Genomic DNA, 56,835 nt, shown 5'->3' with positions numbered 1-56,835 from the left:
CAGGGCGGGCACCAGGAGCCCCAGACGTTCATCACGACGACCTTGCCCTTGAAGTCGGCGACGTCGAGCGGCTTGCCCTGGAGGGTCTCGCCGGAGAGCTTGTTGGGGGCCGTGCGCTTCCCCTTCGCGGCGGTGGAGATACCGCCGGTGTCGGTGACGAAGTTGGTGTCACCGCCACCGCCGGACTTCGCGCCGCCCCCGCCGCCGCAGGCCGACAGGGTGAGCGCGCCGACGGCGACCAGGCCGGTCAGCAGGGCAGCGCGGGGGGCACGGCTAAGGCTCATGTGAAAAGTTTCGCATGGCCGATACGGGGATCTTTCCGCGCCCCCCTGGGTGCCCGTAAGGCCCGATGTCAGGCCGCCTTGAGGAACCCGATGCAGGCGCCCTGAACCCGTTGTCAGGCCGCCTTGAGGAAAGTGTTCCAGCCGCCCGCCGGGGACTGGCCGACCTCGAGCGTACGGAGCTTGGCGAGCATCTGCGGATCCTGGACGTCGAGCCAGTCACAGAACTGCCGGAAGGAGACGAGCCGTACGTCCTTCTTGCCGGCCATGCCCATGAGGGCTTCCTCGACGGCGTCCATGTAGATGCCTCCGTTCCACCGCTCGAAGTGGTTGCCTATGTAGAAGGGCGCGCGATTGGACTCGTAGGCGCGATTGAATCCGGCGAGGTACGCCTCGGTGGCCTGCTTCTTCCACCTGGGATAACGCTCGGGCACGCCCTGGGTCGAATTCTGCGACTGATTGGCGAGCATGTTGTAGTCCATCGAGAGGACTTCGAAGGAGCGCCCGGGGAACGGCACCTGCTGCAGCGGCAGATCCCACAGGCCCTGGCGCTTCTCCGGCCACTTCTGGCGGCCACCGGGCGAGCTCGCGTCGTAGCGCCAGCCGAGCTTCTTGGCGGTGGGCAGCAGCTTGTCCTGGCCGAGCAGGCAGGGTGTGCGGCCGCCGACGAGTTCCTTGCGGTAGTCGAAGGGCAGCGGATCGATGTCCTGCCAACCGCTGTTCGTACGCCACTGCGTGACGAACGACACAGCCTGGTCTATCTCGTTCCGCCAGTCCGCGGGTGTCCAGTTGCCGACCGATCCGGATCCGGCGCAGAAATGTCCGTTGAAGTGCGTGCCTATCTCATGGCCGTCGAGCCATGCCTGGCGTACGTACTTCAGCGTCTCCTTGATGTGACCGTCCGTGAGATAACCGATGTCGGACGCGCCGATGCCATTGTTCGGCGGGCGGTAGAGCGTCTTCTTGGACTCGGGGAGCAGATAGATCCCGGAGAGAAAGAAGGTCATCGCCGCGTCGTGGTTCTTGGCGAGTTCGAGGAAGCGCGGGAAGAGACCATTGCCGACCTCGCCCGCGCCGTCCCAGGAAAAGATCACGAATTGCGGCGGCGTCTGACCCGGTTCCAGGGGCACGGGCCTGTCCGGTTGGTTGGGCTGCTTTCCGGTGTCGGACGTGGAGCCGTCGCCTATGAGCCGGCCCTCGCTCTTGGAGGGGGAGGGACTGCCGCCGCTACCCTCGCCGGCGCTCCCATCATGTCCGGTCTGTCCGGCTCTGCCCCGTTCGGCCAGGCCGCAGCCCGCGATTCCGATCGCGACTGCGGCCCCAAGTCCCGTCCCGAGCAAGCCCCTTCGACTGATGTCGCGCATATCGCCCCCATCCGCGCCCTCCCGGTCGGGAGAGCCGATCCAAACCGCTACCGGTTTAGATGCCGTACGGAAGACGGGGGTTCCGGGGACTAGCGCCTATTTTCGAAAGGATTCAGGAGGAACTGCCCAGCCAATTAACGCGGCCAACTACCCAGCCAACTACGCGCCGAATGCTTTGGCCTTGCCCTTCACGGGTTTTGCACCCGCGAGAAGATGCGCCGGAACAAGATCTCGCGCGGGCTCGGAGTAGCCGACGGAGACAATCCGGTCGCCCTGATACGTGAACGTGGTCAGCGACGCGAGCGTGCACTGCCGGCGGCGCGGGTCGTGCCACAGCCGGCGCCGCTCGACGAAACTCCGCACGATCCAGATCGGCAGCTGGTGGCTGACGCAGACCGCCTCGTGCCCGCGGGCGGCGTCCCGCGCGGCGCCCAGCGCGCCCATCATCCGTACGACCTGATCGACGTACGGCTCCCCCCAGGACGGGCGGAACGGATTGGTCAGATGCTTCCAGTTGGCCGGCTTGCGCAGCGCGCCGTCGCCCACCCCGAAGGTCTTGCCCTCGAAGACATTGGCCGCCTCGATCAGCCGCTCGTCGGTGTCGAGGGTGAGGCTGTGGCCCTTGGCGACGGGGGCCGCGGTCTCCTGGGCGCGCTCCAGCGGGGAGGCGACGACATGGGTGATGTCGCGGTCCGCGAGATACTCGGCGACCCGGTCGGCCATCTGGCGGCCGAGTTCGGAGAGGTGGTAGCCGGCCCGGCGGCCGTAGAGGACGCCGTCGGGGTTCTCGACCTCGCCGTGCCGCACCAGATGGACGACGGTGATCTCGCTGTCCGGGCTGCCCTCGCCGTTGGCGCCGCTCTCGCTGTGCAGGGTGTTCTCGCTCATGCCGATGCCTCCGTCGCCTCGGCGGCGGCCCGCGCGGCGGCCGGCAGCGCGGCGGCGATCCGCTCGATCGCCCGCTCGTCGTGGGCCGTGGAGACGAACCAGGACTCGAAGGCGGACGGCGGGAGATAGACGCCCCGGGAGAGCATCGCGTGGAAGAAGGCGGTGAAGCGGAAGGACTGCTGCCGCTTCGCGTCCTCGTAATTCCTGACGTCGGCGCCGGTGAAGAAGACGGAGAACATGTTGCTCGCCGTCTGCAGCCGGTGGGCCACGCCCTCCTTGCCGAGCGCGTCCGTCACCAGAGCCTGGATCTCGGCCGAGACCGCGTTGACCTTCTCGTACGCGGCGTCGTCGAGCAGCCGCAGCTGCGCGAGCCCGGCGGCGGTGGCGACCGGGTTACCGGACAGGGTGCCCGCCTGGTAGACGGGCCCGCTGGGTGCGAGGTGCGCCATGACGTCCGCGCGGCCGCCGAAGGCCGCGGCGGGGAAGCCGCCGCCCATCACCTTGCCGAAGGTCATCAGGTCGGGCGCGACGCCGTCGACGCCGTACCAGCCGGCCTTCGACGTACGGAAGCCGGTCATGACCTCGTCAGAGATGTACAGCGCGCCGTTCTTCTCGCAGGCCGACCTGAGCCCCTCATTGAAGCCCGGCCGCGGCGGCACGACGCCCATGTTGCCCGGCGACGCCTCGGTGATCACACAGGCGATCTCGCCCGGGTGCGCGTGGAAGGCCTCGTGCACCGCTTCCAGATCGTTGTACGGCAGGACGATCGTGTCCCCGGCCTGCGCGCCCGTGACCCCCGGGGTGTCCGGCAGCCCGAAAGTCGCCACTCCCGAACCGGCCGCGGCGAGCAGCGCGTCGACATGACCGTGGTAGCAGCCGGCGAACTTCACGACCTTGGCCCGGCCGGTGAAGCCGCGGGCGAGCCGGATCGCGGACATCGTCGCTTCCGTACCGCTGGAAACCAGCCGTACCTGCTCGACGGGCTCGATCCGGGCCACGATTTCCTCGGCGAGTGCGACCTCGCCCTCGCCGGGCGTGCCGAAGGACGTGCCGCGGGCGACCGCCGCCTGCACCGCCTCGATGACGGCCGGGTGCGAGTGGCCGAGGATCATCGGCCCCCACGAGCAGACGAGGTCGACATATTCGCGGCCGTCCGCGTCGGTGAGGTACGGGCCGGTACCGGACACCATGAACCGGGGCGTACCGCCCACGGCTCGGAAGGCACGGACGGGAGAGTTCACGCCGCCGGGCGTCACAAGGGACGCCCGGTCGAACAGCGTCTGCGAAACTGGGGCTTCGTATGAATACGCCACTTTGGTCCTGATCTGCGATTCGGATGTGCGGGGGGCCGGGACGGAGGATCTCGGCCACCGGTGAGCAGGGAGCGCGGTCTCCTCGTATTACGAAAGGGCGTCACCCCTCTCGCGTCTGCGAAACTGGGGCGACATAGGGAAAGCTCACGGAATCCATGGTGTCAGAGGCCCCGACGTTCTTGGCGAGTGGTGTTTCACAGCACGTTCGTGGGGGAGGTCACTGTCACGATGATCGGGTTGCGCGGCGGGGGCTGCGAGTGGTCGGGTGGAGATATGCATCGCGGTGGCGGACTGGGCGAAGGGACCGACGACCTGGGTCCTGAGCCTGCCCGGCGTGGAAAGCACCGGCGAGGCGACGCGGGCGCCGACGAGCCCATGGGAAGCAGGAGCGGCCGAGTGGGGGTGACCTACAAATATTTCGGCGCGCCTGACGGAGCCACGGCCGCACGGGTGCCGATCTCGATGCGCCCGGAGGAACTGGGCGGCGACGAGCTCGGCATGGGCGGGATGTTCGCCAAGATCAAACCGGAGACCATAGCCGCGATGGTGCTGACCGGCATCCAGGGCATGCCGCTGAACAAGGTGCCGCCGCTGGAGCTGGTGGTGCTCCACCCCGACTATGCGGTGGTCAAGCTTCCGATGACGGTGGTCGACCCGCTGCGCGGCATTGGCGAGGAGTCGGTGGGCGCGGCGGCATTCATCTGGTCGACGGTCCCGGACCGGGGCGGGCCGCGGGACGCGTTCAACGTCTACCAGCTGCTGCACGAGTGGCAGGACTTCTCGGTCCGGCTGCACGAGGCGGGGCACCAGCCGTACTGCTTGGTCTGGCCCTGAGCCTCAGCGGGGCGGCGTCCACGCGCTCGCCGCCCCGCTTGCTACGGGCGTGCTACGCGGGCGGCCGCCAATGCGGGTCCCGGCCGGTCAGGGCCAGCACCCGGTCGAAGTCCGAGACTCCCTCGTCGTCGGGCAGCGGGAACGGCTCACCGAACATGCCCCCCTTGCGGCCCATCGGCGCCATCTCCGCGAGCGCGGGCCCGATTTCACCGACCACGGCCGGGTCCGGCGTGAACTCCTGCCCGGTCGCGCGGGCCAGGTCCCAGGCGTGCACGGTCAGATCGCCCAGCACCATGTGGCCGACGGTCCTGGCCGGAAAACCCATGGTCCCCGAGGTGCCCTCCTCGGCGCCGGGGGCCGCCCACGCCGCGACGAGCCTGGCGGTCTCGTCGGCGAACCGGGCCCGCCAGTCGCCGGCGTCGTCGTCGATGTAATGCGGTACGGCGGCGAAGTCGGCGTTCTTCTTCGCCGCCAGCGCCTGGAAGTTGATCACCACCTGGATGAGGTGATCCGTCAGGGCGCGTACGTCGTACTCGCTGCACGGCGTGGGGTCGGCCAGCCGCTCGTCGGTGATGCCAAGCACCACCGGAACGGCACGCTGCGCCGCCGATTCGAGCAGGTCACTGATGGTATTCGTCATGGCTCGACGGTAGGGGCGGCCTGCGCCCTGCGGATTGAACAAACGCGACATAGGATCCCCCGCATGGCAAGTCCGCGACGCGACACCAGGGGCATCGTCGAAGCCCGCGAACTCTTCGCGCGGGTGCGATTCCGCCGCCGCGAGCCTGCCCCGGCGCTGCGTCCGTATCTCGAGCACTACTGGCTCATCGACTGGGACCTTTCGGAGCCGTACGCCTCCCATGTGGTGCCGCATCCGTCAGTGAACGTGGTCTTCCAGCGCTACGGCGACGAGGCGCCGTGGGGCGAGGTCGCGGGCATCGGCCTTGGCCTGTTCACTCAGAAGCTGGAGGGGCGGGGGCGGGTGTGCGGGGTGCAGTTCCGGCCCGGCGGCTTCCGGCCGTTCGCGCCCAAGCGGCCGGTGTCCGACTGGACGGGGCAGCGGGTGCCGGTCGCGGACGTCCTGGCGGGCGCGGACCCGGAGACTGTGCGCGGAATCCTCGGACCGGAGAGGGAGGACGCGCGGGTCGCCGCGCTGGACGCCTTTCTGCTGGGCCTCGAACCGGCAGCGGATCCGCAGGCTGTGCGCGCGATGGAGCTGGTCGACCTGGTGCGTAGGGACCGTACGATCCGGCGGGTCGCCGAGCTGGCGGCGGTGGAGGGGGTCTCGGCGCGTTCGCTGCAGCGGCTCTTCGCGGCGTACGTCGGAGTCGGTCCGAAGTGGGTCATCCTGCGCTACCGCATCCATGAGGCGCTGGAGCGCGCCGAGTCGGGTGAAGCCTCGCAGGACCCGGGCGCGGGGGTGCAGGCCGGGGCGGGGACGGGGGCGGGCGAGAGTGCGCTGGACTGGGCGGCGCTGGCCGCCGAGCTGGGGTACAGCGATCAGGCCCATCTCGTACGGGACTTCACGGCGACGGTGGGAGTGCCGCCGACCGCATACGCCCGCCCGGCGCCCATGTAGCTACTGCCAGAAGCGGTCAGTAGCTGTCCGTAGCAGTGGATGACTGTCGGTAGGAGCCGGTGACGCCGATCGCGCCCATGCCATTGGCGGCCGCGTACCGCAGCACCCGCAGCGGCCCGTCGAGCAGCGTGTGCGCGTCGAAGCCGGGGTGGTCGCTCATGGCCGACATCCAGGCGTCGATACGGGCCAGGATCTCGGTGCGGCGGGGCCCGGCGACGGCGAGGACGGACTCGGCGTGCGGGAGGACGGCCCGTACCTCGGCGGCGGTCAGCAGGAAGTCGCCGAACCAGCCGGGCAGCCGGGCCGCGGCCTCCGCCCCGAGGCCGTAACAGAGGGCGACGGCCGGATCTCCCTTGCGCGCGGCGGCGACAAAGGCGGCGCTGCCCTCCGTATCCCCGGCCCCTTCTGCGTCGCGGAGCAGATCCATTCCGGCCTCCTTCATGGCGGTGACGGCCGGTGCGCTGGGGCCGCCGCTGCGCGCGAAGGCGGCGAAACGGCGGGCAGCGGGCGTGGGTTCGGGTGTGAAGTACGGCTCGCGGTCGCCACCGCTGAGCCACCAAATCAGGTCCGCTGCGTAGTCGGGGGGCGTGGTCCACTCCCCCTCGAGGTGCGCGAACCGCCCCGGCAGGGCCGCGACTTCGGCATCGGGGACGGCGCCGACCGCCCATAAACCAATGAAGCTCATCGTCCGACCCCCGGTTGCCAGACCCTCGTCCTACAGTGCGTGACATGGAGATCAAAGCACCGGCGGTACGGATCGAGCCATGGTCCGAGGACGACTTCGACCTGCTCCGCGCTGCTAACGCGCCGGAGCTGATGGATCACCTGGGAGGCCCTGAGACGGAAGAACAGCTGATCAAGCGGCACCAGCGGTATGTCGATCTCAGCGCGGACCGGACGGGGAAAGGCCGGATGTACCGCATCGTCCTGCCGGCGGGCGGGGAGGCGGCGGGCACGATCGGCTTCTGGGAGCAGACGTGGGGCGGGCGGCAGGTGTACGAGACGGGCTGGAGCGTCCTGCCGGCCTTCCAGGGGCGGGGCATAGCGACGGCGGGCACGGTGGCGGTGGTCGAGGAGTCGAGGGCGGAGCACAAGCACCGATATCTGCACGCGTTCCCGTCCCTCGCCAACGGGCCGTCGAACGCGGTGTGCAGGAAGGCGGGCTTCTCGCTGGTGGGCGAGTGCGACTTCGAGTACCCCCCGGGGAACCTGCTGCGGTCGAACGACTGGCGGCTTGACCTGGAGGAGCGGTGGGACCAGGAGGAGGAGCCGACGCCGTAGCCCCCAGCCCTCTGCGCGTGACCGCGTCGTGGCGTAACCGCGCCAGGGTTGGACCCGCTTGACGAGCAAGCCCTTTTCGCGGATATTTATCTGCACGACGCAGCTTCTGCGTGCAATCAGCTATTTGGCTATTTCTTGTGTTGCGGCTGCCCCCAACTCCCTCAAGGAACCCCAGACATGACCATCCTGATCACCGGAAGCCGGGGCAAAGTCGGCTCCACCCTCCTCACGCTCCTCCACGAGGCGGGAGCCGCGGTCCGGGCGGCGTCCGGCAGCCCCGACAGGCTCAGCCTCCCCGCGCCCGTCGACGCCGTGAAGTGCGCGCTCGACGACCCCACGACCTTCCCGGCGGCCCTGGACTCCGTGACCTCCGTGTTCCTGTACGCAGAGGCGTCGCAGATCGACGCGTTCCTCGACGAGGCGGGAGCGGCGGGCGTCGAACACATCGTGCTGCTCTCCTCCAGCTCCGTTCTGGACCCCGACGCCGCCGGCAACCCGATCGCCGCGTCCCACCTCGCGGTCGAGCAGGCGCTGGCGGCCTCGCCGATCGAGACGACCGTGCTGCAACCGGGCGCGTTCGCGAGCAACTCGCTCCAGTGGCCGTGGGCGCTGAAGTCCACGGGCGCGATCGACCTTCCCTACCCGGGCAGTTACGGAGATCCCATCCACGAGCGGGACATCGCCGAAGCCGCGCTCGCCGTCCTCACCCGGCCGCCGCTGCGGGGCGCGACGTACCACCTGACCGGCCCCGAAACGCTCACCTTCGCCCAGCAGATCGCGATCATCGAACGCGCCTCAGGCCGACCCGTCCCCTTCAACACCGTGACCCGTGAGGCATGGAAAGAGTCCATGGCCAAGTACATGCCGAGCGCCTTCGCGGACGCGCTGCTCGACTACTGGGCCTCGACGGACGGCTCGCCCGCTCCCCTCACCCGCGGCGTCGAGGAACTGACCGGCCACCCCGCCCGCACCTTCGCCGCTTGGGCCAAGGAGAACGCGGACGCCTTCCGCGCCTGAGTCCCCCCGAAACACCCTGGCTGGCACACGCCGCCCGATGACATGCTGACAGCGTGAACGGACCGGAAATCCACCTCAGCGTCGCTCCTGAGCTGCGCCTCTTCGTCCCACCGGAGCGCCGCCAGGGGCGTACGACTCTGGTCACCGACGGATCGTCGACGCTCGGCCATGTCGTCGAGTCGGTCGGCGTCCCGCTCACCGAGGCGGGCCGACTGCTTGTCGACGGCATCCAGGTGGCCGCCTCGCACATCCCCCGCGCGGGCGAACACGTCGAGGTGTACGGCGTCGAACGGCCGCAGCAGGTCCCCGGCGCCCCGCTGCGGTTCCTGCTCGACGTCCACCTCGGCACGCTGGCGCGGCGGCTGCGGCTCCTCGGCGTCGATGCGGCGTACGAGAGCGAGGACATCGGCGACCCGGCGCTGGCCACCCTCTCGGCGCAGGAGCGCCGGGTGCTGCTCTCCCGGGACCGCGGGCTGCTTCGGCGCCGGGAGATCTGGGCGGGGGCGTACGTCTACAGCGACCGGCCCGAGGACCAACTGCGCGACGTACTGGAGCGGTTCACGCCCGCGCTTGCGCCCTGGACCCGCTGCACGGCCTGCAACGGCCGGCTGACGGACGCCGACAAGGACTCGGTCCAGGACCAGTTGGAGCAGGGCACGCAGCGCACGTACGACGTGTTCGCACAGTGCACGGCGTGCGAGCGCGTGTACTGGCGGGGCGCGCACCACGCCCGCCTGGAGGCCATCGTCGCGGAGGCGCTGCGGGAATTCGGCGGCGCAGCCGCGTAGTTCGCCCCGGCAGCCGGCCGGGACAGGGCGAGCAGGGCGTCCCAGCGGCGCGCAGCTGCGCGCCGCAGCCTCGCGTCCCATCTGCGCGTCCCATCTGCGCGTCGCATCTGCGCGACGCAGCCGGCTCCGCCTTACAGCTCACCTTCCCGCAGTCGCTCGACCTGCGCGGCGCTGAGCTCCACGGTCCGCCGCATATGTGCGGTGAGGAGGGCGATCTCCTCGTCGCTGTACGCGTCGAACATGGCGAACCAGGAGCCGTTCAGCTTCTGCCACACCGCACCGAACTCCGCCATCCGCGCGGGCACCAGTGTCACCAGCACCCGCCGCCGGTCCTCGGCGTCACGCTCGCGCGTGACATACCCCGCCCGCTCCAGCCGGTCGACGAGCCGCGTCGCGGACCCGGTGGTCAGCCCGGTCAGCTCGGCGACCCGGCCGGTGGTGACCGGACCGGGTTCGAGCCCCAGCAGGTTGAGGCACTGCAGATCCGTGGGGTGGAGCCGCAGATGGTCGGCGAGAGCCTGGTTGAACAGCGCGTACGAGGCCATGTAGCGGCGCGAGGCGGTGGACAGCTCGTCCATCAGCCTGCCGCGCCCGGCCGCATTCTTCTGCGTCATGCAGAGATTGTACGGAGCAGACGCATGCCGCGCCCGATACCCCGACGCAGACGTCAGAACACGTACCGGTCGCCAGTGGCCGGCACCAGCACCTCGTGCTCGTTGTTGTCCGGGTTCCGGTCGGTCGCGCCGCCGTTCCACTGCGTTCCGACCCGCACGATCACCTCGTCCGGCGTGCCCACCGTCCGCAGATCGAGCGTGACCCGGTGTCCTCTGCCGGCCGCCCGAAGCGGGCCCGTCGCACACAGCACCAGCTCGTCACCCGCCCACAGACACCCGGCGGGCAAAGCCTGAGCGGCGGGCAGCCGCACCGAGAAGGACAGCCGCACCGTCGCGTTCGCGAGACTCGACGGACCATGATTCTCGGTGACCAGCGAGACCCCGAGCCGCCCGCTCGCCAACGAGACATGGCCGTGGTGCGCCACGTCCGCCTCCGGCGCGATTGCCCGCTCACCGGCGCCCGCGCTCGTACCCAGACCAACCACCATCACCACTGCGGCGGAAACCGCCGGCAGCACCTTGCGCTTCAGGCACATAACCCGAAGATACCTGTTGGAGGCTATTGCCCTTGATTGTCCATCAGCTCCGGCGAGTCTTGGGTTCATTGCGTGGCACGCTGACGCCATGCTCGTCGTCCGTTCCGCCGCTCTCTTCCTCCTCGCCGGCCTCTTCGAGATCGGCGGCGCCTGGCTCGTCTGGCAGGGGTTCCGGGAACACCGGGGCTGGATCTGGATCGGCGCGGGCGTCATCGCTCTCGGTGCGTACGGCTTTGTGGCCACGCTCCAGCCGGAGGGCGAGTTCGGCCGCATCCTCGCCGCGTACGGCGGAGTCTTCGTCGCGGGCTCCATCGCCTGGGGCATGGTCGCGGACGGCTACCGCCCGGACCGGTGGGACGTGATCGGCGCGCTGGTCTGCCTCGCGGGCATGGCTTTGATCATGTACGCCCCGCGGAGCCGCTGACGCCACGACCGCCCCACCCGCCACGACCGCTCCGCCCGCCAGGACCGCCCCACCCGCCACGACCGCTCCGCCCGCCGGGTCGGCCGCCTATCCTGGGCGCCGTATCGATCACACGCACGAGGAGTAGGACATGACCGCCGCTGGGACCGCCGTCGCCGTCATCACCGGAGCCAGCAGCGGCATCGGCGCCGCCACCGCACGCCGGCTCGCGGCCGCCGACTACCACGTCGTCCTCACCGCTCGCCGCAAGGACCGCATCCAAGCGCTCGCCGACGAGCTCACCGGCGCGGGCCACCGGGCCACCGCATACGTCCTCGACGTCACCGACCGCCCGGCCGTCGACGACTTCGCCGCGTCCCTCGACCGCTGCGACGTCCTCGTCAACAACGCGGGCGGCGCACTCGGCGCGGACCCCGTCGCCACCGGCGACCCCGCCGACTGGCGCCAGATGTTCGAGGTCAACGTCATCGGCACCCTCAACACGACGCAGGCCCTCCTCCCGGCCCTCACCGCCGGCGGCGACGGCACCGTTGTGGTCATCTCCTCCACCGCGGGCCACTCCACCTACGAGGGTGGCGGAGGCTACGTCGCGGCCAAGCACGGCGCCCACGTCCTCGCCGAGACCCTCCGCCTGGAGATCGTCGGCACCCCGGTCCGCGTGATCGAGATCGCCCCCGGCATGGTGAAGACCGAGGAGTTCGCCACGACCCGCTTCCGCGGCGACGAGGAGAAGGCCGCGAAGGTCTACGCGGGCGTGGCCGAGCCCCTCACCGCCGACGACGTCGCCGACACCATCACCTGGGCGGTCACCCGCCCCTCCCACGTGAACATCGACCTACTGGTGGTCCGCCCCCGCGCCCAGGCCTCCAACTCCAAGGTCCACAGGGAGCTGTGACGGCAAACGGAGGGCCCCGGACCGTTGATGACGGTCCGGGGCCCTCCGTACCGGGCTGGACCTCAGCCCTTCACCCACACCACCTGGGCGTCAGAAGACGCGGACGTTGGGCGCGGAGTCCCAGAGCATGTCTGCGTTCGGGCCGCTGATCCCGCCGGCCCCGTTCCCGTGGTAGAGGAACAGCTGGTAGTCGATGGGCCGCATGATGTCGGACAGTCCGTCGCCGTTCACGTCGCCGGTGGCCATGACCGGCTGGTCGGCGGGCCAGGCGTACGGGAGCTTCTTGCGCGTGCCGAAGGCGCCCTGGCCGTTGCCGGGGTACAGCCACAGCGCCCGCGCTCCGTCGCGGGCGAGCAGGTCGGCCTTGCCGTCACCGGTCAGATCGCCGGGCGAGGTGAGCCGGTTCATGACGTTCCAGCCGCCGCCGACCTTCTTGCGGACGCCGAAGGCGCCCTTGCCGTTGCCCGGGTAGGTCCACAGCACACCGAGGGTGTCGCGGGCGAGCAGGTCCCGGCGCCCGTCGCCGGTCAGGTCTCCGGCCGCGCTGATCTCGCGCATGGTGTTCCAGCCCGCGCCGACCTTCACCCTCGTACCGAAGGTGCCGTCGCCCCTGCCGGGGTAGAACCACAGCACCCCCGACTTGTCGCGGGCGAAGAGGTCTTCCCTGCCGTTGGCGTTGTAGTCGCCGTGGCGGACCAGCTGGGTCATGGCGTTCCAGCCGCCGCCGACGAGCTTCCCCTGCGTGACCCCATTGGCGTCGCTGATGCCTGACAGGAACCAAAGCCGGCCGTCGTTCGCGCGCTCCAGGAGATCGGCGCGGCCGTCGTTGTTCAGGTCACCGAACTGGGCGACGGCGGGCAGCCCGGCGGGCCGCTTGGCCTCGGGAAAGGTGGACCAGGACATGTACGGGACGCCCTGGAATGCCTCGTACTCGGTCGTGGTGACCCGCATGGAGCTGATCTTGTTGTCGAATGCTCCGTCGAACGCGCCGTCTCCGAGGGAGATCGCGCCGTTGTGCGGCGAGACCACCAGGAAGTCGGGGTCGGTGCCGTAGTTGGGCTGCACGTACAGCGTCGCCCACAGGCCGCTGTTGTTGACGATCGACGAGATCTTGTCGTTCCACGTGCCGAGCGTGGCCTGGGAGGACGAGTAGATCTTCATCTCGCCCAGGTAGTCCTTGTACTGGAAGACACAGAACTTGCCGGCGGGGCAGCGGGCGGAGTTGTCCGCGGCCGATGCCGCCGGGGCAGTGGTGACGAGCGTGGCCAGCGACGCGGCGACGGCGACAGCCGTGCCGAGGGCGCGTCGGCCCAGGGTGGATCCGAGCATGAACCGAACTCCGTTCGATGCAGAAGACTGAGAAGACTTAAGAAGACTGAGATGCAGAAGACTGATCAGAAGACGAGGTGGGTCGCCTGGGCCGAGGCGAGCGTCTTCGGGGCCTTGAGGGTGCCGTCCGCCGCGCCCGTCCCCGGGTACACGCGGACGGAGCTCTCGCCCGGCGCGTGCGCGACCAGGTCCGGCCGCCCGTCCCCGGTGATGTCGCCCAGGCCGGCGAGCTCGGTGAGCCCGTTCCAGCCGCCGCTCCCGATGAGCTTGCGGGCGCCGAAGGTACCCTTGCCGTTGCCCGGGTAGAACCACAGCTTCCCGGCGGTGTCGCGGGCCACTAGGTCGGCCCGCTTGTCGGAGTTCATGTCGCCCGCACCGACGAGCTCGTTCATGACCTTCCAGCCGGTGCCGACCTTCTGCCGTGCCCCGAAGGAGCCCCTGCCGTTGCCCGGGTACGTCCACAGGGCGCCCGCGCTGTCGACGGCAAGCAGATCGGCCTTGCTGTCCCCGGTCAGGTCACCGGCGGCGACGAGGTCGCCCATGGTGTTCCAGCCGCTGCCGATCCTGGCCCTCGTACCGAAGGTGCCGGTGCCCGTGCCGGGGTAGAACCACAGCACCCCGGCGCTGTCCCGGGCGAACAGGTCCTCCTTGGCGTCTTGGTTGTAGTCGCCGTGCCGGGTGAGCTTGGTCATGGAGTTCCAGCCGGCCCCGACAAGCCGGGTCTGCCCCGTGCTCTCGTAGACGTGGGACGTCCACAGCTGCCCGAACTTGTTACGGGAGAACAGATCGGCGTACCCGTCGCCGTTGGCATCGCCGAAGGCGCCGTTGACCGGCAGCCCGGCGGGCCGGGGCTTGGGCTGGTTGTCCCACTGGTAGACCGCGAACCGGCTCTCGGACCCGCAGAAGTCGTCCGCCTCGGGACCCAGGTCGATGGAGCTGACGGCGTTGTCGAGGTCGGGCCTCGTACTCTCGTCGAAGGACACCTGAGACGAGTAGTAGTGCGTGGCACCCGACGGGTCGAGCCCCGGCTCGGGGTAGAAGCACACCGGCCAGTCGGTGGAGTTCACGAACGAGCTGATGCGGTTGTCCCACGCCCCGAGCTTGAGCGTGCCCCCGTTGACGACCAGCATCTCGCCCTGGCCCAGCGGCTCGCTGAAGACGCAGAGCTTGCCCCAGGCACAGCGGTCATACCCGCTCGAAGCCTGGGCCGGCGCGGTGGTGACGGTGGCGATCAGCCCCGCGGCGGCACCGGCCGTGAGCGCGCCGTGAACGACGCGCGAAGAGAAGAAACGCACCCAATCCCCCCAGGATGTGTGCAATTTTCGAGTACGTGCACTCGAAACGATCTAATGATGGGCGGATCATATAGACCCCTTCACCGCCCCTCGGCCAGACCCCCATGCCCCTCGGTTCACACAGTTACCGACGGCTCTGTGCAAACGCACCGCACACACTTGGCCAAGCTCGTCTGGGACACCGACTGGCCAGAGCCCCACCCGTCGGCCGCTTGGGAGCCGATGGACCAGATCCCTCCCGGATATCAGCAAGGCTGAGCCGAAGCAGCAGACGGCCCCGGACCGCTTTCGGTCCGGAGCCTGCCGTTCACGTGCACATACGCCTGCCTCAGTGGAGCGGCTGCTCCGTCCAGATGGTCTTGCCTCTCCCCGTGCGTCGGGTGCCCCAGTCCTGGGTGAACTGGGCGACCAGGTACAGGCCGCGGCCGCCTTCGTCGTCGTCCTCGGCGTGGCGCAGATGTGGAGAGGCGTTGCTGGAGTCCGCGACCTCACAGGTCAGAACAGCGTCGCGGATCAGGCGGAGCCCGATCGGCCCTTCGGAGTAGCGGACGGCATTGGTCACCAGTTCGCTGGCGATGAGCCCGGTGGTGAAGTCGAGGTCGGTGAGGTCCCATTCCGCGAGTCGGCCGCTGACCAGACGGCGGGCCTCGGCGGCGCTCTCCGGGGCGTTGGCCAGCGTCCAGGAAGCCAGCTTGTCCGGGCCGAGTGCGCGGGTGCGTGCCAGTAGCAGCAGGGCGTCGTCGTCGGGGGGCTCGGGGAGCAGTGCGGCAGCCAGTGCGTCGCACGTGTCCTGCAGGGTTCCCGTGGGTCTGCCGAGTGCTTCCCGGTAGTGGGGGAGCCGGCTTTCCGTGGTGCCCCCCTGGATGAGCCCGGTGTTGTGGAGGGCGAGGATGCTGCCCTCGGGCACGTCCACCCGCGTGGTCGTGTACGAGGAGGCTCCTCGTCCCAGGACGGGGCCGGTCGGGCTTTCAACGATCCGCACCGTGCCATCGGGTACGCCGAGGACGGGCGGAGGGTGGCCGGCGCGGGAGAGTACACAGCTGCCGTCGGAGGGGTCGTAGACGGTGTAGAGGCAGGTCGCCGTGAGCGGCGGCCGGTGGTCGTCCTGCGCAGGCGGGTAGCCGTGTGAGAGTTCCTCGGTCAGGCTGTGGAGGCGTTCGAGAAGCTCGTCGGGCGGCAGGTCCATGGCGGCGAAGGCCGTGACTGCCGTACGCAGTCGTCCCATGGTGGTCACGGTCCCCATGCCCCTCCCGGAGACATCGCCGGCCACGAGCGCGACCCGCGCGCCGGACAGCGGGATGACGTCGTACCAGGCGCCGCTGGAGGCCACCGGCAAATAGGTGTACGCGGTCTCCACGGCCGTGTGTGTGGGCAGCCGGGTGGGCACCAACGACCGTTGGGTGAGTCGGGCGAGGGTGTGCTCGCGCGTGTAGCGGCGGGCGTTGTCGATGCATACCGCGGCACGGGCCACCAGGTCAGCGGCGACGCTCAGGTCGGCTTCCTCGAAGGGCGATGAACCATTCGTGCGGAAGAAGGCCGCCATCCCGAGGACTACTCCACGCGCCGCCAGCGGCACCGCCATGAGCGAGTGCGCACCCGCGTCCCGCAGCATCTGGGCGGCAACCGGATCCCTGGTGGGCCACCTCTCGTCCGCACCGAGTCTGCGAATGAGACGGGGCCGCAGGTCCGTCAGGGACTGTGCGTACGGGCTGCCGTACCGCAACACCCTGACATCCCCAACCTCGTAAGAGGTCCGCACTGCCTCCGGGGCGGCCGCCTGGAAGCCCGCCCGCCGCAGGGTGACCGAGTTGAGCAAGGGCCCCGGAGCGGGGGCTTCGCCGTGCAGCACGGTATCGAGAACGTCGACCGCCACCACGTCGGCCAGGCCCGGCGCGGCGATATCAGCCAGCTCCTGCGCCGTACGGAACACGTCCAGGGTGGTCCCGATCTGTTCACCGGCGCGGTACAGCAGTTCCAGCCGTCGCTGGGCGCGGTGCTGCTCGGTGATGTCGACCACCGTGGCGGCGACCCCCAAGGTGCGGCCGTCGGCGCCCTGAAGGCGGAATGCCGAGACGGACAGCACCCGCACTCCACCGGGACCGCGGGGCAGACGGCCTTCGTACTGGAAGTTGCTGACCGGTTCCCCGGTGGCCAGCACCCCGCGGAGCATGCGCTCGATGTCGTCCACGACGAACCCGAGATCCCACCAGGTACGGCCCACGGCCTCACTCTCGCTGAAGCCCTGCGCGCCCGGCGCCGCGGCGTTGAACCGCACGATCCGTAGATCGGGGTCCAGTACGTGCAGGCCGACCGGGGGCTCGGTGAACAGCGCGTGGAGCAGTGCCTCGGCGTAGTCGGGGTGCATGCCGTAAGAACCTCCTTCGCCACCGAACCCAGCACGGCTGTCGGTGCAATCAGCATCTCGCAGCGGAGGCCGGCGTGTGACGACCGGGGTGCCGGGCCGCTCAACCTCCAGAACACCACGACTGGCCGGACAGGCGGCGCTGTGACACCAGGCTCCGACAATCACGATCACAGCGGCAGGCCCCGGACCGCTGCCGGTCCGGGGCCTGTCGATCAGGTCCGCGACGCGCCTTTTTCCGGCCTGCCCGGGGGTGCACCCGGGGCAGGCCACTGGCAAGGCGGAAGCAGCCTTCACCCGGCGTCCGTTCCCGGAGCGCCCCCTGTGGGTCAGTCTGTTACCGGTTCGACCACACGGGTCGCTGACTCCACGCAGGGGAGAGGCTTCCTACCCGTGAGCAGGTCTTCGCCCTCGAGGTTGTCGTTGAGGTGCTTCTCGAAAAAGGCCGTGGCGTATGCGGTGAAGGCATCCTGTTGGCTCTCGGGGCTCAGTTCGCGTGCGGGGCCGGTGCTGTCGTCCTCGCCGAGCGGGGCCGGGGGGGTCCACTGGGTGTTGAAGAAGTTGTGGTTCCCGTCGCGTAGCGAGACGGAGTACGCCGGTTTGGTGGAGTGTCCCTTGGCGTCGTCGAGATACTCCTGACCTTGTTCGCCCACCGCGCCGTCGCAGCCGCTGGTGACCACGGCCACGGGAGTGTCCGTGACCAGGGTGTCGCTGTTGTCCCCTTCCGGATCGTCGAACTTCACGGGCGCGAGGGCCAGGACCGCCCCGATGCGAACACCGTCGGGTACCTCGTCCCGGTACTTGTCGGAGGCCTGCCACATCACGCCCTTGCCTCCCCGGGAGTGCCCCACGGTTCCGACGCGCTGCATGTCCACGTGCATGCTCAGCGCGGGCAGACGCTCGGCCAGAACCCCCTTACCGTCGGACAGTTGCCGCCACAGGCGCAGGTGCTCGTTGATCAGTCGGGCGCGGTCCCCGTAGTCGAAGGACGTCATGTTGATGGCATCCGCGCTGAGCGAGACGACCACGAAGCCGCGTTGTACGAGTGCCTTCGCGAAGTAGTCGTAACCGCGGTAGCTGGGGTAGGGCGTGCCGTTCTCGCAGGGCCACTTCTGGGCCTCAGGATCGGTGCACCCGTACCACGACCCGTGGGAAACGATCACCACGGGGAGTCGTCCCCGCACGGTACTCGGGCGGTGCACCACCGCGCGTATCTCACTGACGGTGCCGCTGGTGGGGATGGTGAAGGCCTCGTCACCCAGGTCGTAGGTCTCGGTGACGACGCGAACCCGGTCGTTGTCGGTCGTGATGGAGCCGGGGGCGGCCACCGTCCCGTTCGACGCCAGCGCGGGCGTGCTCACCTCCGTCAGGTAGGCGCCTACCAGGAGGCCGGCGGCGAGCACCCGGCTCACCGTTCTTCCTGTACCCGTGCCGACGGGTCGACGTGACGTCATCATGGTCCCCTCTCCCGATGTCCAGAGCCGGGCCGGACTCCTGGCGAACTCCGTGAGGCGCCGGTCCCGCCGGGATAGAGGAAAAGACGACCGGACCGGTTGCGCGGAGGGGCTCGACGGGCGGTACCGGGCCAGTCAGGTGTGGGGCTGCAAATCGTTCGGTGTAACTCCTGATCACGGAGGATGCATCGATGACCAGTGAGAAATTGGTCGGGGGCGAACTGCGTCCGGAACCCGGCCACCAGTCGTCTTTCACCGTCGATCAATGCTGCGGGCCGCTCTCTCCCGTGAGCACAAAGCCCCGGACTGCACTCAGTCCGGGGCCTGTCGATCACGTGGCGCGCTGAGAACTCAGCCCTTGACGCAAATGACCTGCTTGAGCTTCGCGACGACCTGCACCAAATCCTTCTGCTGGTCGATCACCTGCCCGATCGGCTTGTACGCGGCCGGGATCTCGTCCACGACGCCGGAGTCCCTGCGACTACAACTGACCTGACCCGTGGGGCGAGTTCGCGGCCGCGTACTGGCTTCAAACCAGTTCGGGCTGCGGTTCGGGTCGCGGTTCCGGCAGATGCGCCGACTCGGGCTTCCGCTCCCACAGCTTGGTGTTCCGTACGTAGCCGTAGACCACTGAGGTCATCGCCAGAATGAGCAGCGGTCCGAACACCCACGGATGTTCGGCCATCTCCATCGACAGATAGCGATACGACGCCAAGAGCGCAGTGAAGACCGCGGCGCCGTAGACGACGAGCTGGACTCCCGGCCGGTCCCAGCCGCGGTCGAGCGAGCGCAGCGCCGTCTCGATCGTGAGCGTGAACACCACACCGGCGACGATGTCCGCGCCGTAGTGGTAGCCGAAGCCCAGCGTCGCGCCGAGCGTGGCGATCAGCCAGAACGCGCCTGCGACTCTCAGAGCACGCGGGCCCTTGCGGGAATGAATGAAGATCGCGGTGGCCCACGCCGTGTGCAGACTGGGCATGCAATTGCGCGGGGTGATCTCGTCGAAGGGCATCGGTTGCGGGGTACTGACCGGTGGCGGCGTGTCCGGCCACAGGTTGGCCACCGCCCAGTTCCCCCCGTCAGCACCGTAGGCGAAGATCGGTCCGACCACCGGGAAGATCATGTAGATGCCCGGCCCGAGCAGGCCGATGACCAGGAAAGTGCACACCAGGTGATGGCCCGGGAAGCGGCGCTCGACCGCCACATTGCGCAACTGGTACAGCGCGACGACGACCGCGGCCACCCCGAGCTGCACGTAGACCCAGTCGAGAACGTGGGCGCCGACCGGGCCGGTTGCCTCGACGATCCGGCCCACCAGCCACGACGGGCTGCCCAACGCGTGATCGGCGGCTGCCATGTACTGGTCGAGCACCACCGGACGTGTCTTCGACGTGATCAGCAGCCAGGTGTCGCCGGTCTTGCGGCCGGCCACCAGCAGCAGGCCCAGTCCGACGCCTTTCAGCAGCAGGACACGGTCCCGACCGGTGCGGCGCGTGACAGCGATGACGGCATGGGCCAAGACCACCCACAACGCGCCGTTGCCGGCCATCATCTCGGCGTCGACCGCCCACCGCACGAGCCAGAAGACGACGTCGATGCCGATCGCGGCGCCGACCGCGACGAACCGCTGCCGCCAGGTGAGCACCACCATCATCAACGCCATACCGGCGTACAGCAGCGGCCCTGATTTGGGGGCGAGTATCACCTCTCGCACCTGGTTGGTCATCGGCCCCGGCACGCCGTACCGACGCGCGGCGATCTCCAGCGCAATGAGGAATCCGAGGCCCACCACACTCACCGCGACCCACAGCATGACGCGTGGTTGACGCCATGCAGCCAACCGAAGGCTGCCGCCTATTCGCGAAAGCCCTCGCGTTACCGTAGATATCAATTTTTCAGCCGATTTGTCATATTTCAACGTGATCGTTGCGAGCTCGAACATGCTAGCGGAGCAGGTGGGTTTCGCTGATCACGGGTATGTCGAATACAGCGATCGGCTCCCCTTTGCCCGCGGTCACGGCCACGGCCACGGCCACGGCCACGGCCACGGCGGACAATCACACCGCCGCGGCCGACCGGATCGCCAAGCGCAATTCGTCGGTTCCCCTATGTGGCACGCAGGCTCGCCATCGCGACCGGGCACCCTCACATCGCGTAAGGCACACAGAGCACCGGACTCTCCGCCCACCGCGCCGCTGCCGCACACACCCACAGGCGAGACAGCGGCAACGGGCCCCGGGCTGCCTTCAGCCCGGGACCCGCCGACGAGGTGATGTGCTGGACTTCAGCCCTTGACGCAGATGACCTGCTTGAGCTTCGCGACCACCTGCACCAGGTCCCGCTGCTGCTCCATCACCTTCTCGATCGGCTTGTACGCCGCCGGGATCTCGTCCACGACGCCGGAGTCCTTGCGGCACTCCACACCCCGCGTCTGGTCCTCCAGGTCCTTCGCCGTGAACTTCCGCTTCGCCGCGTTCCGGCTCATCCTCCGGCCCGCCCCGTGCGAGGCCGAGTTGAACGACTTCTCGTTCCCCAGGCCGCGCACGATGTACGAGCCCGTGCCCATCGAGCCCGGGATGATCCCCCACTCCCCCGAGCCGGCGCTGATGGCCCCCTTGCGGGTAACCAGCAGATCCATCCCCTCGTACCGCTCTTCACTGACATAGTTGTGATGGCAGCTGATCACACCAGGGCGGTACTCGACGGTCCTCATCTGACCTTCGGCATCCTCCTGCTGGCAGGAGATGACAGGCTCGAAGGTCACCTTCGCCTTCTTGAACTCCTTGCGGACCACGTCCTGGAAGAGTCCCATCATGATCGCGCGGTTGTACTTCGCGTACTCCTGCGCCCAGAAAAGATCATTACGGTACGCCGCCATCTGCGGCGTGTCCGCGATGAAGACCGCCAGGTCACGGTCGATCAGACCCTGGTTGTGCGGCAGCTTCTGGGCCTCGCCGATGTGGTACTCGGCGAGCTCCTTGCCGATGTTCCGGGATCCGGAGTGCAGCATCAGCCAGACCGATCCCGACTCGTCCAGGCAGAACTCAATGAAGTGATTTCCGCTTCCGAGCGAACCCATCTGCTTCGTCGCCCGCTCCTGACGGAACTTGACCGCATCGGCCACCCCGTCGAACCGGCTCCAGAAGTCACCCCACCCCGCCGTCGGAAAACCGTGCAGCCGACCCGGGTCCACCGGATCGTCGTGCATCCCCCTGCCGACCGGAATCGCCTGCTCGATCTTTGAGCGGAGCCGGGAAAGGTCGCCCGGCAGGTCGTTCGCGGTCAGCGAGGTCTTCACCGCCGACATGCCGCAGCCGATGTCGACGCCGACCGCCGCCGGGCAGACCGCCCCGCGCATCGCGATCACCGAGCCAACCGTCGCGCCCTTGCCGTAGTGGACGTCCGGCATCACGGCGAGGCCCTTGATCCACGGCAGGGTGGCGACGTTCTGCAGCTGCTGCATGGCGCCGCCCTCGACCGTCGAAGGGTCTGTCCACATCCGGATCGGGACCTTGGCACCCGGTACCTCTACGTACGACATACTTCCTCGATTCCCCCGAAAGCCCATAAAAGTCTCAAAGCGCAAAACCTGCCTGAAGGCCCGCAAAAGACTCAACGGACCGGCATCCCCGGCTGCGCGTGCGATAGACATTGTGTCCATCGGCCGCTGTCGGGCGGCAACCGTTTTTCCTCTCGAAGGGAGCCTGGGACCGTGCAACGAAAGGCGTACGTACCCGGCCTCGCGGCGCTCCTCGCGGCGCTCGTCGCCGGCTGCACCGCCGACACCGGCACCGGCGGCTCCGCCATCGACTCCAAGGCCGGCGGTCCCAAGTCCTCCGTCGCCGCCCCCGGCAAGTACCGCACGCTCCGTGAGCCCTGCGGCTCCATCGGGCGCTCCACCCTCAAGGACCTGCTGCCCGGAGCCGCCGAGCTGCCCGAGGAACAGCAGCAGAGGATCTTCCGCGGCACGGCCGTCGTCACCTACGACACCGACCGCCGCGTCGGCTGCGGCTGGAAGGCGGACTCCACGGACGCCTCCCACGTCCTCAGCGTCGACTTCGAGCGGGTCGTCTCGTACGACCCGGCCGTGAGCGACGACGACCGGGCGCAGGAGGTCTTCGCCAAGAAGCAGGCCGCGGCCGCGCTGCCGGTCCCCGCCGACCCCCGCGACGAGAAGGGCCAGGAGTCCACGGCCACCGGCTCCTCCCCCTCCCAGCCCCAGTCACCGTCCACCACGCCGAAGCCGACACCGACGGGGAGCGCGACGCCGACGGGTAACCCCTCCGGCACCCCGTCCGGCACCCCCGACGGGCTCGAACCGCGCGTCCTCGACAGCCTCGGCGACGCCGCCTTCATCGACGACGTCCTCACCGGAGCGGGTGCCGGATCGACCGCCCAGCGCCGCACCGTGAGCGTGGTCTTCCGCACATCGAACGTGATCGTGACCATCGTCTACGGCGCGCAGCCCGCCCGTACGACAGAGGTCCCGGACAGCAAGGAACTGCAGGAAAAGGCACAGAGTCTGGCCGGCAGACTCGCCGAGGAGTTCAGCGACTGACCGGCCCCGCGGACCGGCCGGTCAGTGGCGTACGTATCGACAGACACACCCGCGGACGCGCCATGTCCGCGTACCGTGGCCTCGCCGACCGGACGGGCAGTCGGACGGACGGACAACCGGAAAGCCGGACAGCCCGTACGACACGACAATCGATCCACTGAAGGAACCATGCAGCGTTCAGCCCCGCGACTCACCCGCATACTCGCCTGCGCAGCCGTCCCGGTGATGCTCGTCGTCGCCGGCTGCTCCTCGGACTCCGGCTCGGACTCCGGCAAGGACTCGGGCTCGTCCTCCTCTGCCTCCGCCAAGGACCAGCAGAGCGGGCAGAAGCCCGCGACCGTCGCGCCCGCCAAGTACGCAAAGCTGCCCAACCCCTGCAAGTCGGTCTCCACGAAGACGATCGAGAAGCTGGTCCCGGCCACGAAGTCCAAGGCGGGCACATCGGGCAAGTCAAGCGATATCACCAGCCGCGGCAGCTGCTCCTGGAACGGCCTGGACGACAACGGCGTGAAGGGCTCGCAGTACCGCTGGTTCGACGTCTCCTTCCTCCGGTACGACTCCGAGACCTCCCTCGGCGTCAGCGGCCAGAAGCGCGCCGAGGACAACTACGCCAAGGAGATCGCCAAGACGCAGGCCACCGAGGGCGCGAAGAATGTCCGGACTTCGGCGATAAAGGCCGTCGGCGAGGCGGCCACGGCCATCCGTTACGAGCTGAAGAAGACCGGCGAGGACTTCTCCTACGCCACGATCGTGACACGTACGGACAACATAGTGATCACGCTCACCTACAACGGCACCGGCTACGCGGGCGCGAAGTCCCCGGACTCCGCCGACCTGCTGGCGAGCGCGACGGCGGCCGCCAAGGAGGCCGTGGCCTCGGTCGGCGTCGCCAACAAGTAAGTTCCGGCCACGGCCTCAAGTACGTTCCGGCCACCGCTTGTTGACGGAGCCCGTAACCCTTTCGAAGCACGCCCGGAGGGACGGGCTCCGCAAGCGTGTGCCAGGCTGTGCCCGCTGGGTTCGAAAACGGGAGGGGATCGCGGGTGGCCGCGATGCAGCTGACACGCACGCACCGAATACTCATTGCGCTCGTCGTCGCGGGCGCGGTGATCATCGCCGCGATCGGCTTCGCCGGGTCGTACGCCGCCGTACGCGAGCTCGCCGTGCGGAAGGGCTTCGGCGACTTCTCCCTCGTCTTCCCCATCGGCATCGACGCAGGCATCTGCGTCCTGCTCGCCCTGGATCTGCTGCTGACCTGGCTGCGCATCCCGTTCCCGCTGCTGCGCCAGACGGCCTGGCTGCTGACAGTCGCCACGATCGCCTTCAACGGCGCGGCGTCCTGGCCCGACCCTCTCGGCGTCGGCATGCACGCGGTCATCCCGGTGCTGTTCGTGGTCTCCGTCGAGGCCGCGCGGCACGCGGTGGGGCGGATCGCGGACATCACGGCGGACAAGCACATGGAGGGCGTGCGCCTCACCCGCTGGCTGCTGTCCCCCATCCCCACGTTCAAGCTGTGGCGCCGGATGAAGCTGTGGGAGCTGCGCAGTTACGAGCAGGTCATCAGGCTGGAGCAGGACCGGCTGATCTACCAGGCGCGCCTCCAGGCCCGGTTCGGGCGGGGCTGGAGACGCAAGGCCCCGATCGAGTCGCTGATGCCGCTGCGGCTCGCGAAGTACGGCGTACCGCTCGCGGAGACGGCCCCGGCGGGGCTGGCCGCGGCGGGCGTCGAGCCGGTGCTGCTGCCTCCGGCGCCCCAGTCCCAGGTCGAGTCGCAGCCCCGGCCGAAGGTCCAGGTCCAGGCCCAGCCGCAGCCCCATCCGGAGCTGCCGCGCGGGCAGGAGTGGCCGCAGGAGCACGACGAGTACCAGGAGCAGTACGACCAGCAGTACGAGCAGTACGACCAGTACGACCAGCAATACGTCCCGCAGCAAGAGCAGTACGCCGCGCAGCAGCCCCAGCCCCAGTCGCAGCCCGGTGAGGACGGCTCAGACATCCACGAGAGCCCATGGTTCGCCGCGCCGCAGGTGCCGCAGGAGGCATACGAGAGCGCCGCCTTCAACCCGACGTACGTCGAGGGCCTGGAGCCCACCCCCGTACGCGTCCCCGCGGGCCCGGGCCGCACCCGCCCTCTCGGCGGCATGGTCCCCGGCCCCCGCACGGAGGCCCAGCAGCCGGAGCCCCAGGCCTTCCCCGAGCCGGTGGACGAGGTGCTGGAGGCGCCTGCCGTTCCCGGCCCGGCGGAGGACGAGGAGTTCGCCGAGCTCGCGTACCCGGTCTTCCGGACGTACGTGCAGCAGCATGGGGACTTCCCCAGCGCCGAACAACTCGACATACACCTCAACGACGGCCACGGCGTCCAGCACCCCCGCAGCCCCGCGCTGCTGCGTCGGCTGATCCCTGCGTTCAGGAACCGCTACCAGTCGGATCTCGAGGCGGAACACATCGCGTAGCCCGGGCCGCGCCCCGCAACTGGGGCACCCGGCATATCAAGCCCGTCCGGCGATTGAGGACACTCCCCCACGCCCGCCAGGGCGTAGGGGAGCGGGTCTGGGGGCTTGCCCCCAGTTCGGGAAGGGGCGGGGCGGGGGACAGGCCCGCCGCAGGCGAGCCCTACGCCCCCAGAAGCTTCCGCACCCGGTCCGCGCCCACCGCCAGCAGCAGCGTCGGCAGCCGCGGCCCCGTGTCCTTGCCCACCAGCAGGTGGTACAGCAACGCGAAGAACGACCGCTGCGCGACCTTCAGCTCCGGCGTCGGCTTGGCGTCCGGCTCCAGGCCCGCCATCACCTTCGGTACGCCGTAGACCAGCGTCGTCAGACCGTCCAGGGACCAGTGCGTGTCCAGCCCCTCGAGCAGCAGCCGCAGCGACTCGCGCCCCTGGTCGTCCAGCGAGCCGAGCAGCTCCGTGTCCGGCTCCTCGCGCACCAGGGTGCGCTGGTCGGCCGGGACCTGGGTGGTGATCCAGTTCTCGGCGCAGTCCAGCCGGGGCCGGACCTCGTCCAGCGAGGACAGCGGGTTCGCCGGGTCCAGGTCGCTCAGGATGCGGATCGTCTGCTCGTCGTGGCCCGCCGTGATGTCGACGACCGAGGCGAGCGTGCGGTACGGCAACGGGCGCGGCGTACGCGGCAGCTCACCCGCGGCGGTACGCGCCGCCCGCGCGTGCGCCGCGGCGTCCGCGGGCAGCGCCGTCCCCTCCGCGACCTTGGCGTCGAGCTTGTCCCACTCGTCGTAGAGCCGCTGGATCTCCTGGTCGAAGGCGATCTTGAAGGACTGGTTCGGGCGCCGCCGCGCGTACAGCCAGCGCAGCAGCTGCGGCTCCATGATCTTCAGCGCGTCGGCCGGCGTCGGCACGCCACCGCGCGAGGAAGACATCTTCGCCATCCCGCTGATCCCCACGAACGCGTACATCGGGCCGATCGGCTGCACACCGTCGAAGATCTCCCGCACGATCTGCCCGCCGACGACGAACGACGACCCCGGCGACGAGTGGTCCACGCCGCTCGGCTCGAAGATCACGCCCTCGTACGCCCAGCGCATCGGCCAGTCGACCTTCCAGACCAGCTTGCCGCGGTTGAACTCGCTCAGCCGCACCGTCTCCCCGAACCCGCACGCCGAGCAGGTGTACGCCAGCTCGGTCGTCTCGTCGTCGTACGACGAGACGGTCGTCAGGTCCTTCCCGCACTGCCCGCAGTAGGGCTTGTACGGGAAGTAGCCCCCGGTGCCCCCGCTGCCGTCGTCCTCGGCGGCCGCGCCGGAACCCTCCGCCGCCTCCAGCTCCGCCTCGTCCACCGGCTTCTGCGACTTCTTCGCGGGAGCCTTCTTGGTCCGGTACTGGTCGAGGATCGCGTCGATCTTCGCCCGGTTCTTCATCGCGTGCAGGATCTGCTCGCGGTACGCGCCCGCCGTGTACTGCTCGGTCTGGCTGATGCCGTCGTACTCGACACCCAGCTCGGCCAGCGCCTCGACCATCGCGGCCTTGAAGTGCTCGGCCCAGTTCGGGTACGCCGACCCGGCCGGCGCGGGCACCGAGGTGAGCGGCTTGCCGATGTGCTCACTCCACGAGTCGTCCACGCCAGGAACCCCGGCCGGCACCTTGCGGTACCGGTCGTAGTCGTCCCAGGAGATCAGATGCCGGACCTCGTACCCACGCCGCCGGACCTCGTCGGCGACCAGGTGCGGGGTCATCACCTCACGCAGATTGCCCAGGTGGATCGGGCCGGAGGGCGACAGGCCGGACGCGACGACGACCGGTTTGCCAGGCGCACGTCGCTCCGACTCGGCGATGACCTCGTCCGCGAAACGGGAGACCCAGTCGGTCTCGGTGCTGCTCTGAGCCACGATCGGCACGTCCTCGTCCTTGATGCTCGGGTTACTCGGGTTGGTTCGGTCGCTTGGGATGTAAACCATTCTCCCAGACGGGAGGCACCCCTCCGAGGTTGCCCGCTCCCCCGCCATTCTCGCGGGAAATGGCTTGTGTCTCCATGGGATACTTGACAACCGTCCAGACACCCCACGACACCCTCGACAGGAACGGAAGCTCATGGCCTCGGTCCCTTCCCTCGCTTCGACCGTGCAGCAGCACCTCGCGGACGCCCTCTCGGCAGCTCTGCCGGAGGCCAACTCCGCCGACCCGCTGCTGCGCCGAAGCGATCGGGCCGACTTCCAGGCCAACGGCATCCTGGCCCTCGCCAAGAAACTGAAGGGCAATCCGCGCGAGCTGGCGACCAAGGTCGTCGAGTCGATCCCGGCCAATGATGTGCTGGGGGACATCGAGGTCTCCGGCCCCGGCTTCCTGAACATCACGATCACGGACCAGGCGATCACCGAGACCCTGGCCGCCCGCACCGCCGACGACCGGCTGGGAGTTCCGTACGCCGAGAACGCGGGCACGACGGTCATCGACTACGCCCAGCCGAACGTGGCCAAGGAGATGCACGTCGGCCACCTCCGCTCCGCGGTGATCGGCGACGCGATGGTGCAGATCCTGGAGTTCACGGGCGAGGAGGTGATCAGGCGCCACCACATCGGCGACTGGGGCACCCAGTACGGCATGCTCATCCAGTACCTGATCGAGCACCCGCACGAGTTGGACCACGAGGGCGTCGAGGAGGTCTCCGGCGAGGAGGCCATGTCGTCCCTGGACCGCATCTACAAGGCCTCCCGCGCGCTCTTCGACTCCGACGAGGAGTTCAAGGACCGCGCCCGCAACAGGGTGGTGGCCCTGCAGGCCGGGGACCCGGAGACGCGTGCCCACTGGCAGCGGTTCGTCGACGAGTCGAAGATCTACTTCTACTCGGTCTTCAACAAGCTCGACATGGAGATCCGCGACCCCGACATCGTCGGCGAGTCCGGCTACAACGACATGCTCGACGAGACCTGCCGCCTGCTGGAGGAATCGGGTGTGGCGGTCCGCTCGGAGGGTGCGCTGTGCGTGTTCTTCGACGACGTGAAGGGCCCGGACGGCAACCCGACCCCGCTCATCGTCAAGAAGAGCAACGGCGGCTACGGCTATGCGGCCACCGACCTCTCCGCCATCCGCGACCGGGTGCAGAACCTCAAGGCGGACACGCTCATCTACGTCGTGGACGCCCGGCAGTCCCTGCACTTCAAGATGGTCTTCGAGACCGCGCGCCGGGCGGGCTGGCTGAACGACGAGGTGAAGGCCGTCCAGCTGGCGTTCGGCACGGTGCTCGGCAAGGACGGCAAGCCGTTCAAGACCCGTGAGGGCGAGACGGTACGGCTGGTTGACCTGCTGGACGAGGCGGTGGAGCGGGCGACGGCGGTCGTGCGCGAGAAGGCCCAGGACCTGACGGAGGAGGAGATCGCCGAGCGCGCCACCCAGGTGGGCATCGGCGCGATCAAGTACGCGGACCTGTCGACGTCGGCGGCGCGGGACTACAAGTTCGACCTGGACCAGATGGTCTCGCTCAACGGCGACACGTCCGTGTATCTCCAGTACGCCTACGCCCGTATCCAGTCCATCCTCCGCAAGGCGGGAGACGTCAAGCCGGCCGCCCACCCGGAGCTCGAACTGACCCCGGCAGAGCGCGCGTTGGGCCTGCACCTGGACCAGTTCGGCGAGACGCTGGCGGAGGTCGCGGGCTCGTACGAGCCGCACAAGCTGGCCGCGTACCTCTACCAGCTGGCGTCGCTGTACACGACGTTCTACGACAAGTGCCCGGTCCTCAAGGCGGACACCCCGGCCCAGGTCGAGAACCGTCTGTTCCTCTGCGACCTGACGGCCCGCACGCTCCACCGGGGCATGGCACTCCTCGGCATCCGCACCCCCGAGCGTCTCTGACCCTCAGGGTCTCTGAGGGCCGGCCGCCCCTCAGAGACCTTCAGGACGCGGGCTGCGCGACCCAGGCGCTCCTGTCCGGCCAGTGGCCGTACTGTGTCCGTCCCTCGATCGCGCTCGTACGAAACGGCTTCCCGCCGTCGTCGACACGCACCGTGCCCCGCCGGTCCCCGCTGCTCCAGTCGAGCTCCAGGTACCAGCTCACGTCGTGTCCCTCGGTGTGGACGTCGAGGTTGAGCACCTGCGGATCGTTGGACGCGACCTTGTACGGGAAGTCCTTGGCGGGCACGACGGTGTCCCCGTCCTGCCCCGCCACGGGCTTCACCAGCGGATGCGGAGCGTCCAGGTCGACGTCGAAGGTCTGCGGGGTGACACCGCTGCCGCAGCCGTCTCCCATCGAGTACGCATCCCAGTCGAGGGGTGCCCTGCGCCCGACGACCCGTACATGTACGGCGTTCAGCACCACCGAGTCCGCGGTCTTGCCCGTCGCTGTCAGCTGAAGCCGCATGTGGCCGCCGTCGACACCTCCCAGCGCACGGGCCCAGCCGCGGACGTCCTGCGGCGCGGGCGGCGGCGGGACGGCGTCCGGGCCCTGGTCCAGCACATAGAACTGCCCGCAGGGCTCGTCCCAGTTGTACGAGCTGATGCCCACCCCCAGCGGTACGCCGCCGGTCGCCGCGGGCGTGGCGCGGCGGCTCGGAGCCGTCGCGGCCGACGGGCTCCCGGTCGGCGACGCGCTCGCGGAAGGACTGCCGCTCGGCGAGACGCTCGGGGCCGTGGAACGGGGCGCGGCGGTGTCTGGCGGGGCGCCGGCCCCGGAGACGGCGCCGGTCCTCTTCCCGCCCTCGTCCCCTGTGACCGCGTGGCCGACGACGATTGCGGCGGGCACGGCAAGGGCGACAACAGCCCCCGCAGCAAGGCCTATCCGCAGCCGCTTGGGGCCGCGGGCGCGCGGCGTGGCGTCGGCCTCGGTCTCTGGCGCGACCTCGGCCCCGGAGTCTGGCGCGACCTCGGGCGCGATCTCGGGGGCCGCTGGGGCTGCCTCCGCCACCGCCACCGGAGCCACGCCCTCCACCCGCGCCCGCTTCCGCGCGCCGTCCGCCAGAATCCAGCGCCGGTGCAGCTCCACCAGCTCGTCCGGCGTCGCCGCGCACAGCCGCGCGAGCCGTTCCACCGGGGCGTACTCGGTCGGGATGGCGTCGCCGTTGCAGTACCGGTGCAGCGTGGACGTACTGACATGGAGCTTGCCCGCCAGCACGCCGTAGCTGCGTCCGGAGCGGTCCTTCAGTTCTCTGAGCAGGACCGCGAAATCCTGGGCCTCTGGCGTCGCCACTGCCGTGTTCCCCCCTTGTGAACCTGCCGACCGTCCCGGAACGCCGTTCCAGGAACGTGAAATCCGACCAGGTCACAGTACGCGGAAGCGTTCCAGCATCCCCAATGGTTCAGGGCCTGTTGCGGCTGGAATCCGCCGCGGCCCAGCCTGTGATCAATGCGAAGCCGTATCCGCGACAGCCTCACTGATGCCGTGGCGGTACTCGTACTGATCGCGGCGACCGCGATCGTCACGAACCTCATCTGCCACTTCTGACCTACAGACCGTCAACACGGGGAGAACCGAACACCATGCGCAACGCCGCCGTAGCCGCCACCGCTCTGCTGGCCGCCCTCTCACTGACCGCGTGCCAGTCCGCCGACGACGACGGAAAGAAGCCCAGCGCGTCGGCCCCGTCCACGAGCGCCCCCGCGGCCGGCAAGCCCGCGACCGGCGCCAAGACCCCGGCCGCGGACAAGACCAAGCAGCCCACGGCGGACACCAAGCCCACCCCCAAGGGCAACGGAAAGACCGGCGATGGCACCGGCCCCGTCACCACCGCCTGCACCGGCGCGAACACCAAGGTCACCGTCAGCAAGGTGAGCCGCCCCATCAACCACCTGCTGCTCACCGTCACCAACACCGGCTCCAAGGCGTGCAACGCCTACCACGCCCCGCTCCTCCGCTTCGACGACGGCCAGGCCGCCACCCAGATCATGGACGAGAGCAAGCCGCAGGCGGTCGTCACCATCGCCCCCGGACAGTCCGCGTACGCCTCGATCCTCCTGGCCTCCGCCGACGGCAGCGGCGAGAACGGGGGTACGGCAAAGACCCTCGCCGTCATGTTCGCCCCGCGCGACGGCTCAGGCTCTATCGGCAACCCCCACGTGCTCTCCCTCCCCGCGGGCACGTACATCGACGACACCGCGGCCGTCAGCTACTGGCAGAGCAGCATGTCCGACGCGCTCACGTACTGACGCACACCACGTACTGACGCACACCATGCGACAGCCCCCACCGGTTCCCCGGCGGGGGCTGTCACCGCATTCCAGTCACATCAGCGGGCGGGACGTTCTGCCCGATGCTTCATCGATCTCCGTGTGGGCCTTCTGCAGCATTTGCGAGGCGAGGTCCATGAGCGCCCGTGCGCCCGAGATCTCCTCGCCCACACGCAGCTGCTCCGGGTCGGAATGGTGGCGCTGGGCATTGCCGTGCCCGCGCATTTCCGTGCCGTCGCCGAGCCTCACCAGGGCGGCCGCTCTCGTCCGGTCGCCTTCCTCCTGGAACTCCATCTCGATGTGCCATCCGACGAGTGTCTTCATGGCGGATCACCTCCAGCGGTACTCCTTCCAGAGTGCGCCGCCCGGCCGGAGATCACCACAGCACTTACCAGATCCATCACTTACCAGCTGGTGAGTACCCGACTTAATAGTCGGTACTTGTTCCCTCTTCGCCGCGCGGCAAGGATCAGAAGCGATCCAGCACCGCATTCCCTTCCTTACTTCTCCTTTCCTTCCTTCCGGAGGAACCTCGTCATGCCCGAGAACAAGCCCCCCGTCTCCGTACTCGGCCTCGGGATGATGGGCACGGCCCTCGCCGCCGCGTTCCTGAAGGCCGGATACCCCGTCACCGTCTGGAACCGCTCCTCCGCCAAGACCGGCCCGCTGGTCGCCCAGGGTGCGCTCCCCGCGAAGACCGCCGCCGAGGCGGTGGCCGACAGCCCGCTCGTCGTCTTCTGCCTGCTGACCAACGACAACGTCGAGGAGCTGTTCGCCACCCTCCCCGAAGCCGTCGCCGGCAAGACCCTGGTCAACCTCACCAACGGCACCCCGGCCCAGGCCCGCGACCTGGCCGCCTGGGCCGCCAAGCACGGCGCCCACTACATCGACGGCGGCATCATGGCCGTACCGCAGATGATCGCGGGCCCGCACGCGTACGTCCTCTACAGCGGCGACGAGCAGGCCTACGAGACCCACCGCCCCACCCTCGCCGCCCTCGGCGGCACCAAGTGGACCGGCACCGACCCTGGCCTCGCGGCCCTGCAGGACCTGGCGCTGCTGACCGGCATGTACGGGATGCTCATGGGCGTCCTGCAGGCCTTCGCACTCGTGCGTACGGAGAACATCCCGGCCACCGAATTCTCCGAGCTCCTGGTCCCCTGGATAGGCGCGATGCTCGCGGGCGCGCCGGAGCTGGGCAAGGCGATCGACTCGGGACAGCACCTGACGGATGTCTCCAGCCTCGCCGTGAGCCAGGCCGCCTTCCCCAACCTCCTGAACACCTTCCGCGACCAGGGAGTCAGCACGGAATTCTTCGAGCCGTTCCAGGCGATCCTGGACCGCGCGATCGAGCAGGGCTACGAGGCCGACGGCCTGTCCCGCCTCGCGGACCTTCTCAAGAAGTAGGGCCGAACTCGCACCACACGATTTTCCCCGGATCGCGCTCGCCGACCCCCCACTTGTCGGCGAGCGCATCCACGAGCATCAACCCCCGCCCCGACTCCCCGTCCGGCTCCCGCACCCCGGGCTTCCCGTCGCCGCTGTCATGCACCTCGATACGGAGCAGCCCGTCCCCGTACAGCCACAGCCGCAGTCGGTAGCCGCGCCCCGGCGGGACGCCGTGCACGAGGGCGTTGGTGGTCAGCTCGCTCACGCAGAGCAATACGTCGTCGATGCGTGAGCCGAGGCCCCAGTCGGTCACGGCGGTGCGTACGAACTTCCTGGCAGCGGGCACGGATCGCAGCGCGCGGCGGTAGAACTGCTCGCGCAGACAGGGTTGTTGAATGACGTCATCCATGAGACGAGCGTCACTCCCCGTGACTACGGTGGTGCAGTACGCGAACCCGTACAAGAAATCCGTACGGGCGCGCAGTGCGTGACGTACTGATACTGGTGGGGAGTTGGACGGGCATGCACCCCAGAAAGCGGCAGCGGAAGAACGCGTCGGCGATGAAGCTCGTGGGCGCGCTGGTGGGCCAGTTCCGGGAATTCGCGGGGCTTACGCAGCGCGAACTGGCCGACCGCGTCTGCGTGCACGAGGAGACGATCGCCTCTGTGGAACAGGGCCGCCGCCCGCTGAAGCCGGACTTGGCGAAGGTGCTGGACCGGGTCCTCGATACGAAGAGGGCGCTGGAGACGGCGGTTGCGAACATGCCGGAGATCGACTTGGTGCCGGCATGGGCGGAGCAGTACATGGACATCGAGCGCGAGGCAATCGCTCTCTCGTTCTACGCGAACCAGGTCTTGCCGGGGCTGCTGCAAACGGAGAACTACGCAAGGGCGGTCTTCCGCAATAAGGTCCCCGCCCTCAGCGAAGAGGAGATCAACGCACAGGTTGCCGCCCGACTGGAACGCCAAGAGATCCTGCACCGTAAGGAGCCACCGACTTCCAGCTTCATCATCTCCGAGGCAATCGTGGTGGACCGACTCGGCAGCGACGAGGTGTACGCGGAAACACTTCGCCATCTCCGCGCTTGTGCCGACCTCCCTGGCATCACTCTGCAGGTCATGCCGCTGGGCCGCGAGACCCACGCCGGACTGGCGGGCCCTTTCATCCTGCTGGAAACACCGGACCATCAGCATCTCGCCTACACCGAAACTCAGCGTGGCAGCCAGCTCGTTACTGACCGAGATGAGGTCAGCATCCTGGCGCAGAAATATGCGATGCTGCGGACCCAGGCCCTCAATCCAGAGGAGACAAAGGGCCTGTTGGACCGGCTGCTAGGAGAGCAATGAGCACCGCACTTGAGTGGTTCAAGTCCAGCTACAGCAGCGAAGAGGGCGGGGAGTGCCTCGAAGTGGCGTACGCCTGGCGCAAGTCCACGTACAGCGGCAGCGACGGCGGCGAGTGCGTCGAGGTCGCCGCTCACCCCGCCGCCGTCCACATCCGCGACTCCAAGAACCCCGACGGCCCCATCCTCACGCTGGATCCGGCCACTTGGACCGCGTTCACAGCCTCAATTTTGGACTAGACCAAGATCCTCATTGGTCTATACCTTGACTCGATCACGTCAACGCGCTTGAGTGTGCGGCACAACCCCCCACCACGGCATCGCCGTTGCTGTGAAGGAGTGAGCGAGTGCTGAGACGTCGCATCAAGGTATGGCTGGTCGCTCTCGTCGCCGGAGTCGGGCTCGCAGCCGGGCTCATACCGTCCGCAACCGCAGCCCCCTCCGCCGCGGCGGACGCCTGCACCTCCGCGCCCAACTGGCAGCAGGGCGCCTGGTACACCACTGGCAACGTTGTCAAGTACACGGACGGCAAGTACTACATCGCCGAGCACGACAACCCGGGGTACGACCCGACCATCAGCACCTGGTACTGGGACCCGTACACCTGCAGCGGCGGCGGGAACCCGTCCCCGTCCGGCTTCGTCGTGAGCGAGTCGCAGTTCAACCAGATGTTCCCGAACCGGAATTCGTTCTACACGTACAGCGGCCTGACCGCGGCGCTGAGCGCGTACCCGGGCTTCGCGAACACCGGCAGTGACACAGTCAAGAAGCAGGAGGCCGCCGCCTTCCTCGCCAACGTCAGCCACGAGACGGGCGGTCTGGTCCACATCGTGGAGCAGAACCAGGCCAACTACCCGCACTACTGCGACTGGAGCCAGCCCTACGGCTGCCCCGCAGGCCAGGCTGCGTACTACGGCCGTGGGCCGATCCAGCTCAGCTGGAACTTCAACTACAAGGCAGCCGGCGACGCTCTCGGCATCGACCTGCTCAACAACCCCTGGCTTGTGCAGAACGACGCCGCGGTGGCCTGGAAGACGGGCCTTTGGTACTGGAACACCCAGAACGGCCCGGGCACGATGACCCCGCACAACGCGATGGTCAACCAGGCCGGCTTCGGCCAGACCATCCGCTCCATCAACGGCTCGCTCGAATGCGACGGAAAGAACCCGGCGCAGGTGCAGAGCCGCGTGAACAACTACACCCGGTTCACGCAGATCCTGGGCGTGCCGACAGGTTCCAACCTGTACTGCTGACACCGCCCCCCACACAGACCGCGGGCCGGGGAGAACACTCCCCCGGCCCGCGGTCAGCCATGTGAGCCCCATTTCGCGCCACAGTCACCGTGGCCACTCCCTGTTCACGCGCCCCCAGGCAACCCACAGGATCTTCTCCCCGTCCTCCGAGTTCGAGAGGCACCCGGGCCCAACCGGGCGCCCCACGCGGGGGGTTGAGGAGAGAGAAGTTGATACGTGCCCGGAGAGTATGGGCCACCGCGATAGCGGTGCTCACGGTGGCGGGGGTGTCCCCTGCAGTGGCTTACGCCCAGCCGCAGCCACCTGACGTCCGGCCCGCCACGGCGGCGAATGACGAGGATGACCTGCCGCCCGGCTGGCGGATCACGAACACCGACGGGGAGCACGCGCTGGAGTGGCGGTCCCCGCGCCGGGTCCCCGCGGGCGACGCGCGCGTGGAGTTCCATGCCGACGGCAAGCTGGTCGGTGTGCCCGAGCCGGAGAAGGACGGCCGGACCTTCCGTCTGCCGCTCGACAGCGCGCGCACAGCGGATCTGGCGGATCTTCAGGTGCTGGCGGCCGGCCGGCGGCTGGACCAGGATGCCGACGGCGCTCGTGACCGGCGCTCCCCTTCTGCCGCGAAACCGCCTGCCAAGCTTCCGGCGGGCTCCGTCGACCCGGGCAAGCCCGGCACGTACCGCACGGTCACCGGCGAGTACGCACTCGCCCCGGTCCGCCTGCCCGGCTACTCCGCGCCCGTCGAGATGCGCGGCGTCGTCGTCGCACCGAAGGACGCCAAGGGCAAGCGTCCGGTCGCGCTGTTCCTGCACGGCAGGCATGCCACCTGCTACGTCCCGGGCAGCGAGGACGTGAACATCGACTGGCCCTGCGCCAAGGGCGCCAAGCCGATCCCGAGCCACCGGGGCTATCTGCGGGACCAGGAACTGCTGGCCTCCCAGGGCTATGTGACCGTGTCGATCTCCGCCAACGGCATCAACGGCCAGGACGCAGCCGCCGAGGACAGCGGCGCGCAGGCGCGCTCCTCCCTGGTGCGCACCCACCTGGCCCGCTGGGCCGACTGGGCCGCAAAGCCGGCCGCGGCACCTGCGGCCGTACGGAAGGCACCGAAGGCCGACCTGTCCCGCGTCCTGCTCGTCGGTCACTCGCGCGGCGGCGAGGGCGTCAACCGCGCCGCCATGGACAGCCTGTACCCGCCCCCGCCCGCCCAGGACGGCTACCGCGGAAAGGTACGCTGGCACATCAGCGGGACCGTGCTCATCGGGCCGACGATCTTCGGCCAGAACCCGGTGCCGGACGTGCCGTCGCTGACGATCCTGCCGGGCTGCGACGGCGACGTCTCCGACCTCCAGGGCCAGGTGTACGCCGACGGCACCCGCGGGGTCAGCCGGGGCAAGGCCCTGCACAGCGCGGTCTACATGGTCGGAGCCAACCACAACTACTTCAACAGCGAGTGGACGCCGGGCCAGGCCCAGGCGCCCGCCAACGACGACTTCTGGCACGACCCCGAGCAGCCGGACCCGGTGTGCTCGCCGGGCACCGCGACCCGGCTGACCGCCGACCAGCAGCACCGGGCCGGCGCCACCTACATCGCCGCCGCGGCCCGGCTGTTCGTCGCCGGTGACGACCGGGTGCGCGAACTGCTCGACGGCTCGGGCCGCCGGGCCCCCTCCGCAGATCCCGCGCGGGTGCTGACCCACGCGGTCGGCGCGAACCGCGGCGCCGGGTTCCTGCCGGACGGCTCCGTGAAGGTGACTGGCGGACGGCTGTGCTCCGCGATCGATCCCGACCCGCGCGCCGCCTGTCTGGACGTAGCGGCGGGCGGCAGCTCGCCGCACTTCGCGCACTGGCAGCCGGAACGCGAGACGGGCCGCCGGGCGGTGGCCCTGCGCTGGACCGCGCCCGGCTCGGCGGTGAAGGTCCGCCCCGAGAAGCCGCTGTCCGTCAAGGACGCCAAGAGCCTCGCGCTGCGCGTGTTCGTGCCGCCGAACTCCACCGGCACACAGCTCGACGTGTCCGTCACCGACGCCTCCGGCAAGCGGGCGAACCTCGGCCGCGTGCAGGTGGACGGCCTCCCGGGCAGCGACCGTACCGCCTCCTACTGGGCGCGCGAGGTGCGCGTACCGCTCACCGCGGCCACCCGCGCCGGCCTCGACCTGCGCCACATCGCCTCTCTGGAGCTGACCCCGCGCACCAGCTCCGGACAGGCGTGGCTGATGGACGCCTGGGCGTGGAGCCCCGGCACCCCCGCCGTGAAGGAAGCCTCCCTGAACCGTGTCGACATCGGTCGCCTCAAGGTCAAGGAGGGCGACTCGGGCGTCCACACGTACCGGGTGCCCGTCCGCGTGTCCGGGAAGGGCAGCGGCACGGTCCGGCTGTACGTCCTCGACCCGGCCACCGGCAAGGCGAAGGACCGGCTGGTGACAGTGCGGCCCGGTGGCAGCACCATCGACGTGTCGGTGCAGGTGAAGGGCAACAAGCGGTACGCCTGGGACGTGTCCCACGACGTGCTCGTGAAGGCGCTCCGCGGAACCGTCGTCGGCTCGCACGCCGGCGGGGTCACCGCCGAGAACGACGACCCGATGCCCGAGATCACCGTGAAGCCGGTCGCCGACAAGGTGACCGAGGGGCAGCCCCTCAAGTGGCAGATCTCTTTGTCCGCTCCCGCCGACGTGGAGATCACGAAGACGCTGCAGATCGTTCCCGTCCCGGGCCGCCCCCAGCTGTCCACCAAGGACGTCGACCGGCAGTGGCTGCTCGACATACTCGGCGAGGTCCCGGACGGTGAAGTGCCGCTGTCCCAGCTGGAGTACGCCTACCTGGGTGCCGGGATACCGGCCGGGAAGACGAGCGCCGAGGTGCTCGTACCCACGGTCCGCGACCAGGTGGCCGAGCCGACGGAGCACGTGGGCCTCCAGCCCACCGACGACGAGGGCAAGCCGAACGGCCCGGTCCTGACCGGCACGGTGCTCGACGCACCGTAGGCGCCACGCCTCATGGCAGGGTGAACGCGCATCACACCATCTTGCCCGGATCGCGCCGGCCGACGCCCCAGGTGTCGGCCGGCGCGTCCACCAGCAGCAGTCCGCGCCCCGGCTCCCACTTGCTCTCCTCCTGAGCGTCGGCGGGCGTGACCCATTGACGAAGGTGATCTCGACGCCCTCGCCACGCAGCCGCTTCTCCTCGGCCTCCAGCCCCGTGAGGGTGAAGGCGAGGACTCGATGCCGCGCCGCCGCAGGACTGTGTCCACCGCGGCGTCGGGCCGCGTGAGGGAGGCGAAGCCTTCGGCGACGGCCTGTTCCTGGTGGCCGAGGTGAGTCGTGAAGAAGGCCTGGGAAAGCGGACGGCCCGGTGCGCGTGCGCGCACCGGGCCGTCGGGAAAGTTCCTTCGTCAGCGACCTGCGCCGAGCCCCTGCGCGACCTCCGTCGCCCAGTAGGTGAGGATCATGTTTGCGCCCGCGCGCTTGATACCCAGCAGGGTCTCGGCGATCGCCTTGTCCCGTTCGATCCAGCCCTTCTCGGCCGCGGCCTCGACCATCGCGTACTCACCGCTGATCTGGTACGCGGCGACCGGCACGTCCACGGCCTCGGCGAACTTCGCCAGCACATCGAGATACGGGCCCGCCGGCTTGACCATCACCATGTCGGCGCCCTCTTCCAGGTCCAGCGCCAACTCCCGCAGGGACTCGCCGACATTGGCGGGGTCCTGCTGGTACGTCTTGCGGTCACCGCGGAGCGAGGAGCCGACGGCCTCGCGGAACGGCCCGTAGAAAGCGGACGAGTACTTGGCCGTATAGGCCAGGATCGACACGTCCTCCTTGCCGATGGTGTCGAGCGCATCGCGGACGACGCCGACCTGACCGTCCATCATGCCGCTGGGCCCGACGACATGGACGCCGGCGTCGGCCTGGACCTGAGCCATCTCGGCGTACCGCTCAAGGGTGGCGTCGTTGTCGACGCGTCCCTCGGCATCGAGCACCCCGCAGTGACCGTGATCGGTGTACTCGTCGAGACATAGATCGGACATGATCACGAGCTCGTCCCCGACCTCGGACTTCACGTCCCGGATCGCGACCTGGAGAATCCCGTCCGGGTCCGTTCCCGCCGTCCCGGCCGCATCCTTCTTCGCGTCCTCCGGCACCCCGAAGATCATGATCCCGGCCACGCCCGCCTCCCGCGCCTCGACGGCGGCCTTACGGAGGGTGTCGCGGGTGTGCTGTACGACGCCGGGCATCGCGGAGATGGCGACGGGCTCGCTGATCCCTTCCCGTACGAAGGCGGGGAGGATCAGATCGGCGGGGTGGAGCCGGGTCTCGGCGACCATGCGCCGCATCGCGGGGGTCGTGCGCAGCCGCCGCGGCCGCGCGCCGGGAAAGGATCCGTACGCAGTCATAGCGGCAACGCTACGCCCGTCCGGGGGTCACACGTACCGACAGCCCGTCGGCGCGGGTGGGTCGCCTGCGGCGGGCTGGGGGAAAACCCCAGCCGCCGCCCCGCGAAACCCGTACCCCAACGCTCCGGCTACGTCGTCCGTCTCCGCCGTCCGCCAGGCCGCCGCTCACTCGGCCGCGTCACATGCTCCCCCGCCTCCACCGCCGCCGCCCGCCGCTGCGCGCCGAACTCCGCCAGGGCCTCCGCCAGCTTGTGCACCGACGGCTCCGGCGACAGCACATCCACCCGCAGGCCGTGCTCCTCCGCGGTCTTCGCGGTCGCGGGACCGATACACGCGATGACGGTCACGTTGTGCGGCTTGCCGGCGATGCCGACCAGATTCCGCACCGTGCTCGACGACGTGAACAGCACTGCGTCGAAGCCACCGCCCTTGATCGCCTCACGCGTGTCCGCCGGCGGCGGCGACGCCCGCACCGTCCGGTACGCGGTGACGTCGTCGACCTCCCACCCGAGCTCGATCAGCCCGGCGACCAGCGTCTCCGTGGCGATGTCGGCACGCGGCAGGAACACTCGGTCGATCGGGTCGAAGACGGGGTCGTACGGCGGCCAGTCCTCGAGCAGCCCCGCCGCGGACTGCTCCCCGCTCGGCACCAGGTCCGGCTTGACGCCGAAGTCGACCAGCGCGGCGGCCGTCTGCTCCCCCACCGCGGCGACCTTGATCCCCGCGAAAGCACGGGCGTCGAGCCCGTACTCCTCGAACTTCTCCCGCACGGCCTTGACCGCGTTCACCGAGGTGAAGGCGATCCACTCATAGCGGCCCGTCACCAGGCCCTTGACCGCGCGCTCCATCTGCTGCGGCGTGCGCGGCGGTTCGACCGCGATGGTCGGCACCTCGTGCGGCACAGCACCGTACGAACGCAACTGGTCGGAGAGCGAAGCCGCCTGCTCCTTGGTCCGCGGTACAAGTACCTTCCAGCCGAACAGCGGCTTGGACTCGAACCACGCGAGCTGGTCGCGCTGGGCGGCGGCACTGCGCTCACCGACCACGGCTATGACGGACTGGTGGCCCTCCGGGGACGGCAGCACCTTCGCCTGCTTCAGCGTCTGCGCGATCGTGCCCAGCGTCGCGGTCCACGTCCGCTGGCGCGTCGTGGTACCGGCGACGGTGACGGTCAGCGGGGTGTCCGGCTTGCGGCCCGCGGCCACCAGCTCGCCCGCCGCCGCGGCGACCGTCTCCAGCGTCGTGGAGACGACGACCGTGGCGTCGCTCGCGCCGACCTCGATCCAGCACCGCTCACTCGCGGTACGGGCGTCGACGAAGCGGACGTCCGTACCCTGCGGGTCACGCAGCGGCACACCGGCGTACGCGGGCACGCCCACCGCGGTGGCGACACCCGGCACGACCTCGAAGGTAATCCCCTCCGCGGCGCACGCGAGCATCTCCTGACCTGCGTCGGTGTCCAGGCCCGGGTCGCCGGTCACCGCACGTACGACCCGCTTGCCGCCCCGTGCGGCCTCCATGACAAGATTGGCCGCATCCCTGAGTACGGGGATCCCGGCGGCTGTTGATGCCTCGTCAACAACCGTCAGTTCAGGCGTGCTTACACCCGCTCGCGCATGGCTGCGTACGACGTCGAGCACATCCGGCTCGGCGATCAGTACGTCGGCGCGCGCGAGCGCCTCGACGGCGCGCAGTGTCAGCAGTCCGGGGTCGCCGGGTCCGGCGCCGAGGAAAGTGACGTGCCCGTGTGCCGAGAACGTTGAGGATGCATTGGCGGTGGGGCTCAAAGTGCTCGCTCCCCCATAAGACCGGCCGCACCCTTGGCGAGCATCTCGGACGCGAGTTCGCGACCGAGCGCGATGGCGTCGCCGTGCGACGTGGGTACGGGACCGGTGGTGGACAGCTGCACCAGCGTCGAGCCGTCGGTCGTGCCGACGACGCCGCGCAGGCGCATCTCAGTGACAACCTGTCCGTCGCCCAGCAGGTCGGCCAGCGCACCCACAGGTGCGGAGCAGCCGGCCTCCAGGGCGGCGAGCAGGGAACGCTCGGCGGTCACGGCGGCCCGGGTCTCCGGGTCGTCGAGCTCGGCGAGCGCGGCGGCGAGGTCCGCGTTGACCGCGGCGCACTCGATCGCCAGGGCCCCCTGGCCGGGGGCGGGCAGGACGAAGTCGACCGACAGGAAGTCGGTGACCTCGTCGGTCCTGCCGAGGCGGTTGAGCCCGGCCGCGGCAAGCACCACGGCGTCCAGCTCCCCGCTGCGTACATATCCGATCCGGGTGTCGACGTTTCCGCGGATCGGCACGGTCTCAATGGCCATGCCGTGGCTGCGGGCGTAGGCGTTGAGCTGCGCCATCCTGCGCGGCGAGCCGGTACCGATGCGAGCACCGGACGGCAACTCGGCGAAGGTCAGGCCGTCGCGTGCCACCAGCGCGTCCCGCGGGTCCTCACGCAGCGGCACGGCCGCGAGCGTCAGGTCGACGGGCTGCCCGGTGGGCAGGTCCTTCAGCGAGTGAACGGCGAAGTCGACTTCATCCCGCAGCAGGGCGTCCCGCAATGCGGTGACGAAGACCCCCGTACCGCCGATCTGTGCGAGAGCCTCACGGGAGGTGTCCCCGTACGTGGTGATCTCGACAAGCTCAACGGCACGGCCGGTCAACTGGCGCACCGCCTGAGCCACTTGCCCGGACTGGGCCATGGCCAGCGCGCTGCGCCTGGTCCCGAGCCTCAGTGGCCTTTCGGCCCTCTCGGTCATACTCGCCCTCGGTTCTTGACATCGGCGTCATTCATGTCGGCCCGGCTGACGGAGGCGACCGTCTCCGGGTCGAGGTCGAAGAGTGTCCGCAGCGCGTCCGCGTACCCGGCACCGCCGGGCTCGCTGGCGAGCTGCTTCACCCGCACGGTGGGCGCGTGCAGGAGCTTGTCGACGACGCGGCGCACCGTCTGGGTGATCTCGGCGCGCTCCTTGTCGTCCAGGTCGGGAAGACGGCCTTCGAGCCGAGCGACTTCACCGGCGACGACATCGGCCGCCATGGTGCGCAGGGCGACGACGGTCGGCGTGATGTGCGCGGCACGCTGGGCGGCGCCGAAGGCGGCGACTTCGTCGGAGACTATGCCGCGCACCTGGTCCACGTCGGCGGCCATGGGGGCGTCGGCGGAGGCCTCGGCGAGCGACTCGATGTCGACGACCCGGACCCCGGCGAGCCGGTGGACGGCGCCGTCGATGTCCCGCGGCATGGCCAGATCGAGCAGCGCAAGCCGCACGCGAGGGGTGCGGGTCACCCTGTCGGCCGCTACGACGACGCTGCGGGCGGGCCGGTCCGCGTTGTCGACCCAGGCCCCGTGCTGCGCGAAGTCCTCGGCGTGCAGCTGGTCCAGCCCCACGGGGCAACCTTCAGCGAGCTCGCTGCTGTCGGCACGCCCGCTGGGGGTCCCCCCACGCCCTCCGGGCGTAGGGGGAGTGTCCTCACTCGCCGGACGGGCTGGAACACCGGCCGAGGGGTCCGCGATACGCCCGTCCCTCGCCGCCATCGCCGCGAGGCGGGCCACCAGGCTGCCGTCCGGGGCACGCAGGTCGTCCCGCGTCTGTGGGGCGGACGGGACCGCGAGTGCCGCCGCGACCGATTCCGCCGTCAGGACCAGCCCCGTCGCACCCGTGCACGACACCGCCACATCGGCACGTGTCAGCTCGTCGGCAACGGAGGCCATCGTCACCGCGCGCACCGTCATCCCGCCCGGCTCGTTCAGCACCGCGGCCAGCCGCTCCGCGCGCTCCAGCGTCCGGTTGGCGATGACAAGTTCACGTACGCCCAGCCGCGCCAGCGTCGTCGCGGCCAGCGAGGACATCGAGCCCGCGCCGATGACCAGCACCCGCTTGCCCGCGGCCCAGCCCTCGACGTCCGCGCCGTCCGCCAGCTGCTCCAGGCCGAACGTGACGAGCGATTGCCCCGCCCGGTCGATCCCGGTCTCGCTGTGCGCGCGCTTGCCGACGCGCAGCGCCTGCTGGAAGAGGTCGTTGATCAGCCGGCCCGCGGTGTGCAGGTCCTGCCCGAGCGCGAGCGCGTCCTTGATCTGCCCGAGGATCTGCCCCTCGCCGACGACCATGGAGTCGAGCCCGCACGCCACCGAGAAGAGGTGGTGGACGGCCCGGTCCTCGTAGTGCACATAGAGATACGGAGTGAGCTCCTCGAGCCCGACCCCGCTGTGCTGCGCCAGCAGCGTCGACAGCTCGGCGACACCCGCGTGGAACTTGTCCACGTCCGCGTACAGCTCGATGCGGTTGCACGTGGCAAGCACCGCGGCCTCCGCCGCAGGCTCCGCGGCCAGCGTGTCCTGGAGCAGCTTGACCTGCGTGTCCGCGGCCAGCGAGGCCCGCTCCAGCACGCTCACCGGCGCACTGCGGTGGCTCAGTCCGACGACCAGAAGGCTCATGCCGGCATCACGGCGGGCATGTCCCCGTCCGGTCCCTTCCGGCCTGCCGCGGCCTCGGCCTCCTCGCCGGCCTTCCGCTGCTCGTGGAAGGCGAGGATCTGCAGCTCGATCGAGAGGTCGACCTTGCGCACATCCACGCCGTCGGGCACGGAGAGGACGGTGGGGGCGAAGTTGAGGATGGAGGTGACGCCGGCCGCGATCAGGCGTTCGCACACCTGCTGCGCCGCGCCGGCGGGCGTCGAGATGACACCGATCGACACTCCGTTGTCGCTGATGATCTTCTCGAGCTCATCGGTGTGCTGGACGGGAATCCCGGCCACCGGCTTCCCGGCCATCGTGGGGTCCGCGTCGATCAGCGCGGCGACCCGGAAGCCACGCGAGGCGAATCCGCCGTAGTTGGCGAGCGCGGCGCCGAGGTTACCGATGCCGACGATGACGACCGGCCAGTCCTGGGTCAGGCCCAGCTCGCGGGAGATCTGGTAGACGAGGTATTCCACGTCGTAGCCGACGCCCCGCGTCCCGTAGGAGCCGAGGTAGGAGAAGTCCTTGCGCAGCTTCGCGGAGTTGACCCCGGCCGCGGCCGCGAGCTCCTCGGACGAGACCGTGGGCACGGACCGCTCGGACAGCGCGGTCAGGGCGCGCAGGTACAGCGGAAGCCGGGCGACGGTGGCCTCGGGGATTCCTCGGCTACGGGTCGCCGGTCGGTGATTTCGGCCAGTTGCCACGGTGCTCCTGCGGGATGAGCGAAGCTCTAGGCGGTCGTATGTCCAAGGACCGCCCCGTCGAATGCAGGCTATGTCTTTGTGAACGCGTGCACAAAGATGGTGTCCGTTTTGTCCGTGCAAAGTGACCGGGGTCACGCGATTCGGGCGCGCGATCCAGGAACCACGAACCGCACCGGTCCGTTCGAGACGCGAAGGGGGCAAAGCCGCACACGCTCCTTACGAATACGCCCCCGAGACAGCCCACTGTGCCCTGTCCCCATCACGTCCCGATAGAGTCGGGTCCGCCGGAGAAATCCCAGCAAAACGGCCATGATGGTGACGAACTTTCCGGTTTACGCCCCCAGCGCGCGTCGCAGCCGCCCGGCGTCGACACGCCAGAAGGTGTGCTGCTCCCCGTCGACCAGGACAACCGGAATCTGCTCCCAGTACGCCCGGTGCAGCGCCTCGTCCTGAGTGATGTCCTTCTCCTCCCAGGACGCACCCGTCTCGGTGCACACCTCCTCGATCACGACCCGCGCGTCGTCACAGAGGTGACACCCCGGCTTCCCGATCAGCGTCACCACGCGCTCGCCGGCCTTCTTCTTCGTACGCCGCAACACAGGACTCATGCAGCCATTCTCCGCCCGCGTCCGCGCGATGCGGCGCCCAGTCCCGTACGTACGGAATCACCCGTTTAACAGAGCGGTCGCGGAGAGTTCACGCCATGGCATCTCGGCGTGTCGGGAAGTGCCGAACGGACTGGCTATGCTCACGACATGGCCGCACTGGGATGGCTCACCCCCCGTAGACGCTCCGCCACCGCGCGGAGCGTGCTCGCAGGCGAGGCAGCAGCCGAGGCAGCGCGTAAGTCGTCGCAGCAACTCGAGGCGCTCGATGCACTCGAGGCGCGGGACGGTACTGCCCCGGCCGGCGAACCGGAGTTCCCCGTAGCCGGGGACGACCGGGCCGCAGCCTTCTTCGACCTCGACAACACCGTGATGCAGGGCGCCGCGATCTTTCACTTCGGCCGCGGCCTGTACAAGCGGAAGTTCTTCCAGCGCCGCGAACTGGCCCGGTTCGCCTGGCAGCAGACGTGGTTCCGGCTCGCCGGCGTCGAGGACCCGGAGCATATGCAGGACGTTCGCGAGTCCGCCCTGTCCATCGTCAAGGGCCACCGCGTCTCCGAGCTGATGAGCATCGGCGAGGAGATCTACGACGAGTACATGGCCGACCGCATCTGGCCCGGCACCCGCGCCCTCGCCCAGGCCCACCTCGACGCGGGCCAGAAGGTCTGGCTGGTGACCGCGGCTCCGGTGGAGACCGCGACGATCATCGCCCGCCGCCTCGGCCTGACCGGCGCGCTGGGCACCGTCGCCGAGTCGGTGGACGGCGTGTACACCGGCAAGCTGGTGGGCGAGCCGCTGCACGGCCCCGCCAAGGCCGAGGCCGTGCGCGCGCTGGCCGCCGCCGAGGGCCTGGACCTGACCCGCTGCGCGGCGTACAGCGACTCGCACAACGACATCCCGATGCTTTCGCTGGTGGGACATCCGTACGCCATCAACCCGGACACCAAGCTCCGCAAGCACGCACGTGCGCTCGAATGGCGGCTGCGTGACTACCGGACGGGCCGCAAGGCCGCCAAGGTCGGCATCCCGGCCGCGGCCGGCGTGGGCGCCATCGCGGGCGGGACGGCCGCCGCGGTCGCCCTGCACCGCCGCCGCCGCTGACGACCCGCCGCCACTGACCCCTCGGCCGCTGACCCCTCGGCCGACGCCGAGGCGGACGACGCGCCGAGGGCCAATCCGGGCCCCTTACCCGGGCAGGCCCCCGGCCAGTCCTGATGCCGTCGGCCGGGCACAACTCACCGCGCGACAAGACAGATCGTGACGCAATTCGATCAACAAGCGCTCACAAAGTGTTACTTGATGCGCCGCAGAGGCGTAAGAGAAGCGACGGAAACGACGATTTGGGCAACTGGGTGTAGCACTGCCTGTACGAAGCGTTATTCTCCTCAGACGCATGACGGATCTCACCAGTCATCACGACGGGTGAATGATCCCGCACTGCACGTGATGGAAGCTCTGCCTCTGGGAGTCCCGTGTACCCACACGTCGGGGTTGACGCCTCGGGCCTGGCTACGCTGCGCGCAACGGTCCTCGACCACATGCGCGGCTTCGTCCCCACCGCGTACGCCGTCCCCGCATTCGCCACGCCCCGCCTTGCCGTAAGCGGCCCTGCCGCCCCCTGCTACGCCCTGGCCGACGGCATCGAGAAGGTGCCGGGGCGCAGCGCCGTCGTTGAGGGGCGGAGGTCGGGCGGCGGGCGGGATGTCGGCAGACGGGGCAGCCGGGGCGGCTCCGGCGCCTCGACCACCGCACGCCGGCCCAGCGCCGACAGCGACAGCGCCCGCATGATGGACCTGGTCGAGCGCGCCCAGGCGGGCGAGGCCGACGCCTTCGGCCGTCTCTACGACCAGTACAGCGACACCGTCTACCGCTATATCTACTACCGCGTCGGCGGCAAGGCGACGGCGGAGGACCTCACCAGCGAGACCTTCCTGCGCGCCCTGCGCCGTATCTCCACCTTCACCTGGCAGGGCCGCGACTTCGGCGCCTGGCTGGTCACGATCGCCCGCAATCTGGTGGCCGACCACTTCAAGTCCAGCCGTTTCCGGCTGGAAGTGACCACCGGCGAAATGCTCGACGCCAATGAGGTCGAGCGCAGCCCCGAAGACTCCGTCCTGGAATCCCTGTCGAACGCCGCGCTGCTGGAAGCGGTCCGCAAGCTCAACCCTCAGCAGCAGGAGTGCGTGACTCTGCGCTTCCTGCAGGGCCTCTCGGTCGCCGAGACGGCCAGGGTGATGGGCAAGAACGAGGGCGCGATCAAGACCCTCCAGTACCGGGCGGTGCGTACCCTCGCCCGGCTCCTCCCCGACGACGCCCGCTGACTCCTCAACTCACAATCGGTGACGCCTTGATGACGCACTGGTCCGATCATCTTTCGCGCGTAACCCAAGTGCCGCGACGCTCGTTGTGCGGGATGCAGGCTCCCTGTGGTCACGCCATGCCCACAGCCACTCACTCGATCGTGTGGATGTGCTCAAGGCGTGCAACCTTCCGGACCCCCAGGGGAGTCGATCGTCATGACGAGAGGAGGTGCCGCCAGTGATCGGACAAGTTTCGGCGCACCGGCGGGCGAACGCCTTCGCCCAGGCCTTGGAAGACCAGGCGGCCGAGCAGCCCACGGAATCGGTCGAACCGACCGAGCACGGACGGCTGTTGGCCCTGGCGAACGGTCTCGGCGAGCTGCCGAAGCCGGAGCTGGACCCCGAGGTCAAGGTGGTGCAGCGAGCACAGCTCGTGGCTGCCATGGAAGAGATGTTCGCCTCGGGAGGTGCGTCCGCGGGCTCCACGGTGCCCGGGCAACGGACCACCGGCCGAGGCGCCCATCGGGCCTCCCGGCTCCGGAAACTGCGCCCGCGCTCGCGCTGGACGAAGGGGATCGCAGCCGGCGGTCTCACCGTCGGCGTCGCCGCGGGGGCCTTCGGCGGAGTGGCCGCTGCGAGTTCCGAGGCTCTTCCAGGTGACTCGCTGTACGGGCTGAAGCGTGGCATGGAAGATTTCAAGCTCGGCATGGCGGACGACGACTCCGACCGCGGCGGGCTCTACCTCGACCAGGCGTCCAACCGCCTCAGCGAGGCCCGCCGCCTCATGGAGCGCGGCCGGGCGGGCGACATGGACCACGAGTCGCTCGGCGAGGTCCGCCGCGCGCTCAACGGCATGCGGCACGACGCCAGCGAGGGACACCGCCTGCTGAGCGCGGCGTACGAACGGGACGGATCGCTCGGCCCGATGGCAACGCTCAATTCGTTCTCCCGGTCCCACCGCGACGCGTGGAACGGGCTCCGTGACCGGCTGCCGGTCCAGCTGACCGACGTCGGCGACGAGGTGAACTCCGTCTTCGACGCCATAGACCAGGAGGTCGGCCCACTGGAGTCGCTGCTGCCCCGGGCCCCGGAGAAGGGCCGCGGCTCCCAGCAGTCCGGCACGGCCACGCAGGACTCCGGCCGGACCTCGGGCCCCGGGCTCACGACACCGTCCGCATCCGGCACCGGCGACAACCGCCCCGGCGAGGTGGGCCGGCCGCACCCGTCCGGTTCGGGCACCACGGCGGACGAGGGCCTGCTCGGCGGGAACACGGGCGGCCTGTTCGAGACCCCGGCGAACGGCGCGTCACCGTACCCGTCCGGTAAGAACTCCATGCCGCCGCAGCCGGATGTCACGATCCCGCCGCTGCTGCCGGGGATCCTGCCGGGGCTTGGCTTCGACAGCGAGGACGACGAGTAAGTATGTCGGTAGATGGGTGAGGGCGACTGCTCCCAGAAGGAGCAGTCGCCCTCACCCATGTCTCAGAAGAACAGGTCGCAGAAGAACAGTCGCAGAAGAACAGGTCTCAGAAGAACACCGAGCGGCGCTGCACCAGCAACTTGTACAGCGTGTGCTGGATCTGCTCCCGCACCTGATCCGTCAGGTTGAACATCAGCATCGGATCCTCCGCCGCCTCCGGCGGATACCCGTCCGTCGGGATCGGCTCGCCGAACTGGATCGTCCACTTCGTCGGCAGCGGCACCGCACCCAGCGGCCCAAGCCACGGGAAAGTCGGCGTGATCGGGAAGTACGGGAAGCCCAGCAGACGCGCAAGCGTCTTCGCGTTGCCGAGCATCGGGTAGATCTCCTCCGCCCCGACGATCGAGCACGGCACAATCGGCGCCCCCGCCCGCAGCGCCGTCGACACAAAGCCGCCGCGCCCGAACCGCTGAAGCTTGTAGCGGTCGCTGAACGGCTTGCCGATGCCCTTGAAGCCCTCCGGCATCACCCCGACCACCTCACCGCGCTGCAGCAGCCGCTCCGCGTCCTCAGAGCACGCCAGCGTGTGCCCGGCCTTGCGGGCCAGTTCGTTGACCACGGGAAGCATGAAGACCAAGTCGGCGGCAAGCAGCCGCAGATGCCGGTTTGCCGGATGGTTGTCGTGGACAGCGACCTGCATCATCAGCCCGTCCAGCGGCAGCGTCCCCGAGTGGTTCGCCACCACCAGCGCCCCGCCGTCCGACGGGATGTTCTCGATGCCCTTCACTTCGACCCGGAAGTACTTCTCGTACAGCGGCCGGACCATCGACATCAGGACCTGGTCGGTGAGCTCCTTGTCGTAACCGAACTCGTCGACCTCGTAGTCACCGGTGATCCGTCGGCGCAGGAACGCCAGACCGCCCGCGATCCGCCGCTCCCAGCCGGCGCTCCCGCCCACCCGCTCCTGGACGGTCGGGGGCTCCTGGCCAATCGATTCGGCAGCACGCACCACCCCCTGCGCGGGGACGGGGCTGACCGGAACCTCGCGTACGGCCGCGGGCTCGGCCTTCCGGCGACTGCCCCCCGCGGGGCGCCGCCGCGCCGATCGCTGCGCGCTGCCGCGCGAACGGTCGTCGTCGAACGGAATGACCTTGGCGTCCGCCATCGTTGGCTGCGCTCCTTATTCGGCGTCGCTCTGAGTCGTCTGTGTCGTCTTGGTGGTCCGGGTGGTCTGGGTGGTGGCGGCCATCTGCCCGGCTGTCGTACGGGCATGCACACCGCCCACGAAGGGCAGCGCCGCCGCCACCTGGTCCACCGCCCTCGCGAGGGTCTCCGGCGGCAGCAGCCCCGGACCCCGGCTGCGGGCGAAGTCCGCGAAGGTCTCCGCGGTCGTGTACTTCGGGTCGAAGCCCAGTGTTTCGCGCATCTGCGATGTGCTCACCACCCGGCCATGCGTGAGCAGCCGGATCTGCTCGGGCGAGAAGTCCGTGACGCCGACCGTACGCAGCGCGGAGCCGACCCAGGTGACGGCGGGCAGCAGCACCGGCATCGTCGGCCGCCCCAGCCGCCGTGAGCACTGCGAGAGCAGCAGCACGCCGTCGCCCGCGACATTGAACGTGCCGCTGTTGAGCGTCCCGCGCCGCGGCTCGTGCAGAGCGATCCGCAGCACGTCGATCACATCGTCCTCGTGGACGAACTGCAGCCGCGGGTCGTAGCCGAAGACGGTCGGCATGACGGGCAGCGAGAAGAACTCGGCGAGCGGGGAGTCCGCGCACGGCCCGAGAATGTTCGCGAAGCGCAGCACGCACACCGCGACGTCGGGCCGCCGCCGGGCGAAGCCGCGTACGTAGCCCTCGACCTCCACCGCGTCCTTCGCGAAGCCGCCGCTCGGCAGGGACTTGGGCGGGGTGGTCTCGGTGAAGACGGCGGGGTCGCGGGGCGCGGAGCCGTACACGCTCGTACTGGACTTGATCACCAGCCGCTTGACGGTCGGCGACTTCTGGCAGGCGCCGAGCAGCTGCATGGTGCCGATGACGTTGGTCTCCTTGACCGTCGTACGGCCGCCGGCGCCGAGCGGCGTACCCGTGACGTCCATGTGCACGACGGTGTCGACGGCATACTCGGCCAGCACCCGCGCTATTGCCGGCTGGCGGATGTCCGCGCGGACGAAATCGGCCCCGCCCAGATGATGCTGGGGCCCAACCGCGTCGACGCCGATCACCCGGTCCACCTCGGGATCCCGCTGGATGCGCCGTACGAGACGGCCTCCGAGCTGCCGGGCCACTCCGGTGACGAGCACGACCTTCCCCAAGACCAGCGCCTTCCCATAGGTCCGCCTAGGTCCACCTTTACGCGTCACCGTAGCGGTTCGGTGTTGCGCTGTGATGACCGCGCGGCGCACTTTTGCTGGCGTCGCAGAAATGGACGCGAAAATGGGTCACCACAACACCGCGGCCCTCCCACCGTGCTGGTGGAAGGGCCGCGGCGACACGTACAGCCTGTCGCTTACTTCTTGTTACGACGCTGAACGCGGGTGCGCTTGAGCAGCTTGCGGTGCTTCTTCTTCGCCATCCGCTTGCGCCGCTTCTTGATAACAGAGCCCACGACTACCCTCGCTCACTTCTCTTCACTCGGTGCGGGGCGTCTGGGCCCACACGACCTACGTCGGCCTAGCCTACCTGTCGCCGAGTGAGGGACGTAATCCGAGGGGAACCGACCGGCTCCGACTACGCGGATTCCACCCCCACGAAGGATTCGCGGAGGTACTCGTGAACCGCTTGCTCCGGAACCCGGAAGGACCTGCCCACCCGGATCGCCGGCAGATGACCGCTGTGCACCAAGCGGTACACGGTCATCTTCGACACTCGCATCACCGAGGCGACTTCCGCCACGGTAAGGAACTTGACCTCGTTGAGAGGCCTCTCGCTGCCAGCAGCCATGACCCACCTGTACCTTCCGCACCCGACGCACACCGGCTTCCCCTCCGGTGACTCTTCGTCGCTGTGCGCTCACTCCCCAGACTAGGGGCGGGTGATGCGAGTGGGGAAGAGGAGCAGCCATCGGCCGCCTACTGTGACAGACACGCTCGATTGAGTACATAGCGAGTAAGCGGTCGGTAGTAATCAGACCGCACAGCGTCATCAAGCGGAACGGCGACGGACACCCGCCCCTCGGCCTCGCCGACGAACAGCGCGGGATCGTCCGTATCGGCCAGGCCGATGGCCTCAATCCCCAGCTGACCTGCCCCGCAGACCCAGCCATGGTCCCCGACGACCAGCTCGGGCAGCGGCCCTCCGCACTGCGCGACGCTCTCCAGAGCGGCCCGAACCGGGAGCGGTGAGTGGGTGTGTGCGCCGGTCCCACTGCCGGCGCCCCGTGCGCCGGGTTCCCGCATCAGCGCGACTCCTCGTGCGTACTCAAGGTTGTACGTGCGTACGCCGAACCGGGTCGTTATGTCGACACATCGCCCCTGCGCGGGTGTGAGTACGAGACATCCCGCCGCCGACAAAGCGTCTGCCAGCCCGGCGTAGAACCCGAGCAGCCGATGCGGATGCCCGGTCCCGAACAGCACGGCACCGCGCCGCGCGGCCACCTCCCCAAGCCGGTCGGCGAACGCGACGAGCCCGCTCAACGTCCGCTCCGGATCGATGACATCGGGCCCTGCGGTGTGGTGGGGGTCGTCCGAAACACCGCACTTGTCGGCCATCAGCGCGATCAAGTCCCGCTCGCCCCAGTCCCATTCGGGATCGAGCCCGAGGGTGACGCGGGGATCCCTGGCGGCGAAGAGCCGATAGCTGCGCAGACTCTCCTCCCGCGACGTGGCCACGGGCCCGGCCAGCCGTGCGGCGAGGAGATGCGCACGTAACGCTCCGGTACTCAACACGTTGCTGATGCTCCCGCACGGCTCTGATTTGACGGGCCAAAAGACTGGATAAGCCGCACAGTTGGCGTAACGGCACTGGGCACCCCGCACAGCGGCACCCGCGGGGTCCCGTAGTGGGACGGGGAAACCGCGGCGCGCAGCAGCCGCGCACCGCCAGGGGCGTGGGATCAAGGGTGGGCGGGGTCATCCCCCCCCGGGGGGTCCGGGGCGGAGCCCCGGTTCGGGAAGGGACGGGGTGGGGTGGGGAATCGCCCCGCGCAGCGGGGCCCGCCCACACCGCGAACGCCCCGCACCGCGAACACCCGCACCGCACAGACGCCGGCGCCGCGAACACCCGCACCGCACAGACGCCGGCAACCAGGACCCGGGACCCGTACCGCAGACCCCGCCACCGGGGACCGCCCCGCGGACCTCCGGGACCCGTACCGCAGACCCCTACGCCAACAACCCCCGCAGCGGAAACACCGCCCGCCGCGTAGCCAGCACCGCCTGATCAACCCGATCCGCCGGGTCGTACCCCTCCTCCCACCCCCGCCACACCGGCTCCAGCCCATCCGTCATCCGCCCAGGCGCCACCCGCCGCGTCCGCGCATACACCGCATCCCGCCACGACGACGGAATCACCGACTCCGGCTCCACCGGCACGTGCCCCGCGATGCCCACCAAGTGCGTCCACGACCGCGGCACCACTTCCACGACTTCGTACCCGCCGCCCCCCAGGGCGACCCAGCGTCCCCCGTCCACGAACTCATGCGCCAACGCGTGACAAGAGGCCTGCACCACCCGCTGCGCATCCAACGACACCGCCAGATGCGCCAGCGGATCCTCGAAGTGCGTATCGGCCCCGTGCTGCGTCACCAGCACCTGCGGCCGGAAGCTCGCCAGCAACTCCGGCACCACCGCGTGAAACGCCCGCAGCCACCCCGCGTCCCCCGTCCCGGCCGGCAGCGCCAGATTCACCGCACTGCCCTCGCCCGCCCCCGGCGCACCCGTCTCCTCGGGCCACCCCGTCCCCGGAAAGAGCGTGCGCGGATGCTCATGCAGCGACACCGTCAGCACCCGCGGGTCGTCCCAGAATGTCGCCTGCACCCCATCGCCGTGATGCACATCGACGTCCACATACGCGACCCGCTCCGCCCCCAGCTCCAGCAGTCGGGCAATGGCCAGCGACGCGTCGTTGTAGATGCAAAACCCTGCCGCCGAACCCGGCATCGCATGGTGCAGCCCGCCCGCGAAGTTCACCGCATGCGTCGCCTCCCCGCGCCACACCGCCTCCGCAGCCCCCACCGACTGCCCCGCGATCAGCGCCGACGCCTCATGCATCCCCACGAACGCCGGGTCGTCCATCGTCCCCAGCCCGTACGCCTGGTCCGCCGCCCGCGGATCCGCCGATGCCGCCCGCACCGCCGCCACATAGTCCTCGCGGTGTACGAGCCGGAGCGTCGAGTCCCCGGCCGGCTTGGCGGCCACCACATCCAGGGCACGATCAAGCCCGTACGCCCGCACCAACTCCATGGTCAGCGCAAGCCGCACCGGATCCATCGGATGGCCGTTCCCGAAGTCATACTTCGTTACCGCCTCGTCCCACATCAACAACCCGCGGCCGCTCATGCCCAACACCGTATCCGGCTTGTTGCATCTCGAACGAACGGGCATACCGCAACGTCACAAGCACCAACACCATCGGCACGACCATCGCCCAGCGATAGCTCCACACATCCCCGAGCGCCCCCACAAGCGGCGAGCCGACCAGAAACCCCACGTAGTTGAAGACATTCAGCCGCGCCACAGCAGCATCACTCGCCCCAGGACCGCCGCTCTCCACAGCCAGCCGCCCCGCCGCCGCGAACGTCTGCGGCACGATCACACACAGCCCGAGCCCCAGCATGGTGAACCCGAGAATCCCCACCCAGGCCCCCGGCGCCACGGCCACCACCCCGAACCCGGCCGCCGCGAGCACGGTCCCGCACCGCACAACCGCCACCGCCCCGAACCGACGCACCCCAAGATCCCCGACGGCCCGCCCGAGCAGCGTCGTGACCATATAGGCGTTGTACGGAACGGTCGCGAGCTCCTCCGAACTCCCCAGCACGTCCTGCAGATACTTCGCGCTCCAATTCGAGACGGTCGAGTCCCCGATGTACGCGAAGGTCATGACCAGACAGAGCGGCAGCAACAGCTTGAAGGCGACCCCCTGCCCCTCCAAAGCCCCTTTCCGCGCCGCTTCCCCGGCCCTCTCCCCACCCCGTTCCCCACCCCGCTCCCCGTCCCGTTCCCCGTCCGCGTACCACCGGCTCCCGACCAGCGCCGCCGGCAACAGCACACCGGCCACCGGCAGATACGACACGAGCAGCGACAGATCCCAGTGCGCCCCGACCCACGCGAACGAGGCCCCGGCGATCCCACCCAGGCTGTACGCCGCATGGAAGCCGAGCATGATGCTCCGCCCGTACGCCCGCTGCAGGCTCACCCCGAGCATGTTCATGGACGCATCCAGCGCCCCCACTGCCAGCCCGAACACGCCCAGCGCGAGCGCCACTTGCCAGACTTCGCTCCCGGCCGCGACCCCGAGCAGCGCCAGAACCACGAGCGGCTGGGCCCACCGCAGCACGACACTCGGCGCGATCCGCTTCACCAGCCGTTCGGTGACCACACTGGCCACCCCGGCGAGTACGGGCACGGCCGCCAGAAACGCGGGCAGCAGCCCGTCAGATATCCCGTACCGGTCCTGGATGGCGGGGATACGCGTCACGAGCAGCGCGAAGGCCACTCCCTGCGCGAAGAAACTCAACGCCAAGGAGGCCCGACCATGCCGCAATCGCGCATCTGTCATGGCCGCACAGCGTAGGCCGCTCAAATACTCATGGGTAGATAGATCACGCAAGCAATGCGGGCAACTCCGCCATCGCCCCGAAGTACCCCTTGGCCCCGTCCAGTTTCTCGGCCGGCGTCATCGCCGTGAACGCGTACACATCCATCCCGGCCGCCCCGGCCGCCGCCACCCCGAGGGGACTGTCCTCCACAACCACACACCGCTCCGGTGCGACCCCCATCCGCTCGGCGGCATGCAGAAACAGATCCGGTGCCGGCTTCCCTCGCCCCACATCCTGCGCACTGAAGACCGTCCCGTCCTCGAACCACCGGTCAAGACCGGTCTTCCGGTGCCCGACCCGGATCCGCGCATGACTCCCTGACGACGCGACGCAGTACGACACCCCGTCGGCGACCAACTTCTCCAGCACCTCCGTCACGCCGGCCACGGCGACCAACTCCCGCTCGAAGGCGGCAAAGACGCGAGCATGCAGAGTGTCGTCGAAGTCCACGGGCAACGACTGCCCGGTCCGCTCCTTCACCAGATCGTGTACCCGGTGCACAGCGGCCCCCATGTAGTCACGAATGGACTCTTCGTACGAGGTGGGGTGCCCGAGCTCGGTGAGGTAGCCGGCCAGGATGGCGTTGGAGATGGGCTCGCTGTCGACGAGTACACCGTCGTTGTCGAAGATCACAAGGTCGTAGCGCATGCTTGGACCCTAAACGCAGAAAAGCCCCGCACCAAAATGGTGCGGGGCTTTCCCACAATGATTGTCCGGCGGCGTCCTACTCTCCCACAGGGTCCCCCCTGCAGTACCATCGGCGCTGAAAGGCTTAGCTTCCGGGTTCGGAATGTAACCGGGCGTTTCCC

The 56,835-nt window shown here is 69.4% G+C and carries 52 protein-coding genes, 1 rRNA gene and 1 pseudogene (1 of these 54 only partly in view); 20 read left to right on the top strand and 34 right to left on the bottom strand.

Annotated features, from left to right (window positions below):
- From ACH492_RS33825 to hemL, 4 genes are all read right to left on the bottom strand, one after another.
- Positions 1 to 284 carry the 5' end (the start) of a TlpA family protein disulfide reductase gene (locus ACH492_RS33825; RefSeq protein ID WP_398992296.1) on the bottom strand. The gene continues 322 nt to the left of window position 1, outside the view, so 284 of the gene's 606 nt are visible here — the first part of the coding sequence; its start codon is at positions 282 to 284; its stop codon lies beyond the left edge, outside the window.
- A gap of 113 nt (positions 285 to 397) precedes the next feature.
- On the bottom strand, positions 398 to 1,645 hold the full coding sequence (locus ACH492_RS33820; protein ID WP_398992294.1) for a hypothetical protein: 1,248 nt from the start codon (positions 1,643 to 1,645) through the stop codon (positions 398 to 400).
- A 159-nt stretch (positions 1,646 to 1,804) separates the two neighbouring features.
- Positions 1,805 to 2,533 (bottom strand): histidine phosphatase family protein, encoded by a 729-nt coding sequence (locus ACH492_RS33815; RefSeq protein WP_398992293.1) that lies wholly within the window; start codon positions 2,531 to 2,533, stop codon positions 1,805 to 1,807.
- On the bottom strand, positions 2,530 to 3,846 hold the full coding sequence (gene hemL / locus ACH492_RS33810; protein WP_398992291.1) for a glutamate-1-semialdehyde 2,1-aminomutase: 1,317 nt from the start codon (positions 3,844 to 3,846) through the stop codon (positions 2,530 to 2,532). The genes ACH492_RS33815 and hemL overlap by 4 nt, the downstream gene beginning before the upstream one ends.
- Before the next feature lie 273 nt (positions 3,847 to 4,119).
- On the opposite strand from hemL, the gene ACH492_RS33805 reads away from it, so the two are divergent.
- Positions 4,120 to 4,680 carry a hypothetical protein gene (locus tag ACH492_RS33805; RefSeq protein ID WP_362678782.1) on the top strand — a complete coding sequence of 187 codons (561 nt, stop codon included), beginning with the start codon at positions 4,120 to 4,122 and terminating at the stop codon, positions 4,678 to 4,680.
- A gap of 52 nt (positions 4,681 to 4,732) precedes the next feature.
- Here ACH492_RS33805 and ACH492_RS33800 read toward each other — a convergent pair whose 3' ends face one another.
- Complete coding sequence (locus ACH492_RS33800; RefSeq protein WP_398992289.1) at positions 4,733 to 5,320, bottom strand: TIGR03086 family metal-binding protein; 588 nt, start codon at positions 5,318 to 5,320, stop codon at positions 4,733 to 4,735.
- A 63-nt stretch (positions 5,321 to 5,383) separates the two neighbouring features.
- Between ACH492_RS33800 and ACH492_RS33795 the strand changes: the two genes are divergently transcribed.
- A complete protein-coding gene (locus ACH492_RS33795) occupies positions 5,384 to 6,259 on the top strand; it encodes a DUF6597 domain-containing transcriptional factor (RefSeq protein ID WP_398992287.1) in 876 nt (291 codons plus the stop codon).
- Between the two features lie 16 nt (positions 6,260 to 6,275).
- Here ACH492_RS33795 and ACH492_RS33790 read toward each other — a convergent pair whose 3' ends face one another.
- Complete coding sequence (locus ACH492_RS33790) at positions 6,276 to 6,944, bottom strand: hypothetical protein (protein ID WP_398992285.1); 669 nt, start codon at positions 6,942 to 6,944, stop codon at positions 6,276 to 6,278.
- A 44-nt stretch (positions 6,945 to 6,988) separates the two neighbouring features.
- Between ACH492_RS33790 and ACH492_RS33785 the strand changes: the two genes are divergently transcribed.
- The 3 genes from ACH492_RS33785 to ACH492_RS33775 all read left to right on the top strand — a co-directional run bounded on the left by ACH492_RS33785 (position 6,989) and on the right by ACH492_RS33775 (position 9,345).
- The gene (locus ACH492_RS33785) at positions 6,989 to 7,540 is read left to right on the top strand and encodes a GNAT family N-acetyltransferase (protein WP_398992283.1); all 552 of its coding nucleotides are present in this window, start codon (positions 6,989 to 6,991) and stop codon (positions 7,538 to 7,540) included.
- A 177-nt stretch (positions 7,541 to 7,717) separates the two neighbouring features.
- Positions 7,718 to 8,557, top strand: a complete 840-nt coding sequence (locus tag ACH492_RS33780; protein ID WP_398992281.1) for an NAD(P)H-binding protein — start codon at positions 7,718 to 7,720, stop codon at positions 8,555 to 8,557.
- A 53-nt stretch (positions 8,558 to 8,610) separates the two neighbouring features.
- Entirely contained in the window at positions 8,611 to 9,345 is a 735-nt protein-coding gene (locus tag ACH492_RS33775) for a Mut7-C RNAse domain-containing protein (RefSeq protein WP_398992279.1), read from the top strand.
- Positions 9,346 to 9,476: 131 nt separating this feature from the next.
- On the opposite strand, the gene ACH492_RS33770 is transcribed toward ACH492_RS33775, so the two are convergent.
- Both ACH492_RS33770 and ACH492_RS33765 read right to left on the bottom strand, forming a co-directional pair.
- Entirely contained in the window at positions 9,477 to 9,959 is a 483-nt protein-coding gene (locus ACH492_RS33770; RefSeq protein ID WP_398992277.1) for a MarR family winged helix-turn-helix transcriptional regulator, read from the bottom strand.
- A gap of 53 nt (positions 9,960 to 10,012) precedes the next feature.
- On the bottom strand, positions 10,013 to 10,495 hold the full coding sequence (locus ACH492_RS33765; protein ID WP_398992275.1) for a hypothetical protein: 483 nt from the start codon (positions 10,493 to 10,495) through the stop codon (positions 10,013 to 10,015).
- A gap of 88 nt (positions 10,496 to 10,583) precedes the next feature.
- Here ACH492_RS33765 and ACH492_RS33760 point away from each other — a divergent pair, with 88 nt between their 5' ends.
- A complete protein-coding gene (locus ACH492_RS33760) occupies positions 10,584 to 10,919 on the top strand; it encodes a YnfA family protein (RefSeq protein WP_398992273.1) in 336 nt (111 codons plus the stop codon).
- Positions 10,920 to 11,049: 130 nt separating this feature from the next.
- Entirely contained in the window at positions 11,050 to 11,814 is a 765-nt protein-coding gene (locus ACH492_RS33755; protein ID WP_398992271.1) for an SDR family NAD(P)-dependent oxidoreductase, read from the top strand.
- Between the two features lie 90 nt (positions 11,815 to 11,904).
- Here the strand turns inward: ACH492_RS33755 and ACH492_RS33750 are convergent, their stop codons facing one another.
- The 7 genes and pseudogenes from ACH492_RS33750 to ACH492_RS33720 form a co-directional block, all read right to left on the bottom strand.
- Complete coding sequence (locus tag ACH492_RS33750) at positions 11,905 to 13,143, bottom strand: FG-GAP-like repeat-containing protein (RefSeq protein ID WP_398992269.1); 1,239 nt, start codon at positions 13,141 to 13,143, stop codon at positions 11,905 to 11,907.
- 65 nt (positions 13,144 to 13,208) lie between these two features.
- Positions 13,209 to 14,438, bottom strand: a complete 1,230-nt coding sequence (locus tag ACH492_RS33745; protein ID WP_398992267.1) for an FG-GAP-like repeat-containing protein — start codon at positions 14,436 to 14,438, stop codon at positions 13,209 to 13,211.
- Positions 14,439 to 14,766: 328 nt separating this feature from the next.
- The gene (locus tag ACH492_RS33740; RefSeq protein ID WP_398992265.1) at positions 14,767 to 16,803 is read right to left on the bottom strand and encodes a SpoIIE family protein phosphatase; all 2,037 of its coding nucleotides are present in this window, start codon (positions 16,801 to 16,803) and stop codon (positions 14,767 to 14,769) included.
- 326 nt (positions 16,804 to 17,129) lie between these two features.
- Complete coding sequence (locus ACH492_RS33735; protein WP_398992263.1) at positions 17,130 to 18,212, bottom strand: alpha/beta hydrolase family protein; 1,083 nt, start codon at positions 18,210 to 18,212, stop codon at positions 17,130 to 17,132.
- A gap of 393 nt (positions 18,213 to 18,605) precedes the next feature.
- Positions 18,606 to 18,872: pseudogene (locus ACH492_RS33730) on the bottom strand (RtcB family protein); the annotation flags it as partial.
- The gene (locus ACH492_RS33725) at positions 18,784 to 20,067 is read right to left on the bottom strand and encodes a phosphatase PAP2 family protein (protein WP_398992417.1); all 1,284 of its coding nucleotides are present in this window, start codon (positions 20,065 to 20,067) and stop codon (positions 18,784 to 18,786) included. The pseudogene ACH492_RS33730 and the gene ACH492_RS33725, both read right to left, overlap by 89 nt.
- 471 nt (positions 20,068 to 20,538) lie before the next feature.
- Positions 20,539 to 21,795, bottom strand: a complete 1,257-nt coding sequence (locus tag ACH492_RS33720) for an RtcB family protein (protein WP_398992261.1) — start codon at positions 21,793 to 21,795, stop codon at positions 20,539 to 20,541.
- Positions 21,796 to 21,966: 171 nt separating this feature from the next.
- Here ACH492_RS33720 and ACH492_RS33715 point away from each other — a divergent pair, with 171 nt between their 5' ends.
- The 3 genes from ACH492_RS33715 (at position 21,967) to ACH492_RS33705 (ending at position 25,262) form a co-directional block, all read left to right on the top strand.
- On the top strand, positions 21,967 to 22,812 hold the full coding sequence (locus tag ACH492_RS33715) for a DUF3558 domain-containing protein (protein WP_398992259.1): 846 nt from the start codon (positions 21,967 to 21,969) through the stop codon (positions 22,810 to 22,812).
- Between the two features lie 168 nt (positions 22,813 to 22,980).
- Positions 22,981 to 23,712 carry a DUF3558 domain-containing protein gene (locus ACH492_RS33710; RefSeq protein ID WP_398992257.1) on the top strand — a complete coding sequence of 244 codons (732 nt, stop codon included), beginning with the start codon at positions 22,981 to 22,983 and terminating at the stop codon, positions 23,710 to 23,712.
- A gap of 143 nt (positions 23,713 to 23,855) precedes the next feature.
- Positions 23,856 to 25,262 (top strand): DUF2637 domain-containing protein, encoded by a 1,407-nt coding sequence (locus ACH492_RS33705; protein WP_398992255.1) that lies wholly within the window; start codon positions 23,856 to 23,858, stop codon positions 25,260 to 25,262.
- 160 nt (positions 25,263 to 25,422) lie between these two features.
- On the opposite strand, the gene lysS is transcribed toward ACH492_RS33705, so the two are convergent.
- Positions 25,423 to 27,156 (bottom strand): lysine--tRNA ligase, encoded by a 1,734-nt coding sequence (lysS, locus tag ACH492_RS33700; RefSeq protein ID WP_398992253.1) that lies wholly within the window; start codon positions 27,154 to 27,156, stop codon positions 25,423 to 25,425.
- Positions 27,157 to 27,349: 193 nt separating this feature from the next.
- On the opposite strand from lysS, the gene argS reads away from it, so the two are divergent.
- Positions 27,350 to 29,110 (top strand): arginine--tRNA ligase, encoded by a 1,761-nt coding sequence (argS, locus tag ACH492_RS33695; protein ID WP_398992251.1) that lies wholly within the window; start codon positions 27,350 to 27,352, stop codon positions 29,108 to 29,110.
- 40 nt (positions 29,111 to 29,150) lie between these two features.
- On the opposite strand, the gene ACH492_RS33690 is transcribed toward argS, so the two are convergent.
- Positions 29,151 to 30,440 carry a helix-turn-helix domain-containing protein gene (locus ACH492_RS33690; protein ID WP_398992249.1) on the bottom strand — a complete coding sequence of 430 codons (1,290 nt, stop codon included), beginning with the start codon at positions 30,438 to 30,440 and terminating at the stop codon, positions 29,151 to 29,153.
- Between the two features lie 290 nt (positions 30,441 to 30,730).
- Between ACH492_RS33690 and ACH492_RS33685 the strand changes: the two genes are divergently transcribed.
- Entirely contained in the window at positions 30,731 to 31,396 is a 666-nt protein-coding gene (locus ACH492_RS33685) for a DUF4232 domain-containing protein (RefSeq protein ID WP_398992247.1), read from the top strand.
- Between the two features lie 75 nt (positions 31,397 to 31,471).
- Here ACH492_RS33685 and ACH492_RS33680 read toward each other — a convergent pair whose 3' ends face one another.
- Entirely contained in the window at positions 31,472 to 31,741 is a 270-nt protein-coding gene (locus ACH492_RS33680; protein WP_398992245.1) for a DUF1876 domain-containing protein, read from the bottom strand.
- A 213-nt stretch (positions 31,742 to 31,954) separates the two neighbouring features.
- On the opposite strand from ACH492_RS33680, the gene ACH492_RS33675 reads away from it, so the two are divergent.
- Positions 31,955 to 32,824 carry an NAD(P)-dependent oxidoreductase gene (locus tag ACH492_RS33675; RefSeq protein ID WP_398992243.1) on the top strand — a complete coding sequence of 290 codons (870 nt, stop codon included), beginning with the start codon at positions 31,955 to 31,957 and terminating at the stop codon, positions 32,822 to 32,824.
- Here the strand turns inward: ACH492_RS33675 and ACH492_RS33670 are convergent.
- Positions 32,814 to 33,215: an ATP-binding protein gene (locus ACH492_RS33670; protein ID WP_398992241.1), complete on the bottom strand. Its 402-nt coding sequence runs from the start codon at positions 33,213 to 33,215 to the stop codon at positions 32,814 to 32,816. The two genes, ACH492_RS33675 and ACH492_RS33670, sit on opposite strands and share 11 nt — an antisense overlap.
- A gap of 113 nt (positions 33,216 to 33,328) precedes the next feature.
- On the opposite strand from ACH492_RS33670, the gene ACH492_RS33665 reads away from it, so the two are divergent.
- From ACH492_RS33665 to ACH492_RS33650, 4 genes are all read left to right on the top strand, one after another.
- The gene (locus tag ACH492_RS33665; protein WP_398992239.1) at positions 33,329 to 34,153 is read left to right on the top strand and encodes a Scr1 family TA system antitoxin-like transcriptional regulator; all 825 of its coding nucleotides are present in this window, start codon (positions 33,329 to 33,331) and stop codon (positions 34,151 to 34,153) included.
- Positions 34,150 to 34,389 carry a DUF397 domain-containing protein gene (locus ACH492_RS33660; protein ID WP_398992237.1) on the top strand — a complete coding sequence of 80 codons (240 nt, stop codon included), beginning with the start codon at positions 34,150 to 34,152 and terminating at the stop codon, positions 34,387 to 34,389. The genes ACH492_RS33665 and ACH492_RS33660 overlap by 4 nt, the downstream gene beginning before the upstream one ends.
- Positions 34,390 to 34,496: 107 nt before the next feature.
- Positions 34,497 to 35,402: a chitinase gene (locus ACH492_RS33655; RefSeq protein WP_398992235.1), complete on the top strand. Its 906-nt coding sequence runs from the start codon at positions 34,497 to 34,499 to the stop codon at positions 35,400 to 35,402.
- Positions 35,403 to 35,611: 209 nt separating this feature from the next.
- Positions 35,612 to 38,383, top strand: coding sequence for an alpha/beta hydrolase family protein (locus ACH492_RS33650; RefSeq protein ID WP_398992233.1), 2,772 nt, complete (start codon positions 35,612 to 35,614; stop codon positions 38,381 to 38,383).
- Between the two features lie 407 nt (positions 38,384 to 38,790).
- Here the strand turns inward: ACH492_RS33650 and hemB are convergent, their stop codons facing one another.
- From hemB to ACH492_RS33620, 6 genes are all read right to left on the bottom strand, one after another.
- The gene (hemB, locus tag ACH492_RS33645) at positions 38,791 to 39,792 is read right to left on the bottom strand and encodes a porphobilinogen synthase (protein WP_398992231.1); all 1,002 of its coding nucleotides are present in this window, start codon (positions 39,790 to 39,792) and stop codon (positions 38,791 to 38,793) included.
- Positions 39,793 to 39,920: 128 nt separating this feature from the next.
- Positions 39,921 to 41,579, bottom strand: a complete 1,659-nt coding sequence (locus ACH492_RS33640; RefSeq protein WP_398992230.1) for a uroporphyrinogen-III synthase — start codon at positions 41,577 to 41,579, stop codon at positions 39,921 to 39,923.
- A complete protein-coding gene (gene hemC, locus ACH492_RS33635; RefSeq protein ID WP_398992228.1) occupies positions 41,576 to 42,544 on the bottom strand; it encodes a hydroxymethylbilane synthase in 969 nt (322 codons plus the stop codon). The genes ACH492_RS33640 and hemC overlap by 4 nt, the downstream gene beginning before the upstream one ends.
- Positions 42,541 to 44,220 (bottom strand): glutamyl-tRNA reductase, encoded by a 1,680-nt coding sequence (locus tag ACH492_RS33630; protein WP_398992226.1) that lies wholly within the window; start codon positions 44,218 to 44,220, stop codon positions 42,541 to 42,543. Before ACH492_RS33630 ends, hemC begins: the two co-directional genes overlap by 4 nt.
- Positions 44,217 to 44,945, bottom strand: coding sequence for a redox-sensing transcriptional repressor Rex (locus ACH492_RS33625; protein WP_142214354.1), 729 nt, complete (start codon positions 44,943 to 44,945; stop codon positions 44,217 to 44,219). The genes ACH492_RS33630 and ACH492_RS33625 overlap by 4 nt, the downstream gene beginning before the upstream one ends.
- 332 nt (positions 44,946 to 45,277) lie before the next feature.
- Positions 45,278 to 45,553, bottom strand: a complete 276-nt coding sequence (locus ACH492_RS33620) for a glutaredoxin family protein (RefSeq protein ID WP_398992224.1) — start codon at positions 45,551 to 45,553, stop codon at positions 45,278 to 45,280.
- A gap of 147 nt (positions 45,554 to 45,700) precedes the next feature.
- On the opposite strand from ACH492_RS33620, the gene ACH492_RS33615 reads away from it, so the two are divergent.
- The 3 genes from ACH492_RS33615 (at position 45,701) to ACH492_RS33605 (ending at position 49,270) form a co-directional block, all read left to right on the top strand.
- A complete protein-coding gene (locus tag ACH492_RS33615; protein WP_398992222.1) occupies positions 45,701 to 46,651 on the top strand; it encodes an HAD family hydrolase in 951 nt (316 codons plus the stop codon).
- Positions 46,652 to 47,022: 371 nt separating this feature from the next.
- Positions 47,023 to 47,871, top strand: a complete 849-nt coding sequence (locus tag ACH492_RS33610) for an ECF subfamily RNA polymerase sigma factor, BldN family (RefSeq protein ID WP_307661841.1) — start codon at positions 47,023 to 47,025, stop codon at positions 47,869 to 47,871.
- 217 nt (positions 47,872 to 48,088) lie between these two features.
- On the top strand, positions 48,089 to 49,270 hold the full coding sequence (locus ACH492_RS33605; protein WP_398992220.1) for a DUF5667 domain-containing protein: 1,182 nt from the start codon (positions 48,089 to 48,091) through the stop codon (positions 49,268 to 49,270).
- Positions 49,271 to 49,376: 106 nt separating this feature from the next.
- Here ACH492_RS33605 and ACH492_RS33600 read toward each other — a convergent pair whose 3' ends face one another.
- The 9 genes from ACH492_RS33600 to rrf all read right to left on the bottom strand — a co-directional run.
- A complete protein-coding gene (locus ACH492_RS33600) occupies positions 49,377 to 50,435 on the bottom strand; it encodes a lysophospholipid acyltransferase family protein (RefSeq protein ID WP_398992217.1) in 1,059 nt (352 codons plus the stop codon).
- A gap of 15 nt (positions 50,436 to 50,450) precedes the next feature.
- A complete protein-coding gene (locus ACH492_RS33595) occupies positions 50,451 to 51,581 on the bottom strand; it encodes an NAD-dependent epimerase/dehydratase family protein (protein WP_398992215.1) in 1,131 nt (376 codons plus the stop codon).
- Between the two features lie 194 nt (positions 51,582 to 51,775).
- Positions 51,776 to 51,874 (bottom strand): 30S ribosomal protein bS22, encoded by a 99-nt coding sequence (locus tag ACH492_RS33590; protein WP_003948845.1) that lies wholly within the window; start codon positions 51,872 to 51,874, stop codon positions 51,776 to 51,778.
- Between the two features lie 122 nt (positions 51,875 to 51,996).
- Positions 51,997 to 52,209 (bottom strand): helix-turn-helix domain-containing protein, encoded by a 213-nt coding sequence (locus tag ACH492_RS33585; protein WP_014046653.1) that lies wholly within the window; start codon positions 52,207 to 52,209, stop codon positions 51,997 to 51,999.
- A gap of 128 nt (positions 52,210 to 52,337) precedes the next feature.
- Entirely contained in the window at positions 52,338 to 53,153 is an 816-nt protein-coding gene (locus ACH492_RS33580; protein ID WP_398992213.1) for a phosphatase, read from the bottom strand.
- A gap of 435 nt (positions 53,154 to 53,588) precedes the next feature.
- On the bottom strand, positions 53,589 to 54,764 hold the full coding sequence (locus ACH492_RS33575) for an acetoin utilization protein AcuC (protein ID WP_398992211.1): 1,176 nt from the start codon (positions 54,762 to 54,764) through the stop codon (positions 53,589 to 53,591).
- The gene (locus tag ACH492_RS33570) at positions 54,715 to 55,986 is read right to left on the bottom strand and encodes an MFS transporter (protein ID WP_398992209.1); all 1,272 of its coding nucleotides are present in this window, start codon (positions 55,984 to 55,986) and stop codon (positions 54,715 to 54,717) included. The genes ACH492_RS33575 and ACH492_RS33570 overlap by 50 nt, the downstream gene beginning before the upstream one ends.
- A gap of 43 nt (positions 55,987 to 56,029) precedes the next feature.
- Positions 56,030 to 56,674: an HAD family hydrolase gene (locus ACH492_RS33565; RefSeq protein WP_398992207.1), complete on the bottom strand. Its 645-nt coding sequence runs from the start codon at positions 56,672 to 56,674 to the stop codon at positions 56,030 to 56,032.
- A 63-nt stretch (positions 56,675 to 56,737) separates the two neighbouring features.
- Positions 56,738 to 56,835: ribosomal RNA gene (gene rrf / locus ACH492_RS33560) — 5S ribosomal RNA — on the bottom strand; the annotation flags it as partial.

The sequence above is a fragment of the Streptomyces sp. NPDC019443 genome, assembly GCF_044389785.1.
In the GTDB taxonomy this organism is placed as follows: Bacteria; Actinomycetota; Actinomycetes; order Streptomycetales; family Streptomycetaceae; genus Streptomyces.
Note: the sequence above shows the minus strand (reverse complement) of the source record. Positions and strands in the feature narration are given on the sequence as shown.

Excerpts from the sequence above, each read along its gene's own strand:
- ACH492_RS33800 (WP_398992289.1), bottom strand. The coding sequence starts at position 5,320 with ATGACGAATACCATCAGTGACCTGCTCGAATCGGCGGCGCAGCGTGCC.
- ACH492_RS33815 (WP_398992293.1), bottom strand. The coding sequence starts at position 2,533 with ATGAGCGAGAACACCCTGCACAGCGAGAGCGGCGCCAACGGCGAGGGC.
- ACH492_RS33755 (WP_398992271.1), top strand. The coding sequence starts at position 11,050 with ATGACCGCCGCTGGGACCGCCGTCGCCGTCATCACCGGAGCCAGCAGC.
- ACH492_RS33805 (WP_362678782.1), top strand. The coding sequence starts at position 4,120 with ATGCATCGCGGTGGCGGACTGGGCGAAGGGACCGACGACCTGGGTCCT.
- ACH492_RS33795 (WP_398992287.1), top strand. The coding sequence starts at position 5,384 with ATGGCAAGTCCGCGACGCGACACCAGGGGCATCGTCGAAGCCCGCGAA.
- ACH492_RS33575 (WP_398992211.1), bottom strand. The coding sequence starts at position 54,764 with ATGAGCGGCCGCGGGTTGTTGATGTGGGACGAGGCGGTAACGAAGTAT.
- ACH492_RS33725 (WP_398992417.1), bottom strand. The coding sequence starts at position 20,067 with ATGCTGTGGGTCGCGGTGAGTGTGGTGGGCCTCGGATTCCTCATTGCG.
- ACH492_RS33675 (WP_398992243.1), top strand. The coding sequence starts at position 31,955 with ATGCCCGAGAACAAGCCCCCCGTCTCCGTACTCGGCCTCGGGATGATG.
- ACH492_RS33765 (WP_398992275.1), bottom strand. The coding sequence starts at position 10,495 with ATGTGCCTGAAGCGCAAGGTGCTGCCGGCGGTTTCCGCCGCAGTGGTG.
- ACH492_RS33710 (WP_398992257.1), top strand. The coding sequence starts at position 22,981 with ATGCAGCGTTCAGCCCCGCGACTCACCCGCATACTCGCCTGCGCAGCC.
- ACH492_RS33780 (WP_398992281.1), top strand. The coding sequence starts at position 7,718 with ATGACCATCCTGATCACCGGAAGCCGGGGCAAAGTCGGCTCCACCCTC.
- ACH492_RS33820 (WP_398992294.1), bottom strand. The coding sequence starts at position 1,645 with ATGCGCGACATCAGTCGAAGGGGCTTGCTCGGGACGGGACTTGGGGCC.
- ACH492_RS33585 (WP_014046653.1), bottom strand. The coding sequence starts at position 52,209 with ATGGCTGCTGGCAGCGAGAGGCCTCTCAACGAGGTCAAGTTCCTTACC.
- ACH492_RS33570 (WP_398992209.1), bottom strand. The coding sequence starts at position 55,986 with ATGACAGATGCGCGATTGCGGCATGGTCGGGCCTCCTTGGCGTTGAGT.
- ACH492_RS33750 (WP_398992269.1), bottom strand. The coding sequence starts at position 13,143 with ATGCTCGGATCCACCCTGGGCCGACGCGCCCTCGGCACGGCTGTCGCC.
- ACH492_RS33760 (WP_398992273.1), top strand. The coding sequence starts at position 10,584 with ATGCTCGTCGTCCGTTCCGCCGCTCTCTTCCTCCTCGCCGGCCTCTTC.
- hemB (WP_398992231.1), bottom strand. The coding sequence starts at position 39,792 with ATGACTGCGTACGGATCCTTTCCCGGCGCGCGGCCGCGGCGGCTGCGC.
- hemC (WP_398992228.1), bottom strand. The coding sequence starts at position 42,544 with ATGACCGAGAGGGCCGAAAGGCCACTGAGGCTCGGGACCAGGCGCAGC.
- argS (WP_398992251.1), top strand. The coding sequence starts at position 27,350 with ATGGCCTCGGTCCCTTCCCTCGCTTCGACCGTGCAGCAGCACCTCGCG.
- ACH492_RS33685 (WP_398992247.1), top strand. The coding sequence starts at position 30,731 with ATGCGCAACGCCGCCGTAGCCGCCACCGCTCTGCTGGCCGCCCTCTCA.
- ACH492_RS33680 (WP_398992245.1), bottom strand. The coding sequence starts at position 31,741 with ATGAAGACACTCGTCGGATGGCACATCGAGATGGAGTTCCAGGAGGAA.
- ACH492_RS33565 (WP_398992207.1), bottom strand. The coding sequence starts at position 56,674 with ATGCGCTACGACCTTGTGATCTTCGACAACGACGGTGTACTCGTCGAC.
- ACH492_RS33620 (WP_398992224.1), bottom strand. The coding sequence starts at position 45,553 with ATGAGTCCTGTGTTGCGGCGTACGAAGAAGAAGGCCGGCGAGCGCGTG.
- ACH492_RS33790 (WP_398992285.1), bottom strand. The coding sequence starts at position 6,944 with ATGAGCTTCATTGGTTTATGGGCGGTCGGCGCCGTCCCCGATGCCGAA.
- ACH492_RS33770 (WP_398992277.1), bottom strand. The coding sequence starts at position 9,959 with ATGACGCAGAAGAATGCGGCCGGGCGCGGCAGGCTGATGGACGAGCTG.
- ACH492_RS33660 (WP_398992237.1), top strand. The coding sequence starts at position 34,150 with ATGAGCACCGCACTTGAGTGGTTCAAGTCCAGCTACAGCAGCGAAGAG.
- ACH492_RS33615 (WP_398992222.1), top strand. The coding sequence starts at position 45,701 with ATGGCCGCACTGGGATGGCTCACCCCCCGTAGACGCTCCGCCACCGCG.
- ACH492_RS33665 (WP_398992239.1), top strand. The coding sequence starts at position 33,329 with ATGCACCCCAGAAAGCGGCAGCGGAAGAACGCGTCGGCGATGAAGCTC.
- ACH492_RS33740 (WP_398992265.1), bottom strand. The coding sequence starts at position 16,803 with ATGCACCCCGACTACGCCGAGGCACTGCTCCACGCGCTGTTCACCGAG.
- ACH492_RS33720 (WP_398992261.1), bottom strand. The coding sequence starts at position 21,795 with ATGTCGTACGTAGAGGTACCGGGTGCCAAGGTCCCGATCCGGATGTGG.
- ACH492_RS33670 (WP_398992241.1), bottom strand. The coding sequence starts at position 33,215 with ATGGATGACGTCATTCAACAACCCTGTCTGCGCGAGCAGTTCTACCGC.
- ACH492_RS33630 (WP_398992226.1), bottom strand. The coding sequence starts at position 44,220 with ATGAGCCTTCTGGTCGTCGGACTGAGCCACCGCAGTGCGCCGGTGAGC.
- ACH492_RS33600 (WP_398992217.1), bottom strand. The coding sequence starts at position 50,435 with ATGGCGGACGCCAAGGTCATTCCGTTCGACGACGACCGTTCGCGCGGC.
- ACH492_RS33785 (WP_398992283.1), top strand. The coding sequence starts at position 6,989 with ATGGAGATCAAAGCACCGGCGGTACGGATCGAGCCATGGTCCGAGGAC.